This window comes from Kitasatospora sp. NPDC018058 (assembly GCF_044327205.1).
Lineage (GTDB): Bacteria > Actinomycetota > Actinomycetes > Streptomycetales > Streptomycetaceae > Kitasatospora.
Genome location: NZ_JBIRFA010000019.1, coordinates 1 through 56,967 on the forward strand (window position 1 = coordinate 1; position 56,967 = coordinate 56,967).

Consider the following 56,967-nt stretch of genomic DNA (forward strand, 5'->3'; position numbering starts at 1 on the left):
GTCCATCAGCTGGTCAAGGCGCCGATCGTGCTGGTGTGGGACCGGCTGAACACCCACGTCTCCCATGCCATGCGCGACCTGATCGATGCGCGGGACTGGCTGACGGTGTTCATCCTGCCCGCATACGCACCCGAGCTGAACGCGGTCGAGTACCTGTGGGCCCACGTCAAACGCAGTCTGGCGAACCTCGCCAATGTCGCCCTTGACCAGCTGGAGGCTGTTGTCCGTAACCGCCTCAAGCGATTGCAGTACCGCTCCGACATCCTCGACGGCTTCCTCACCGGGGCCGGACTCTCCCTCGACCTCCCACCGCCATCACCTTGAAGCGCCGAGGTCAGTAGGCACCGGTCCGCACGGTGCGTTCGTTGAGACGGCGGATCTCTTCGGCGGCAGCCACCGCGATCTCACGCGGCATTCGCTCCGTCAGCATTCGCGACCTCCTTGGCCTGTGCCCCATGCGGCGCAGGCCGGTGTCTCAGGCGTGGGCCGGAACGCCCGTCCATCGGCCACCGGGCCTGGCCAGCGGCTTCTCGGGCTCCGGCATCGCCTCGGGGACATCCTCATCCCGCCCGTCCGCCGCGACAGCGGCCCGGCTCACCGCCATGCGCAGGTCGGCCGCCGTTCGCGGCGCCTCGGTCGAGTGGACCGCGATGCGCGCGTACACACAAGGCCGGCGCAGGTCGATGCTCACCACGACGTCCGTGAACGGGCGCAGGGCTACGAAGTCCCGGCCGCCAGGATGGCGCCACACCCCCAGGCACAGCCGGCCGGGGACCAGCACGCCGCGTTCGCGGGCACCACGCAGAACCCGCCACGGTTCCCTGGTGATCGTGACCTTCTCCACCGCTGTCAGCGACACCCGGACCGGTCCCGACCGTGCCGCGAGCCGCTCCCACCAGCGCAGCCGCACCACCAGATCCGCGCCTTCGATCGTCAACCTGGCCATCGCCTCACACCCCCTCACCCGCGACAGCCTGCTGCTCCCCTTTCCGTACGGACGAGGCCGTCTCCATCGCCCTGGGCTCACCGGCACCGGAAGCGGGCGGGCCGATCTGCTCCGGCTGAAGGTGGGCCCGCGCTGCGAGCAGCGGCGCGCCGTGCCGCTCCGGCCGGTGACCCGCCGCATCCATGATCGGCTGGCGGGGCGTGTCGAGCGCGCCCGGCGGCGTGGGGATCAGACGGCGGGCCGCACAGCGCCCCACCCAGCGGCGCCCGCACTCGGGACACGGCGGCGCACCCGCGGGAGTGTAGGGCGAGTCCACGGCGATACCGTCCCGGGAGAAGTACTCCCAGTCGCGTCCCTCACTGTCACGGTAGTGCTGGACGTCGTAGTCGATGCTCCACTGGTGCCAGCAGTGGCCGCAGGTGAACTCCGCACGTTCCAGAGCCAGTTCTATGATCAATGTCGACACCTCCTCGGCCGACACACTTCACCCGCTTCAGCTCCCAGACCCGACGTACGGCCTCCGCCTGTCGGCATCCGGAAACACTCCCACCAGTCCGTATACATCTGAATAGCCCATCAAGCAACCCGAGCTTCAGGTTCTCTCAGAACCGATCTGGAGGTTTTCGTCTGGACCGGGGCAGGGCGTGGCCGTCAGTACAGGTGACGGGGCCGGAAGACGTACGGCGTCCAGCGGCTCACATGTGGCAATAGGGACTTCGGTCATGGCCGCAGACTACGACTCGGCCTTGTTGGTCCGCGCGGGCACCCCTTCCCCGCCGCGCCCGGCGGCTGCGCCCGCCATGGCCCCGGTGAACGCACCGAGCAGGCCACAGTCACGTCCGTCCCAGCCGTCTCCCGGCCGCTCAGCGGTCGGGACCCGGGCGTTTCACCGCTCGCAGGCGCCTGGTGATCGCCTCGGCGCGGCGAATCGAGCTCGTCCATGAGCTCACGGCCGGCCGCCCGGGCTTCGGCGAAGTCGTCGGCCTGGCCCCGAAGCCTGGGCTCCGGTTCGAACAGAGCAGCTTCGTCCTGGGCCGCTGCCCGGGGCAGCAGGGGCGCCGCCGCCCGCGCGAGATCGGCGCAGGACGGTAGGCGCCCGGCCCGGCTCGTCGTGTTCAGCTGGCCGTGGCCCACCGGGTGGCCCGCGCGCGCAGAGGGGAGACGACGGCGGCGTAGCAGTGTCCGGGTAGGTCGGCGACCCAGTCGAAGGTGTCAAGGGTGATGCCGTGCTGGGCCGCGGCGTGGAGCATGTCGGCCAGCAGTGCGGTCGCGGTGACCTTGTCCTGCTCGGTGCCGTGGTCCGGACGGCGCTCGGCGGCGGCGTTGACGCGGTCGGCCGGGGTGCGGTTCTTGCGGTCGGTGTACTCGTACACGCGCGGATGTCCTTGGTCGGTCGGGTAGCTGTCGGCGGTGGCCGGCTTCCGTTTCCGGCTGCCGAAACGGGTGAGGGAAGCGGTGCTGCGGGCCGCACTCCTGCCAAGGTGATGCAGCCCGGCCCCGGGCCGGTGCGCGCCCGCCCGCTGGCGGGCGGTCCTGGCCAAGCGGCGCGGGAGTGCGGCCGGCCGGGCACTGTTAGCCGCGGCCAGCCGCACCCGCAGGGGGTTACAGGGTGTGGGTGAGGCGGTCGGTCAGGAGACGGGTGAAGCGGGCCGGGTCGGGCAGGTCGCCGCCTTCGGCGAGCAGGGCGCTGCCGTGGACGAGTTCGGCGATGTCGGCGAGCGTCGGGTCGTCGGCTCCTGCCTGGTGGGCCTGGTGCAGGGCGGTGATGAGGGGGTGGGTGGGGTTGAGTTCGAGGATCCGCTTCACGGTGGGGAGGTCTTGGCCCATGGCCCGGTACATCTTCTCCAGGGTGGGGGTCACGTCGTGGGCGTCGCCGACCAGGCAGGCGGCGGAGGTGGTGAGCCGGGTGGAGAGGCGGACCTGCTTGACGTGCTCGGCCAGGGCGGTCTGCAGCCACGCGAGGAGGGCGGCGAAGTCCTGTTCGCGCCGGGCCTTGTCCGCCTTCGCCTCGTCACTGCCGTCGCCGTCGGCGTCGTTGTCGAGGTCGACCTGGCCCTTGGCGATGGACTGGAAGCGGTGGCCGTCGAAGGCGGGGATCTGGTCGGTCCAGACCTCGTCGACGGGGTCGGTGAGGATCAGGACCTCGTATCCCTTGGCGGTGAAGGCCTCCATGTGCGGGGAGTTCTCCACCATCTGGCGACTCTCGCCGGTCAGGTAGTAGATGGTGTCCTGGCCGTCCTTCATCCGCGCGACGTACTCGCGCAGCGTGGTCGCCTTCTCCGGGGCATTGGTGGACTGGGCGGAGACCAGCTCCAGCAGGGTGTCGGTGCTGTCGCGGTCCTCGATCAGGCCTTCCTTGATCACCCGGCCGAACTGCTCCCACAGCTTGGTGTAGGCGTCGGTGTTCGCGGCCTGCATGTCCTTGAGGGCGCTGAGGACCTTCTTGACGAGGCGTCGGCGAACCGCGGTGATCTGGCGGTCGTGCTGCAGGATCTCACGGGAGACGTTCAGCGAGAGGTCGTGGGCGTCGACGACGCCCTTGACGAAACGCAGGTAGTTCGGCATCAGCGCGTCGCAGTCGTCCATGATGAACACGCGCTTGACGTACAGCTGCACGCCCCGCTTGGTGTCGCGGGAGAACAGGTCGAACGGGGCGTGGGCGGGGATGAACAGCAGCGCCTCGTACTCGAAGGTGCCCTCGGCGCGCATGTGGATGGTCTCGGCCGGGGCCTGCCAGTCGTGGCTGATCTGCTGGTAGAACTCGTGGTACTCGGCCTCGGTCACCTCACTGCGGGGACGGGCCCACAGCGCCTTCATCGAGTTCAGCGTCTCCGGCACGACGGCGGCCTTCTCGTCCGTGGCGGATTCGGCGCCCGCCTCGACGGGCTCGGCGGCCATGCGGATGGGCCAGCGGATGAAGTCCGAGTACCGCTTGACGATCTGGCGGATCTTCCACGCCGCGAGGTAGTCGCCGAGCCCGTCCTCGCCGTCCGCCGGCTTGAGGTGCAGCGTGACCGAGGTGCCCACCGGCAGGTCGTCGGCCTCCGCGATCGTGTAGGTTCCCTCACCGTCGGACGCCCACACGGTGCCCTGCTCGGTGCCGGCGCGGCGGGTGTGCAGGGTGACCTTGTCGGCGACCATGAACGCGGAGTAGAAGCCGACGCCGAACTGGCCGATCAGGCTCTGCGCCGCGTCCGCGTCCTTGGCCTCCTTGATCTTGGCCAGCAGGCTGGCGGTGCCGGACTTGGCGATGGTGCCGATCAGGTCGACGACGTCCTCGCGGGTCATGCCGATGCCGTTGTCCCGCACCGTCAGGGTGCGGGCGTCGCGGTCGATGTCCAGCGTGATGTGCAGGTCGGAGGTGTCGACTGCGAGGCCGGTGTCGGTGAGGGATTCCAGGCGGAGCTTGTCGAGGGCGTCGGAGGCGTTGGAGATCAGCTCTCGCAGGAAGATGTCCTTGTTCGAGTAGATCGAGTGGATCACCAGCTGCAGCAGCTGGCGGGTCTCCGCCTGGAACTCCAGTGTCTCGGTCGGGCTGGCCACGGGAGGCGTCTCCTTCATGTGCGCGTAGTGGAAAGGGTTCGGGTCGGGTCGACTTGCCGAGGCCGGCCGGGTGTGCCGCGTGGCCGGCCCCGGGGGTGTTCAGGTGTGGCTGAGGGGCTGGTAGGGCTGCTCAGGGCGGGCGTGGCCGGGGCGGGCGGTGCCGTAGCAGGACAGGAAGAGCTTCCAGCCGTCGCGGCACTCCAGCGTGGCGCCGTAGCGGACCAGGGGCGGGTGCTGTACCGGTCGACGCGAAAGAGATCACTGGACGCCTCGCCGGCCGTGGCGGCGGCGACCAGGGCCTGCTCGACGAGGGCCACCGTAACCGGCCCGCCCGTCAGGTCCGGCACCTCCACAGCCTCGGCGCCGCCGTCGTCGGTGGTGGGGGCGGGGCCGTCGGCACCGGTGATGGACCACCACACCTGCCGACCGCCTTCGAGGGTCACGGTCAGTCCGCAGTGGCTGTCGTCGTTACGTCTGTCGGCGGCAGCGATGCCCGGTATGCCGGGGGCGCGTGTGATCAGCGGCTGCTGCAGGTCGGCTGGAGTCATGGGCGACGACTGGGGTCAGGGACGACGCGGCGCCCTCACGGGGGGTGGTCTTCACGTCGAGGGCCTCAGGGCCTCTCAACTCGCGCTTTGCGGGCCGGGCAGGCTTTGCGACGGTGAACAGGGCCGCTGACGTGCGGGCCACAGCCCGGCAGGGTCGCGGCCGGGGTGCTCACGGGCCGGCCGGGGGTGTGCGGCGCTGCCGGTCGCTGTCGACACGAAGCTGTTCGGTTCGGGCGGTGAGCTCATCGAGGCGGTCGGCGATCGTCGGGTGGTCCGCCTCCAGGAGGGGCCGGGTCTCGGCGAGCGGGGCGAGCAGGCGGGCGGGGTCGTTGTGCCCGAGCGCGTCCAGCAGGCGTTCTATGGCAGGGGCCGCCGAGGTGGTGAGGTCGTCCAGGGCGCCGATCTGTCCGGCGAGGCGGCGTAGGTCCGCGGCGTTGTCGCGGGCCCAGGTCGTCACCGCGCGGTCGGCGGCGCGCTGGTCGCGGGTGGCCTGGACACGCTGCTCGCCGGTGCTGCCCGCCTCGGTGCCAGCATCGGCGTTCGGGCGCATGCGCAGGTAGCGGCGCTCGGCGGCCTGGCGGCTCTGGACGCCCATCGGTTCGGCGAGGTCGGCCCAGGTGGCGCCGGCGCCGCGGGCCGTCTCGATCAGACCGGTCTCCCAGCCGGCGAGTTCCTCGCGAAGGTGGCGCAGCATCAAGAGCGCGGACAGGGCATGGTGCGGGTCGCTCTGGCCCGCGTCGTCCGGGGGTGCGTGGCGGGCGGTGCGGGCGGCGGCGTCCATCATGCCCAGCGCGGCGGCGGCGGCCAGGAACGAGGCTGGCCCTACCCCGGCCGCGCCGGTGTCCTGCGTATCCATGTCGTCACTCTTTCGCTGACTGGGTGTTTGTCATCGCCTGGACGACATGCTACAACGGTTCGTGTCGCGCCGCACCGGTGCGAACAAGACCTTCTGGACCGGAGGTGTCCGACGATGTCCATGCCCACTGCGGTGACCCACCAGGCGCCCCTCGGGTCCTGGTCGCGGCCGGCCCCGATTCCGATGGACGCCTGGCGCGAGGACGAGCGTTTCGTGATCGCACTCGACCTGCCCGGCGTTGCGCTGGAGGCGATCGACGTCGACGTGCTGGGCCGGATGGTGACCGTGAAGGCCGAACGCCGTCCCGCCCCGCGCGGCGAGGGCGCGCGCACCCAGCTCGCCGAGCGGACCCACGGGGTGTTCGAGCGCCGGATCCAGCTGGCCGGCAGCCTCGACCCGGGCCGTATCGCGGCCCACCTGCAGGACGGCGTCCTGACCCTCACCGCCCCCGTCGCCTCGGCCTCCCGGCCCCGCAAGATCACCGTCCAGGCCAGTGAGGCCGGCCAGTCACCCGAGGAGAGCGGCCAGGCCGTTGTCGCGGCGGCGTGAACCCGCGCGAGGCCGACGCCCCGCCGGTCAGGGCTACGGATACGGCGCGGCGCGTGGCGCTGGCGGGCTCGACCTGGACGCCGCCCCGCAGTTGCGGGCAGGCCGGGGTGGTGCCGGACCTGCCGCAGGTGACGTTCGCCGGCTGCCGGGCTCTCGGTGCGCCGATCGCCGCCCGCACCCGCGCCGCGGGACCGGCCGCCCGTCCGCGCTGCGCGGCACCCCGACGCCGGCGGCCCGGCCACTGAAGGCCACTGACACCGGGGCCCTGTCCCCAGGACGCCTGACCATCCGCTCTGTCATCCATCCGGCGACATGTGCGACTTGTCGCTGGGAAGGTGACATGCTATGAGGGATGTGTGAGCGCGTCGAAGTCGCCCGTTGATTCGACGAGGAGGTACTCGACGATGTTGATGCGCACTGACCCGTTCCGCGAGCTGGACCGACTCACCCAGCAGTTGTTCGGCACGACCGGCACCTGGTCGCGCCCGTCCGCGATGCCGATGGACGCCTGGCGCGACGGCGACACGTTCTACGTCCAGTTCGACCTTCCCGGCGTCAGCCCGGACGCGATCGACCTGGACGTCGAGAAGAACGTGCTCACCGTCAAGGCCGAGCGCCGTCCCACGCAGCGCGGCGACAACGCCGAGGTCCAGCTCTCCGAACGCCCACTCGGGGTCTTCTCCCGGCAACTGTTCCTCGGCGACGCCCTCGACGCCGAGCACATCACCGCCGCCTACGAGGCAGGCGTACTCACCCTCACCATCCCGGTCGCCGAGACCGCCAAGCCCCGCAAGATCCAGATCAGCGGGGGCAGCGACCGCAAGGAACTCCAGGCCTAACCACCCGTCGGGCCTGGTGCCCCAAAGGAAACGGTGCCGCGCGGACGGAACGGTCCACCCTTCGGCCGCCCGCGCGGCACCCCGACCCGAGACCCTGCGCCGAACGGCGCAGGCCACGAATCTCCAGGCCCGACCTTGGCCCTCGGGCCTGGAACCCAAGGAAAACGAAAGGGTCGGGTGCCGCGCGGAACCACGGGCTTCTTCCCGGGGCCCCGCGCGGCACCCCCAGTCAGCCGCGAGGTGCGCGCCATGACCGCGCAGACCACCGAAGCCGTGGACAAGGCGTTCTGGGACCTGATCTGTAACGACCCGGACCTCCTGGACGCCGCCTTCCACTCTCTCACCGACCTGCCGGCCGAGCCGACCGGCCCCGGCGACCGGCCGCCCACCGGCGGACCGGGCGACGCGAACCACCACCCCCGGCCTCGAACGTCGGACGCACAGGCCCCGCCCGCATCCCTTGACCACAGTCCGCGAAAGGTCACGGGGCGGGTCCGCTCCCCGCCGCGCCTCGGGCACCGGCGGCAGGGGATCCCACGGGTTGGAGGTGGACCGGAGTGAGCATCCCCCGAGATGACCCCTACCGGGTGCTCGGGCTTCCCCACGGCGCGACCCGGGACCGGATCGCAAGCGCCTACCGCGCCCTGGCCCGGGCGCTGTACCCGGACACCAACCCCGACCAGCCGCCGCCGAGCAACTCGCCCGCGTCATCGACGCCCACCCCCGCCTGACCGGCGCCCCGGACCGCCATGGCCGACCGGTCCGCACGCCGGCCCCGCAGACACCAGCCGTTCGGCCGCCGGTCACCTATCCGGAGCAGCCGCACGGGGCGACGGTTGTCGCGGGCCCTGTCCGCATCAGCCCCCCGCCCCGATGCCGGGCAGGCCCGGCCATCCGCCCGGCTCCCGGCCGCTTGACAGCTGGGAGCCGGGCTGGCTTCGTTTCAGCCGGTCGCGGTCCGGGGCGACGTCACCGCTCGGACGCGCCGGATGATCGGTCAGCGTGCCGGTTGAGCTGACCCATGAGCCCGCGGTTGGCCGCCCTGGCGGCGTCGAGGTCGTCAGCTGGTCCTGGAACTTGAGCTCCAAGACGACGACTTGCTGTTCCAGGGCGGCGATCCGGGCCTTGAGCTATTCGGTGTCGTCCGCCCCGTCGATGCCCACCTCGCGCCAGACCTGCTCGCCAAGCGCTTCGCTGAGCCGCTGCTCGAGGCGACGGACCCGGGCGGCGGGGCACGCCGCGCGGGCGTCGCCGGTCGCGAGGTCGGCCTTGAGGAAGGCGCGGCTGACGGCCGGACCGTGGCCGCCGGGGGTGGTGGCCAGCTCAGCGCCTTGTGGATCTGGGTGAGGAGGTCGCGGTAGCGGCAGAGGCAGGCGCGGTCGCCGCCCGCGCGGCGGGCGATGGCGGTGACGCCGATCTCGGTGCCGTTCTTCGCGGCGTCGGCGAGGGCGGCCAGAACGCGCCAGCGGCGTCGGCCGGTGCGGTCACGGGCGTTGCGGGCGGCCAGGAACAGCTTCACGAACTCGCTGTCGGTGGCCCGCTCGCCCACCTTGCGCGGAACCTGCACCGGTGCCGGGGCCGCATCCGGTAGCCGGTCAGCTCCTCGCCACGGGCCCGCTGCGGCAGGTCCCCGTCGTCCGCCACCTCGTACATCTGGGCCATCACCTGCGAGGGCACCGCCTTCGCGGTGATGCCGTGGAGCAGGAACTGGCGCACCCCGGTCAGGACGTTCTGAATCCGGGCCGGCCCGCGCACGGCCTGAGCGCCCGGCCCTGGGTACACCAGTCCGTTCCCCGCCGGGCGGTCGATGCCCGTGATCGCCCCTGGTCCGGACTTCAGCCAGACGATGAACAGCCCGAGGCCAACGCCGGGGAGCAGGTGCCGATGGTCGACGGCTCTCCGATCCCCGGCCCTTCTCGCCGGGGATGACCCGTAGCCATGCGAAGGTCCGGTCCCTCCCCCACTCTGGAACGGAGAGGGGGAGGCGACGGAGGGAGTAATGGGATGCAGATCGTCGTGGACCTCACACGCTGCCAGGGCTATGCGCAGTGCGTGTTCCTCGCGCCGGAGGTGTTCCAGCTGCACGGGGAGGAGGGGCTGCTGTACGCCCCGGCCGTTCCCGACGACCAACTGGAGCGCGTGCGCCAGGCTGCGGCGGCGTGCCCGGTCCAGGCCATCGTTCTCGGCAAGGAGGTGAGCCCCGATGGCCGCTGACCTTCGAGAAGGCCGGATCGTCATCGTCGGCGCGTCGCTGGCCGGGTTGCGGGCCGCCGAGGCGCTGCGCGAGGAGGGCTTCACCGGCTCCCTGACCGTGGTCGGGGACGAGCCCCATCCGCCCTACGACCGGCCACCGCTGTCCAAGCAGGTCCTGCTCGGCCAGGTCGCGGCGGAGTCCACCGCTCTGCCGATGCGCCGGGACCCGGACGCCGACTGGCGGCTCGGGGTCCGTGCCACCGGCGTGGACCCTCTCGGGAAACGGGTGGTGCTGGCCGACGGCGAATCGCTGCCGTTCGACCGGCTGCTGATCGCCACCGGCACCCGGGCCAGGCCCTGGCCCAAGGCGGAGGAGGCCGCCCTGGACGGAGTGTTCACCCTGCGCACCCGCGAGGACGCCGCCGGGCTGGCCGAGCGGCTGGCCGCGGGGCCGCGGCGGGTGCTGGTGATCGGCGGGGGCTTCACCGGCTCGGAGATCGCCTCCGCCTGCCGGGAACGCGGTCTCGACGTCACGGTCACCGAACGCGGCCCCGCCCCCCTGGTGGGCGCGCTCGGCGGCACCCTGTCGAAGCTCGCGGCCGCCATGCAGCGCAACCACGGGGTGGACCTGCGCTGCGGGGTGACCGTCACCGCCCTGCGCGGCGACGGGAACGGCCGGTTCACCGGTGCGGACCTGTCCGACGGCAGCCGCGTGGACGCGGACGTGTGCGTCGCGGCCCTGGGGGCGGTCCGCAACGTCGAATGGCTGGCGGACTCCGGACTGGCGGCAGGCCCGCGCGGGATCGCCTGCGACGCCGGGTGCCGGGCCTTCGACATGTACGGCATCGTCACCGACGACGTCTTCGTGGCCGGTGACGTCTCCCGTTTCCCCCACCCGCTGTTCGGCTACCAGATGCTCTCCCTGGAGCACTGGGGCAACGCGGTCGCGCAGGCCGAAATCGCCGCCCACAACATGGTCAATCCCGGACCCCTGCGCCGCCCGCACCTTGCCCTCCCGACGTTCTGGTCGACCCAGTTCGGGCTCAACATCAAGTCCGTGGGCGTGCCCACCTTCTCCGACCACGTGGTCATCGCCCAAGGCACGCTGGAGGAGCGTCGCCTGGCGATGGTCTACGGCTACCAGGGCCGGGTCACGGCCGCGGTCACCGTCGACATGGCCAAGTCACTCGACTACTACACCCGTCTGATCGAGACCGCCGCCCCCTTCCCGCCCGCGCCCGGCGCGTCCGACCGCCCGCTCGCGGCCGAGATCCCGCTCCCCTCGGACGTGCCGGATCCGAAGGGGCTCTCCCACGGCCCCACCGTCGCGCTCACCGGCCACCTGCCCGACCGCCGACTGACCGTGGTACAGCCCACCTGACCCACACCCCGCCCAACCACGAGGAGCCCCACCCCATGGCCGCCGCCGACACCCTCCTGGAACGGATCACCGACTACGCCAACCGCCCCGACCCCTACCCGCTCTACACGGAACTGCGCGAAGCCGGTCCCGTCGTGCGGCAGGCCGACGGCAGCTACCTGATCGGCACCTACCACGAGATCACCGCGCTCCTCCACGACCCACGCATCAGCGCCGATCCCCGCAACCTCGCCACCCCGCCCGAGGGGGCGCCGAAGCCGCCGTTCCTACGACTCGACGACCCCGAGCACCACAGACTGCGCAGCCTGGCCATGCGGCCGTTCGGCCCGCCGCACAGCCCCGGCCGCATCGACGCCATGCGCGGCCAGATCACCGAAGTCACCGAGGAACTGCTCCAGAACCTCCAGGACCGCACCCCGATCGACATCGTCGACGACTTCGCCTACCCGCTGCCCGTCACCGTCATCTGCCGACTGCTCGGCGTCCCCCAGGAAGACGAACCACGGTTCCGGCAATGGTCCGACGCGATCGTCGCCTCCGCCGACGTCAGACCCGACGAGGAGTCCTCCGCCGAGCGGGACCGGGCCGGCGAGCAGGCACGGATCGAGATGGGCCAGTACCTGGTGAATCTCGCCGAACAACGCCGCGACCATCCCACCGGCGACATGCTCTCCGCCTACATCAACGAACCCGACCCGGCCATGCGGCTCACCCACGAGGAACTCGCGGAAACCGCCGTACTGCTCCTCATCGCCGGACACGAGACCACCGTCAACCTCATCACCAACGGAGTCCTCACCCTGCTACGCCACCCCGACCAACTGGACCGGCTGCGCCGCGAACCCGTCCTGCTACCGGCCGCGGTGGAGGAGCTGCTGCGCTACGAGCCCCCGGTCCACATGCGGCAACGCATCCCCCTCGCCGACGTGGACATCGCCGGCACCACCCTCCCCAAGGGCACCTCCGTCGTGCTTGCGCTGGCCTCCGGCAACCGCGACCCCAAGCGTTTCCACGATCCCGACCGGTTCGACCCCACCCGCCCGGACCACCAGCACCTCGGCTTCGGCAGCGGCGTCCACCTGTGCTACGGCGCACCACTCGCCCGCATCGAAGCCCAGGCCGCGCTCGGCGCACTGATCCCCCGCCTCACCAGCGCAACCCTCCTCCAGGACCCACCCCCCTACCGGCACGCCGCCATGCTCCGCGGCCCCCGCCACCTCCCCGTCCGACTCTGACCGCGACGTTGCCTGCGACCTGCTCTGGCGCCTGCGCAAAGTCTCCCCAACACTGCGGGCGCCGGAGAAATTCGGGCAGAATATTTGACCTGCCACCTTTTGGACGCGAACATGCCAGGCGGGAGGCGTCTCGCCCAGGGCGGCGGCCAAGGACCTCAGGCCCAAGCGTGTCGTGGGCACGGTGCCGCACGGCCGCTGTTCGAACCGGGAGTCCACCGGGTCGTAGCTGTTGAACCATGCCCGCAGCTTCCGCCTGGCCTACACCAGCGCGGCCACGGCCTCATGGCTGACCGCGAGGCGGCTGTGTTGGCGTCGTAGCTGGAGGAGATCGAGCGTCGGCAGCAACCCGGCAGCTTCAGCGCCGATCACATCCGGTAACCGGCAAGCAGGCCGCCTCAACCGGCCGCGATCACCCGTCGGGTGATGTTGCGGGCCATCGCGCCGAAGACGATCGCGTGGAACGGAGCCACGGCCCACCAGTAGGCGTGCCCGGCCAGCCCGCGGGGGTGGAACACGGCGCGCTGGCGGTAGAGCGTTCCGCCGGCGCCGTCGGGGGCCACGGAGAGCTCCAGCCAGGCCAGTCCGGGCAGCCGCATCTCCGCGCGCAGCCGCAGCAGCCGTGGGCGGTCGATGGCCTCCACCCGCCAGAAGTCCAGCGAGTCGCCCACCCGCAGGCGAGCCGGATCGCGCCGCCCGCGCCGCAGGCCGACTCCCCCGGCCAGCCGGTCCAGCAGGCCGCGCAGCGCCCACGCGAGCGGGAAGGAGTACCAGCCGTTGTCCCCGCCGATGCCCTCCACCACTCGCCAGACGGTCTGCGGGTCCGCGGCCACGCGGTGCTCCCGCACGTCCTGGTAGAGGCTGCCGCCGGCCCACTGCGGGTCGGTGGGCAGCGGGTCGCTGGGCGCGCCGGGCAGGCTCGCGCAGGACCAGCGGGTGGCGACCTCGGCGTCCCGGATCCGCCGCTGCTGTTCGCGTCGGGCCTTGTCCCTTTCGGCCTCGGCGGGGTTGTGGCAGATGATCCAGCGTCTGCCGGGGTCGGAGTCCAGGCGGACCTCCTTGACCCGCAGGTTGTCCCGAACGTGCTGGTAGCGGCCCTGCCTGGCGAGGGCCTCGGCGGCTTTCGCGGAGCCCTCGCGCATCTTGACGCCGCGGATCCCGACGTGGCGTCAGACGCGTGCGGTGAGGCCTTGCAGCAGGTAGTGCAGTCCCGCGTCGATGGCCGCCTCCCGCTCCGCGGGCGAACGGCCGGGCTGGAGGTTGAGCAGGATCGTGGCCAGGCCGTGGACGGTGGCCCAGCTGGCCATGACCGCGGCGTCGGTCTGCTCGGCCGGCAGCTCGCCGGTCCGGGTCAGTCGCTGCAGTGCGGCAATGAGCAGCGCGTCCGGCTTCGGGCGCTCGTCGGCGTCCAGCTTGTCCTTGCCGTGGCCGGGGGTGCCGACTCCGGCGGGGTTGTCGTCCATGGCCGTCCGGAACAGGCCGGGTTGGGCGAGTGCGAAGTGCACGTAGGCGCGGCCGACTTCGCGCAGGTGGGCCTTGGCCGCCTCGCGTGGGTCGGCGGGTTCGTCGACCTGGGCGAGGTGGACCAGCATGGCGGCCGCCATCTCGCGCAGGGCGTGCTGCGCGACGGCGGCCTTCAACTCGGCCAGCGTCTTGAAGTGCGCGTACACGGCGTTGGGCGCCACGCCGACGGTGCGCGTGACCTCCCGCAGCACGATCGCGTCGGGCCCGTCTTTGCGGGCTAGCTCCGCCCCGGCCTCGACCAGCGCAACGCGCAGGTCACCGTGGTGGTAGCTGGAGCGGGTGGGCGTCGAGCGAGTGGCCATGTCGTCGATCCTGGCATGAACGATCTCCTCCAGCCAGCGTGTCATCGCGCAACGTGTGGTCCGTCAAGCAGGGTTCGCTCCAGCCTGGTCGAGGGGGGAAAGGCGCAGGCCGGGGAGGTTGCGGCGGCGGATCATGAGTTCCGCGACGACGATGTTGGGCAGCCAGCACAGGAACGGGACGGCGGCGTAGGCGTTGTCGAACATCTGCTGACCTGTGGCGTGGCTTCCGGCCACGGCCTGGACCCCGATGAGCAGGCCAAGCCAGAGACGCAGCGTAGGAGCAGCGAAGGTCAGCGCGAAGCTGCGGATCATCCATGCCCGGTGACTGGCAAGGTCGCGCTGCCGGATCGCGCGGTAGCCGCGGTAGGAGGTCCAGGCCCACAACACCGCCAAGCTGCCGAAGCCGAAGAGGCCGACCAGTCCGGCCTCGCTGACGAACGACATCACGAACGCGGCGACCGAGCCGAAGGCGATGGACACCAGGTAGGTACGTCCGATCCAGCGGTGCAGGCCGGGCCGTCGCCGCCGGATCGCCCGGACGAACTGGAACGGCCCGACGGACAGCGCCAGACCCGCGAAGACGATGTGGGTGTAGAAGGCGATCTGGACCGGCAACGCGCGGTTGGCGTAGTTGTTCGCCAGCCCGACGTGCCGGGCGCCGAGGGACTGCAGGCTGCCGGTCGCGTACTGGCCGACGAAGTAGCCCGTGATCGCGAGTGAGAGCACGGTCATGAAAGTCCAGTTGACCCGGCGGGTGCCTCGGCGCCCGCCCTTGGTCACGGGTGGTGTTGCTGTCGGTGCGGTGGTCACGGCGGTGCCTTTCCGTGTGAAGGCGTGGTGCGAAACCATCCATCTGGACAGTGTCCAGATGGACACTGTCCAGATTAGGGAGCGGGCTCTCGGCACGTCAATGCACGGAGATGAGCGACAGTCAGGCTCTGGGCGGCGCGGTCCATCCGGACAACCCCCGCCGGACCCGTCTGGTCGAGGAACAGTCGCGGACGGCGAGGAGGCCGGCAGGCGCCCGACAGATGGTCAGTTGACAGGCCGCTCGTAGCCGATGGCCGCCAGGGCCTCCTCGGCGGCCTGCTGGTCCTGCTCGTAGCTGCCGCCGGAGATTCCGAGGCCGCCGACGCACCGGCCGTTGTCGATGATCGGGTAGCCGCCGCCGACCGCCATCAGGCGCGGGTGGCTGGCCAGCGGCGCGATCTTCGGGTTGGCCAGGTAGTCGTTCCACGCGTGGGTGGGGGTCTGGAAGGAGGCCGCGGTCCATGCCTTGTCGAGCGCGACCTCGGCGGTGAGGAAAGGTGTGTCGTCGGCGCGGTCGAACGCCTTCAGGTGTCCGCCCGGGTCGGTGACGGCGACGGCGGCCGTGAAGCCGATCCGGGCGGCGGCCGTGTGCACCGCCGCGATGAGTGCGCCGGCGGCGGCCTGGGTGATCGTGGAGGCGGGAGCTGACTTCTGGAGAGTGTCAGTGCTCATGAAGGGTTTCCTCCTGGGCTGGGCGGTGCTGGTGGCGCTGCAGCGATCCGGGCCGGGTCACCGCAGCGGTGAGGCCGGGGTGGGGATGACGCGGGTGACGACGGACTTCTCGGGGATCAGCAGGCCGTGGACGACCGGGCCGATCTCGTTCTTCCAGCGGTCGTGCTGGTAGACCGCCGCATCCAGGGCCTCGCTCTGGGCCTCGTCCTCGAAGCGGCGGATCCACACGTAGCCGTCCTCGTCCTCGGCGTCGACGAAGGAGGCGGTCACGTCCATGCCCAGCGAGGCCTGGAACGGGATGACCACGTCCTCCATGTAGCGCACCCACTCCTCGCGGCGCCCGGGCTGGGCGTGGTAGCGGCGGATCTCGTAGTACACGGCCTACTCCAAACTGCTTGTGGTGATGGTCAGTTGGTGACAGTCAGGACGAGCTTGCCGCGCGTGCGACCGGCCTCGCCGCGGGCGTGGGCCTCGCCGGCCTGCTCCAGCGGGAAGGTCTCCTCCACCTCGACAGCGACCTCACCGGCGTCGATCAGGCCGGCGATCGTCGTCAGCGCGGCGCCGTCCGGCTCGACCAGGAACGGAGTGACCCGCACACCGGCCGCCTCGGCGGCCTCGGCCAGCTCCGGGGAGACGCCGGCCGGGATCGCGACCAGCAGGCCGCCGGGGCGCAGCACCTTCAGCGAGCGGGTACTGGTCTGGTCGTGCGCGTCGCCCACCAGGTCGATGACGACGTCGACGTCCCTGGTGGCATCCTCGAAGCGGGTGGTGGTGTAGTCGATGGTCTCGTCGGCGCCGAGCTCCTTGAGCCAGGGGTGGCGGGCGGCGCTGGCAGTGGCGATCACGTGGGCGCCCAGGTGGCGGGCGAACTGGACCGCGAAGTGGCCCACCCCGCCGGCGGCGGCCGTGATCAGAACGCGCTGGCCGGCCTGCACGTGGGCGGTGTCGACCACGGCCTGCCAGGCGGTCAGCGCCGCCAGCGGCACGGCGGCCGCGTGCACGTGGCCAATGGTGGCCGGCTTGCGTGCCCACTGCCGGGCCGGGGCGGTCACGTACTCGGCGTAGGCGTTCGCGACGCGGGGGAACCAGGGCATGCCGTAGACCTCGTCGCCGACCTTCAGCGTGGTCACACCGAAGCCGACCTCCTCCACCACACCGGACACGTCCCAGCCGAGAGTGAACGGCGGCTCACCCAGCAGGCCCGCCATACCGGTGCCACCGCGGGTCTTCCAGTCCACCGGGTTGATCCCCGCCGCGTGCACGCGGACCAGCACTTCGGTCGGCAGCGGCACCGGGCGCGGCACCCGCTCGACCCGCAGCACCTCCGGGCCGCCGAAACCGTCCTGGACCACCGCGCGCATCATGTCTGCGGACATGCGTCATCTCCTGAAAGAGCACTCTGTGGAAGGCCGTTGGCAGCCTTCCCTCGACGTCGACGACGCTATCCCCGTGGGTATAGTTACCTTCAAGGTCCAGTACTTCCCATCGGGAAGTGACCTGGCGAGGAGAGTGAGCATGACGACCACCTGCCCCAGCGGCCAGCACTCGCACCACGACGTCTACGCCGCCCAGTGCCCTTGTCGCACCCTGTTGGACCTGCTCGCCAACAAATGGTCCGCGCTGGCCATCGGCGCCCTCGAAGCCGGCCCCCAGCGCTTCGGCGAACTCCAGCGCAAGCTTCAAGGCGTCAGCCCCAAGGTGCTGACCCAGACCCTGCGTCGCCTGGAGGACTTCGGCATCCTCGACCGCACCGTCTACCCCGCCGTCCCCCTGCACGTCGAATACTCCCTCACCCCGCTCGGCCAGAGCGCCGCGATCCCGCTCAACGCACTCCGCTCGTGGGTCGAGGACAACATCGACCACGCCTACCGGCCGGAGCCGGTCGCATCCTGAGGCCGTCACCTCCGCGTGGCAGAGCAGCGCCTCTCGTGCGGACCTTGCCCCGAGGACCTGCGGGACACCAGCATCGTCCTCGGCGCTTTGGTGCCGACTCGGGAGAACAACGGACCAGGTCCCACGCAAGTGAGTACACGGGTGTCGTCTCCCTGGCTGTCGGAGCGGGCAGTCCATCAACGGATGGCCCGGCCCTCCGGCCGAGGACCGCAAGAGACGGCTCGCACCGCGATGCCGTGAATGATCTTCGGCTCGTCGTTGCAACAGCGGCTACACCTATCGTTGGTCGAAAGGCAGCCGAGGCGGAACGTGGAGGCAGCGATGCGGGTCGTGTTCGTGCATGGGGCGTGTGTGCGGGACGGGTCGTGGTGGTGGCACCGCATGGCTGAGTTGCTGCGGGAGCGACGGGTGCTGAGCGTGTCGCCGGCGCTGCCGAGCTGCGGCGAGGCGGGCCTTCCCGGGGGCCGCGGCGGTCCAGGGCTGTCCGAGGACGTCGCGGCGGTGCGGCAGGTGCTGCTGGACAGCGATGAACCCACTGTTGTGGTCGCCCACAGCTATGGCGGCATCATCACCGCGGAAGCCGCCGCGGGTGCCGGGTCGGTCCGCCACCTGGTGTTGATCTCCAGCTACCTGCCCGAGGTCGGGCAGAGCCTGTCGGACTTCGGGGACGGCAGCCCCGCCTCGTTCCTCGACATCGACTCCGCCACCGGCACCTTCGGGGTTCGCCCCGAGCGACTCGTGGACACTTTCCTGCAGGACTGCGATCCCGAGATCCAGGCACACGCGGCGGACCACCTTGCCCGGCAGAGCGTGCAGGTGACCAGGCAGCCGGTCGGGGCGGCCGCATGGCAGCAGGTGCCCTCGACCTACCTCGTCTGTGCCCAGGACCGGGGCACCCCGCCACGCCTGCAGCGCGACTTCGCCCGCCGAGCCGGCAGTGTTGTCGAACTCGACGCCGGCCACCACCCGTTCCTGTCCCAGCCCGACACAGTCCGGGACCTGCTGCTGAGCCTGTGACGGCAGCGGAAAGATCATTCACGGAATCGCGACCAGAACCCAAGAAATCCCGGCCGACGGACCAGTTGACGCCCAGCTGTCCGACCTCAGCCGGTCGAGCCACTCGCCCAAAAGGTGCGGTTCCGCGCTGCTCAACGTCGTCTGCTCGGGCAGCAGAGCGCGCAGGGTCCGGGCGGCGCCGGCAGGGGCCCGTGCCTGCACGGCAGGCTGCGGGTGGATAACGGCGGTGTCGGCGACCGGTCACTCGATCACCACCCTCCAGCTCAAGCCGGCCTCGACCGCCGGCCCGGCCGCCAGCCCCTCGCCCGCCGCTCCGACGACCGCGCCCGCCGCCCCGGCGAGCGCGCCCACCGGCGCGCCGAGCAGCGCCGCACCGGTCGTCCGGGCCTCCAGCACCGTCAACAGCCGGGCGCAGGCGGCGGCCGCCGCCTCCTCCGGCCCGCCGGCCCCCAGCGGCGGGCAGGCCGGCCAGAACCTGGCCTCCACGGGGCGAGCGATAGCGTCGTCTACGGAGCCGTCGGCGGCCTGGCGGCCATCGCCACCGGCTCCGTGCTGGTGCTGCGGGGACGCCGCCGCAGGGGCGCCCACGGCAAGTGACGGCCGCGCGGAGGCCGTCGGTCTCCGCGCCGACCGGGGCCACGCCCACCTCGAACCCGTCGCCGAGCTATCGCCGAACCCACCTTCCCTCCTGCCGGTCGGCGCCTGACCGGAGCGGGCCCGGCAGCCCCGGCCGCGAGGAGCCCCGCCGACCCGATCGGGGCTTGCTCCACCGGGCGCGGCGACGGCCCCGGCGCTCGGCCCCGTTCGAGGCGCCGCGGCCCGCCCTGGTCGGCCGTCAGCTCGGAGCGCCTTGCGTCCACCGCGTGAGCACCGCGTACCGTTGGCCCGCACCGACCGGCCGTGACCTGGCGTTTCCGGTTGGGTTGCCTGTGTTGTCACCGTTGCCTGCAAGGAGCAGTCCCCTGAGTACGTCGTTCGCGGAAGCGCTCTCCATCGGGTTGCTGGCGCTGGTGCTGATCTGTGCGGTGGTGCGGCCGTGGGGGTGGCCGGAGGCGGTGGTCGCGGTGCCGGCCGCCGGGCTGGTGATCGCCACCGGCGCGATCTCGCCGGCCCACGCGGCGGCCGAGGCCGAGCGCCTTGGGCCGGTGATCGGCTTCCTCGCCGCGGTCCTGGTGCTGGCGCAGCTGTGTGACGACGAGGGCCTGTTCCGGGCCTGCGGGGCGTGGATGGCCCGGACGTCCGCCGGGAGCCCGCGGCGGCTGCTGGCGCAGGTGTTCGTGGTGGCTTCGGTGGTCACGGCGGTGCTCAGCCTGGATGCGACCGTGGTGCTGCTGACTCCGGTGGTGTTCGTGACCGCGGCCCGGCTGGGTGCGCGGCCCAAGCCGCACGTCTACGCCTGCACGCACCTGTCGAACACGGCTTCGTTGCTGTTGCCGGTCTCCAACCTCACCAACCTCCTGGCCTTCGCCGCCAGCGGGCTGAGCTTCACCCGGTTCGCCGCGCTGATGGCGCTGCCGTGGCTGGCGGCCATCGCCGTGGAGTACGTGGTGCTGCGCCGGTTCTTCGCAGCCGACCTGGACGCGGGCGCCCCGGCCTCGGACGAGGTGACGGCACCGGAGATGCCGCTGTTCGCCCTCGTCACCGTCGCCTGCACGCTCGCGGGGTTCGTCCTCACCTCGATCATCGGGGTCGATCCGGCCTGGGCGGCCCTTGCCGGAGCCCTGGTGCTCGCCGGCCGAACGCTGGTGCGGCGACGCACCACCCCGGTGGCGATCGTGCGCTCGGCGGCGGTGCCTTTCCTGGCCTTCGTGCTGGCGCTCGGCATCGTGGTGCGGGCCGTCGTGGACAACGGGCTGGCTTCCGCGCTCGGGCACCTCGTCCCCCACGGCTCCTCGTTGCCCGCGCTGCTCGGTACGGCGGCGCTGGCGGCGGTGCTGGCGAACGTCATCAACAACCTGCCGGCCACCCTGGTGCTGCTGCCGTTGGCCGTCCCGTCCGGTGCCGGGGCGGTGCTGGCGGTGCTGCTCGGAGTGAACATCGGCCCCAACCTCACCTACGCCGGCTCGCTGGCCACCCTGCTGTGGCGGCGCATCGTCCGCGAGCACGACACCGACATCGGCCTGGGCGAGTTCACCCGGCTCGGGCTGCTCGTCGTGCCCGCCGCCCTGGTCGCGGCCGTGGTGGCACTGTGGGGGTCGCTGCAGGTCTTCTGAGCACGAGGAGCACCCGGACCATGAGGAGGATGAGCCCGTGACCGTCGTCGTCTGGATCACCGAGGGCACCTGGCCCGCCTGTGTGGACGCCGCCCGCGCGCACGCGCCGCAGGGCGCGCAGATCGTCCTGCTCCACGTCAGCGGCCAGGAGGTGCCGGGTGTCGCGCACGGCGCGTTCGCCGGGCTGCTCGGCCGCGGCCACCGCGAGCGGGACCCGGGCACCCGGGTGGAGACCCTGGCGGCGGCCTCCGCCCGGCACCTCCTGGACGCCGCGACCGAGCGCCTCGGGCGGCCGTGCGCCCGCACGGAGCGCACCGGACGCGTCGAGCGCGAGGTCGTCGCGGCCGTCGAGGGCGCCGAGTTGCTCGTCCTCGCCCGCGACGGCGACCGCACCCGCCTCGGGCCGCACAGCCTCGGCCCTGCGACCCGTTTCGTCGTCGACCACGCGCCCTGTCCCGTGTTGCTGGTCTGGCCGGAACCGGCACCGGACACCGCGACCATCCCTCCCCCGCCCGACCGGCCCTAGGGTCGTGCGGGACCGGCCGGACCGGATCCCCCGGCCCGGCGGGCGGTGGCGGTACTCCCGTTCAGTGCCCGACGTCCGGGTCCGGGTAGGAGAGCCGGTACCGGCCGCCCGCCGCCAGGCGGACTCGCACGCGCCGCGGGTCACCGGTGACCGCGGCGGCCAGCCGGCCCTCGTGGTCGGTGAGGACGGCCAGGCCCTCGCGCGCGGGCAGGTGCAGGTCGACTGTCGTGTCCCGGGCCGCCCGCAGTTCGGCTCCGGTCAGCAGGGCCCGGCGCCAACTCAGGCCGGCTTCTCCCACCCCGCGTTCCGCCACCACGCCGAACGCGTCAGCCGCGCGATCCTCGACCGGTACGCCCCGCACCCGGCCGTCATCGGCTTCCAGGTCGACAACGAGCCCGGTCTGCGCCTGCCGCACAACCACGGCGTCTTCCAGCGCTTCGTCGACCACCTGCGGCACACCTACGGCGACGTGGAGACCCTCAACCGGGAGTGGGGCCTGGTCTACTGGTCGCACCGGCTCTCCACCTGGGCCGACCTGTGGCGGCCGGACGGCAACCAGCAGCCGCAGTACGACGTCGTCTGGCGGGCGTTCCAGGCGCGCCAGACCACCGAGTTCGTCGCCTGGCAGGCCGGCATCGCCCGCGAGTACGCCCGGCCCGACCAGTTCGTCACCACCTGCCTCGCCTACCAGCACCCCGCGATGGAGGACGACGAGATCACCGACGCCCTGGACGTCACCGCGGGAAACCCCTACTACGACATGCAGGACGACCTCGCGCTGCCCGACCCCACGCCCGAGGAACACGAGCAGCAGTGGAAGACCAGCGGCGTCTGGGCCCTGTACCAGAGCGCCGACCGGATCTTCTCCTCCCGTCAGGAGCCCTTCCTGGTCACCGAGACCAACGCCCAGGCCATCAGCGGCACCTCGGACAACCGGCCCGCCTTCGACGGCCAGTGGCGGCAGGCCGCCTGGGCCCTGGTCGCGCGCGGTGCGCGGATGACCTCCCGCTGCGCACCGTCCCGGGCAGTCCGCTGGAGCTCCCGGCGGGCTCCATCGCGACCCGCTGGGGCGAGGGCCTGACGGCCACCGACGTGACGGTGCTGGCGGGTACGACCACCCGCACTTCGGCCGCTGGTCCGCCGTCACCACCCGCGCCCACGGGGCGGGCCGGGTGACCTGCGTCGGCACCGTGCCCGGGCGTGACCTGGCCCGGGCGCTGGCCGGCTGGCTGGCGCCCGCCCCCGCGAGCGGCTGGCGCGATCTGCCCGTGTCCGTCACCGCGACCACCGGTACGGCCCCCGACGGGCGACGCGTCCACGTGGTGCACAACTGGAGCTGGCAGCCCGCCAGAGCCCAGGCTCCGGTGGACCTGACCGACGTACTGGGCGGCGCCTCGGTGCCCGCCGGCGGGTCGGTCTCCCTCGGCGCCTGGGACGTCCGGGTCTTCGTCGCGGGCTGAGGTACGACGCGAAAGGGGGCGGCGGGACCCGTCCGGCCCACCGCCCCCGCTCTCTCCTCGGCGGAGCGTCCGCTACGCCGCCGAGAAGCAGTAGACCGTCGTCGAGCGGTACTGCTCGCCCGGGCGCAGGACGGTGGAGGGGTACTCGGGACGGTTCGGCGAGTCCGGGAAGTGCTGCGTCTCCAGCGCGACGCCCGCGTACGCGCGGTAGGGGCGGCCGGAGCGGCCGGTCAGCGAGCCGTCGAAGTGGTTGCCGGTGTAGACCTGGAGCCCCGGCTCCGTCGTCAGGCACTCGACGCGCCGGCCGCTCGCCGGGTGGCTCAGCACGGCTGCCCTCCTGAACCCGTTCCCGGCGAGCACCCAGTTGTGGTCGAAGCCCGCGCCCGCCCGGCGGATCTGCGGGTCCGCGTCGGCGACGCGCTCGCCGATCACCGTCGCCTCGCGCAGGTCGAACGGCGTGCCCGCGACCCGGGCGACCGGGCCGATCGGGATCAGCTCCGCGTCGACCGGCAGGTATCCCGGGGCGTCCACCCGCAGCAGGTGGTCGAGCACCGTTCCGCCGCCCTCGCCGACCAGGTTGAAGTACGCGTGGTTGGTGAGGTTGACGACCGTCGGGGCGTCGGTGGTCGCCCGGTAGCCGATCCACAGCGCACCGGCCGGGTCGAGCAGGTACGTCACCTCGACGGTGAGCGCTCCCGGGAACCCCTGGTCGCCGTCGGGGCTGTGCAGCCGCAGGCGCACTCCGGCCCGCCTTCCCTCCCTGACCGGCACGCCGTCCCAGACCCGGGTGGCGAAGCCGTCCGGGCCGCCGTGCAGGGTGTGGCCGGCCGCCTGGGTCGGCAGCCGGTGCGTCGTGCCGGCCACCGGCAGGACGCCGCCGGCGATCCGGTTGGCGTAGCGGCCGACCGTCGCACCGAAGTAGGCGGCTCCGCCGAGCAGGTCGTCGACGTCGTCGCAGCCCAGGACGACGTTGGCGAGCCGCCCGTGCCGGTCCGGCGCGTGGAGGGCCTGGAGACGGGCGCCCAGACTGAGCACCTCCGCGGTGACGCCCTCCGGGGAGCCGACCGTCCAGCGGGTGATCTCCCGGCCGTCCGGCAGTGTTCCGGCGATGTCCTGGAAGACCGTCAATTCGCCCTCCGACACGAGTGCTTCTCTCGGCACGGGCTTCTCCGTTCCATGCGGGACTCGGATGGGAAACAGCGACGCCCGCCCGGGCGGGCGGGCGTCGCCGGTACGACGGGCGCCGGGTCAGAGCCCCTGGGCCAGGCGGTGGTAGGCCTGGTTCCATCGGAGTTCCTTGGTGAACCGGCGGATGTTGGTGTCGTCGTCGATCACCAGCAGTTCGACGCCGAGCATCTCCGCGAGGTCCTCCAGCTCCTCGGTGCCGAGCGCGCCGGAGAGCACGGTGTGGTGTGGTGCGCCGGCCGTCAGCCAGGCCTCGGTGGAGGTGTGCAGGTCCGGACGCGGCTTCCAGACGGCGCGGGCGACGGGCAGGTTGGGCAGCGGCGCCGGCGGCTCGACCACGTCGACCTCGTTGGCGACCAGCCGGAAGCGGTCGCCGAGGTCGGCGAGTCCGACCACCACCGCGGGGCCTGGTTCGGCGTCGAAGACCAGGCGGACCGGGTCCTCGCGCCCGCCGATGGCGAGCGGGTGGATCTCGCAGGAGGGGGTGCCGGCCGCGATGCTCGGGCAGACCTCCAGCATGTGGGCGCCGAGGATAAGCTCGCGGCCGAACTCCAGGTGGTAGGTGTAGTCCTCCATGAAGGAGGTGCCGCCGGGCAGTCCGGTGGCGGCCGCCTTGAGGGTGCGCAGCAGGGTGGCGGTCTTCCAGTCGCCCTCGCCGCCGAAGCCGTAGCCGTCGGCCATCAGCCGCTGTACGGCGAGGCCGGGCAGTTGGCGCAGTCCGCCGAGGTCCTCGAAGTTGGTGGTGAAGGCCCGGAAGCCGCCCTGGTCGAGGAAGCCGCGCAGGCCGAGTTCGATCCGTGCCGCGTAGCGCAGTGACTCGTGGCGTTGTCCGCCGGCCCGCAGTTCGGGTGCGAGGCGGTAGACGTCCTCGTACTCCTTGACCAGCGCGGTGACATCGCCGTCGTCCGCCGCGTCGACGGCGGCGACGAGGTCGTTGACGCTGTAGGTATTGACGGAGACGCCGAAGCGCAGCTGGGCCTCGACCTTGTCGCCCTCGGTGACGGCGACGTCGCGCATGTTGTCGCCGAAGCGGGCGAGCTTGAGGCCGCGCAGTTCGGCGCGGCCGGCGGCGGCGCGGGCCCAGGTGGCGATCCTGGCGGACACGGCGGGGTCGGTGACGTGTCCGGCGACGGTCTTGCGCGGGACGCCGAGGCGGGACTGGATGTAGCCGAACTCGCGGTCGCCGTGGGCGGCCTGGTTCAGGTTCATGAAGTCCATGTCGATGGTCTGCCAGGGCAGTTCGACGTCGGCCTGGGTGTGCAGGTGGAGCAGCGGCTTCTGCAGGGCGTCGAGGCCGGCGATCCACATCTTCGCCGGGGAGAAGGTGTGCATCCAGGCGATCAGGCCGATGCAGTCGTCGGCGGAGTTGGCTTCGAGGCAGACCCGGCGGATCGCGGCGGCGTCGGTGAGGACGGGCTTCCAGACGATCTCGACCGGTACCGCGGCGTCGCCGTCCAGGGCCTCGGCGATCCGCCGGGACTGCTCGGCGACCTGGCGCAGCGTGTCCTCGCCGTAGAGTCCCTGGCTGCCGGTCAGGAACCAGACCTGGCGGCCCTCCAGTGGCTTCTTCATGGGGTGGCTCCTCACCGGGCCTGGGGCTGGCCGTAGACGTTCTGGTAGCGGAAGTTGAGGCTGTCGATGTCCGCCTGGGCGATCGGCAGCGGTTCGCCGAGCTGGCGGGAGAGGTGGACGGTGCGGGCGACGTCCTCACACATCACGGCGGCCTTGACGGCGGCCTTGGCGTCCTTGCCGATGGTGAACACGCCGTGGTTCTGCATCAGGACGGCGGGTGAGCGGTGGCCCTCGAGGGTGTCCACGATGCCCCGACCGATCGAGTCGTCGCCGATCAGCGCGAACGGGCCCACCGGGATCTCGGCGCCGAACTCGTCAGCCATCGCGGTGAGGACGCAGGGGACGGCCTCGCCGCGGGCGGCCCATGCGCAGGCGTAGGCCGAGTGGGTGTGGACCACCCCGCCGACCTCGGGCAGGTGGCGGTAGACGTAGGCGTGCGCGGCGGTGTCCGAGGACGGCGCGTGGGCGCCCTCGACGACCTTGCCGTCCAGGTCGCAGACGATCATGTTCTGCGGCGTGAGCTCCTCGTAGGAGACGCCGCTGGGTTTGATGACCAGCAGGTCCGCGCCGGGAACGCGGGCGGAGACGTTGCCGGCGGTCCAGACCACCAGGTTGTACCGGACCAGCTCCTGGTGCAGGTCGCTGACCTGGCGGCGGACGGCGTCGATGGTCGCGTTCACAAGGCCTCGCTCGGGGTGGTGAGGGCGGCGTTCCGGATGTCGCGCAGGCGGTGCAGGAGCTTGTCGGCCCCGAGACCGAAGTGGTCGTGCAGGGCGCGGTACTCGGCGTAGAGCCGGTCGTAGGCGTCCGCGGCGGGCGGGTCCGGCTGGTAGGCGCCCCGGTGGACCCGGCCCATGGCCTCGGCAGCGGTCCGGACGTCCGGGTACGCGCCGGCGGCGACCGCGGCATGGATCGCCGAACCGAGCGCGGGGCCCTGCTCCGACTCGGCGACCGAGACCGGGCGGCGCAGCACGTCGGTGTAGATCTGCATCAGCAGGGCGTTCTTCTTGAGGCCGCCGGTGACGATGAACTCGGTGACGGGGACTCCGCCCTGCTCCAGCGCCTCGACGATGACACGGGTGCCGAAGGCGGTGGCCTCCAGCAGGGCGCGGTAGATCTCCTCGGGTCGGGTGGCGAGGGTGAGTCCGACGATCACACCGGACAGGTGGTGGTCGACCAGGGTGGAGCGGTTGCCGTTCATCCAGTCGAGCGCCACCAGGCCGTGCGCGCCCACGGGCCCGGCGGCGGCCTTGCGGGTGAGCAGCCGGTGCAGGTCCTCGCCGTTGGCCTCGGCCTCGGCCAGGTAGTCGGCCGGTACGCCCTGGCGCAGCCACCAGGCGAAGATGTCCCCGACGGCGCTCTGGCCGGCCTCGTAGCCGTAGGAGCCGGCGACGATGCCGTCCTCGACCACGCCGCAGACGCCGGGGACGTCGGCGAGCGTCGCACCGTTGACGACGTGACAGGTGGACGTGCCCATGATGGCGAGGAGTTGGCCGTTGTCGACGGCGCGGGCGGCCGGTGCGGCGACGTGGGCATCGACGTTGCCGGCGGCGACCGCGATTCCCTCGGGCAGGCCGGTCCACTCGGCGGCCTGCGCGGTGAGCGGGCCGACCCGGGAGCCGAGCGGGGCGAGCGGGTGCTCCAGGCGGGTGCGGGCGAAGTCGGCGAAGTCGGGGTGGAGCGCGGCGAGGTAGTCCTCGCTGGGGTAGCTCCCGTCCTGGTGGATGCCCTTGTACCCGGCGGTGCAGGTGTTGCGGCTCTCGGCACCGGTGAGCTGCCAGACGATCCAGTCGGCGGCCTCGATCCAGCGCTCGGTCGCGGCGTAGACGGCCGGGTCCTCCTCCAGAACCTGCAACGCCTTGGCGTACTGCCACTCGGCGGAGATCCGCCCGCCGTACCGGGAGATCCACTTCTCCCCCCGGGCGTGGGCCAGGGCGTTGATCCGGTCCGCCTGGCCCTGGGCGGCGTGGTGCTTCCAGAGCTTGGGCCAGGCGTGCGGGCGGGGCGCCCAGGCGGACGTCTCGGCGAGCGGCGTACCGTCGGCGAGCACTGGCAGGACGGTGCAGGCCGTGAAGTCGGTGGCGATCCCGATGACGTGCGCCGGGTCGACGTCGGAGGCGGCGAGCGCGGCCGGGACGGCGGTGCGGAGCACCTCGCGCCAGTCCGCGGGGTGCTGCAGCGCCCAGTCGGGCGGCAGCGGCCGCCCGGTGCCGGGCAGTTCGCGCTCGATGACGGCGTGCGGGTAGTCGTGGACGGCGGTGCCGACCTCCTCGCCGTCCCGTACGCGGACCACCACGGCGCGGCCGGAGAGGGTGCCGAAGTCGATTCCGACCACGTACCTATCCGGATCGGAGACAGCGTCGGGGGCGACGGGATTGACGGTCACGTGCTCATCCTTCGTACGGGGGAACGGCGTTGGAGCCGTGAGCAACTTGGTCGCCTGTCGCCGGCGCGGTCCGTGACCGGGGCAGGGGGGAGCACACCGGCGACAGGCTCCGTTCCGCTACCTCTCCCTCATGAAGGGCGGAACGAGGGGCCACCGGCCGGGCGCCCAGAAGCGGGGATGGCAGCGCCCGGCCGGCGGAGTTCGAAGAAGCGCTTCTTGTGAGCGCTCACACGAATTGTTAGCGCTAACATTCATAGTGTCAAGGGAGGTCACCTGGCAGACCGCTGCGAAAACCGGGCGACTCAGGGCGCCATGAACCGCCGGCGCTTCACCACCGGGCGGCCGGCCCCACGCTTCGGCGCAGCACCAGCTCCGGCGGGATCCGCTCATGGGTCGGGGAGGGCTTGGCGCCGCCCTCCAACTCCCCCACGAGCAGTTCCAGGGCCCGCCTGCCGAGTTCGCCGAAGTCCTGCCGCACGGTGGTCAGCGGCGGGATGAAGTAGGCGGCCTCCGGGATGTCGTCGAACCCGACCACGCTGATCTCCTCCGGCACTGCCCGACCGGCCTCGTGCAGGGCGCGCAGCAGTCCGAGGGCCATGTGGTCGTTGGCGCAGAAGACGGCCGTGACATCGGGGAGTTGTGCGATCCGCAGCCCCGCCTGGTAGCCCGAGCGGGCGCTCCAGTCCCCGCGCTCCACGTCCGGCACGGGAGCCCCCGCCGCCTGCAGCGTGAGGCGCCAGCCCTCCTCGCGGTCCTGGCTCTCCAGCCAGTTGGACGGTCCCGCCAGGTGGTGCACCGTGCGGTGGCCGAGGTCGAGGAGGTGCCCGGTGGCCTCGCCCGCACCCTCGCGGTTGCCCACCGACACCATGGGCACCTGCGTCTGGTTGCCCGATCCGACCGCGACGACCGGCACCGAGCTGGAGAGCCGGGCCACCGCGCTGACGGCGGAGGTCTGCGGCGCGATCACCACGACCCCCTCCACTCCCTGGTCGCGCAGCCGGTCGACGGCTTCCTGGACCGAACGGCCGTCGAGGGAGCGAAGGCTGGTCACGCTCACGAAGTACCCGGCGCTGCGGGCGGCCCGCTCGATGCCCTCCAGCATCGAGGCGGGGCCGTAGAGGGTCGAGTCGAAGCTGACCACGCCGAGCGTCTGCGACCGGCGGGTGACCAGGGCCCGGGCGGCGGAGTTGGGCCGGTAGTCCAGCTCCCGGATGGCGGCCAGCACCCGGTCCCGGGTGTCCGGCCGGACGTGCGGAGCACCGTTGAGCACCCGGGACACCGTCTGGTGGGACACCCCCGCCAGCTTCGCCACGTCAGCCATCACGGGCTGTCGCTGTTCCGTCCCAGCGCTCTCGGTTCCCACGCGTAGTCCCCTCCTCGGCTGCGGACCACAGTACGCGACCGGGTCCGCACCGATCCGTCACCCTCGGTTCAGCAGGCGGCTCTCTTCTTACCAGCCATTCGGGCCGCCCATATGTGGCTGTTGCGGCGGGTGAACGCTCACGGGTTCGCCCCAACCGCCAAAAGGGTCGATCGGGCGCCACGGCGCGTACGTGATCTCGGCGCCGCCGACGCCTTCACGGTTCGCGGTCGCGTCACCCGTCTGGAGCGTGGCGCCGGGGACGTTCACGGTGAGCCGGCCGTCGGCCGTACGGGTCCAGGTCTGTTCGCCCCGCCGGAGCAACTGTAGATCTGCGACTGCGCCCCGGGGGTGGTGGAGGCGTTCGGGACGTCGAGGCACTTGCCCGAGCCGGCACCGCGTAGCGCCCCCGTCGCGGCGGTGGCGGACTCCGCCTATCCGGCGGCCACACCGTGGGCCTGGACGGCGTTCTCGGTGGCGCCCGACGGGTTGTCGCTGGTCATCACGCCTCCGTAGAACGTGCCGCGGGCTCTCTTGCTGTTGTCGCCGCCGATGCCGAGGATGATCGCGCCCTCCGTGTGCATCGGGCTGTAGCCCGACGCGTTCGGGCGCGGTCCGGAGCAGAAGGTCGACAGGCCGCCGGAGCGGGCGAACCGTTTGACCACCGGTGGTTCGCCGAACTCTCACCCGATGAGCCACGACATAACCCCTGCTCCGCCCGCCCCGTCCCGGCCGAACCGACCGGCGGCACACTGCGATCCAACAGTGATCCCAGGGCCCTTGACGTCGCCCTTGTTAGCGTTAACACTCATGTCACGCCAGGCCAGGGTGACCGTAACCCCGATGCCCCACAGCCCGAGGGACCGCTCCCGGCCGGCCCCGCCCGACCGCTCCCAGTCGCCCAGTCAGGGGACGCACTGTGCCGGTCGCGGAACACCACTGGAGGAACTGTGCGGAAGATTTCGGCGGGCCTGGTCGCCGCGGGCCTGGTGCTCTCGCTGGCGGCCTGCGGCCAGAGCGCCAACGGCGGCGGCGACGGTGCGGCCAAGGGGGACGCCAAGGGCGGTCTGGTCGGCATCGCGATGCCGACCAAGTCGTCGGAACGCTGGATCAACGACGGCACCAACATGGTCAAGGAGTTCCAGGCCAAGGGCTACAAGACCGACCTGCAGTACGGCGACAACGTGGTCGAGAACCAGGTCTCCCAGGTGGAGAACATGATCACCAAGGGTGCCAAGCTGCTGGTGATCGCCGCCATCGACGGCTCCTCCCTCACCAACGTGCTGCAGAAGGCCGCCGACGCCCACATCCCGGTGATCTCCTACGACCGGCTCATCCGCGGCACGGCGAACGTCGACTACTACGCGACCTTCGACAACTACAAGGTCGGCGTCCTCCAGGGCGGCTACATCGCCGACAAGCTCGGTCTCAAGGACGGCAAGGGCCCGTTCAACATCGAGCTCTTCGCCGGCTCCCCGGACGACAACAACGCCACCTTCTTCTTCAACGGCGCGATGAGCGTCCTCAAGCCGTACATCGACCAGAAGAAGCTGGTCGTGCAAAGCGGCCAGACCGACTTCAACCAGGTCGCCACGCTGCGCTGGGACGGCGGGCTCGCCCAGTCCCGGATGGACAACCTGCTGAGCAAGTCGTACACCAGCGCCCACGTCGACGCCGTGCTCTCGCCGTACGACGGCATCTCGATCGGCATCCTCTCCTCTCTGAAGGGCGTCGGCTACGGCACCGCGAAGTCCCTGCCCATCGTCACGGGCCAGGACGGCGAGCTGGCCTCGGTGAAGTCGATCATCGCGGGCGAGCAGACCCAGACCGTCTACAAGGACACCCGCCAACTGGCCAAGGTGGCCGTCCAGATGGGCGACGCCCTGCTCACCAGCGGAAAGCCCGAGGTCAACGACACCAGCCAGTACAACAACGGCGTCAAGACCGTCCCGGCGCAGCTGCTGCAGCCGGTCAGCGTCGACAAGGACAACTACCAGAAGGTCCTGGTCGACAGCGGCCAGTACACCGCGGACCAGCTCAAGTAGCCCGCGGGGCCCGGTCCGCCGGGCCCCTGCCGAACCGGCGGTGCGGTGCCCGGGAGACCGGCCCGCACCGCCCCGAACGATACGGACGCACAACCATGGCTGGACCCGTTCTCGAAATGCGGTCGATCAGCAAGTCGTTCCCCGGCGTGAAGGCGCTCTCCGAGGTCAACCTGAGCGTCGCCGCCGGCGAGGTGCACGCCGTCTGCGGCGAGAACGGCGCCGGCAAGTCCACCCTGATGAAGGTGCTCAGCGGCGTCTACCCGCACGGCGGCTACGAGGGCGAGATCCTCTTCGAGGGCGCGCCCTGCCGGTTCAAGGACATCCGGGCCAGCGAGCAGCGCGGCATCGTCATCATCCACCAGGAACTGGCGCTGGTGCCGTACCTGTCCATCGCCGAGAACGTCTTCCTCGGCAACGAGCACGCCTCCCGGGGCATCATCAGCTGGCCGCGCACGCTCACCCACGCCGCCGAACTGCTCCGTCAGGTCGGCCTCGACGAGAGTCCGCACACCCGGATCGCCGACCTCGGTGTGGGCAAGCAGCAGCTGGTCGAGATCGCCAAGGCGCTGGCCAAGAAGGTCAAGCTGCTCATCCTGGACGAGCCGACGGCCGCGCTGAACGACGAGGACAGCCGCAAGCTGCTCGATCTGATCCTGGAACTCACGGCGCAGGGCATCTCCTGCATCATCATCTCGCACAAGCTGAACGAGATCGCCCGGGTCGCGGACTCCGTGACGATCCTGCGCGACGGGCGGACCATCGAGACCATCGCGATCGGCCCCGCGGGCATCTCCGAGGAGCGGATCATCCGCGGCATGGTCGGCCGCGACCTGGAGCACCGCTACCCCGAACGCACCCCCGACATCGGCGAGGTCGCCTTCGAGGTCGAGGACTGGAGCGTGCGCCACCCGCTCGACCAGCAGCGCATGGTGGTGGACGGCGCCTCCCTGAACGTGCGGCGCGGCGAGATCGTCGGCATCGCCGGCCTGATGGGCGCCGGCCGCACCGAACTGGCGATGAGCGTCTTCGGCCGCTCGTACGGGCGGTGGGCTTCCGGCCGGGTGCGGCTGAACGGCCGGGAGATCCGCACCCGGACGGTGCCCGAGGCGATCGGGCACGGCATCGCGTACGTCACCGAGGACCGCAAGCAGCTCGGCCTCAACCTCATCGACGACATCAGCCGGAACATCTCGCTGAGCGCGCTCGGCAAGGTCGCCCGGTACGGCCGCGTCGACCGGCACGAGGAGGCCAAGGTCGCCGAGTCCTTCCGTCGGACCATGAACATCAAGGCCCCGACGGTGTTCACCCGGACCGGCACGCTCAGCGGCGGCAACCAGCAGAAGGTCGTCCTCAGCAAGTGGATCTTCGCCGAGCCGGAGGTGCTGATCCTCGACGAGCCCACCCGCGGCATCGACATCGGCGCGAAGGCGGAGATCTACACCGTCATCGCCGAACTCGCCGCCCAGGGCAAGGCCGTGCTCGTCATCTCGTCCGAACTTCCCGAACTCCTGGGTCTGTGCGACCGGATCTACACCATGGCCGAAGGCCGGATCACCGGCGAGGTCGCCCGCGCCGACGCCACCCAGGAATCCCTCATGCGGCTCATGACCATGAGCGCCGCATCAAGCAACGAGCAGGTGTGAGGCATGGCCCAGACCGAGATCATCCCGGATTCGTCCCCGAAGGCACCACAGGCCGGTCCGAGCCCCTCCATCGGCTCCGTCCTGGCCCGCGCGCTGCAGGGCAACGTGCGCCAGTACGGCATGCTGGTCGCGCTCGCACTGATCGTGCTGCTGTTCCAGATCTGGACGGACGGCATCCTGCTCCAGCCGCTCAACATCACCAACCTGATCCAGCAGAACGGCTACATCCTGATCCTGGCGATCGGGATGATGATCGTCATCATCGCCGGGCACATCGACCTCTCGGTCGGCTCGCTGGCCGCCTTCGTCGGGGCCGCCGCCGCGGTGATGATGGTCAAGCACCACGTGCCGTGGCCCGTGGCGATGCTGGCCGCGCTGGTGATCGGCGCCCTCGCCGGCGCCTGGCAGGGCTTCTGGATCGCCTATCTGGGGATCCCCTCGTTCATCGTCACCCTGGCGGGCATGCTGCTGTTCCGCGGTGGCACCCAGATCCTTTTGCAGGGCCAGTCGGTGGCGCCGTTCCCCAAGGGCTTCCAGAGCATCAGCAGCGGCTTCCTCCCCGAGGTCGGCCCGCACACCAACTACCACAACCTCACCCTGCTGCTGGGCCTCGCCGTGCTGGCCGTCGCGATACTCCAGGAGGTGCGCGGCCGGCGGCAGACCGCCTCATACGGGCTGGAGCTGCTCCCGCTCGGACTGTTCGTCGCCAAGCTCGCCGTGATCACGGCGGCCGTGGCCGTCTTCACCCTGCTGCTGGCCAGCTACCACGGCGTGCCGATCGTCCTGCTGATCCTCGGCGCCCTGCTGGTCGGCTTCGGCTACCTGATGCGCAACTCAATCATCGGCCGGCACACCTACGCCATCGGCGGCAACGAGGCGGCGGCCAAGCTGTCCGGGGTGAAGAGCAAGCGGGTCGTCTTCCTCGCCTTCACCACCATGGGCGTCCTCGCGGCGCTCGCCGGTCTGGTCTTCGCCGCTCGCCTCAACGCCGGCACCCCGCAGGCCGGCATCAACTTCGAACTGGAGGCCATCGCCGCCGCGTTCATCGGCGGCGCCTCCGCCAGCGGTGGCGTGGGAACCGTCCTCGGCGCCATCATCGGCGGCCTGGTGCTCGGCGTACTGAACAACGGCATGTCGCTGGTCGGCGTCGGCACCGACTACCAGCAGGTCATCAAGGGCCTGGTGCTGCTCGCGGCCGTCGGATTCGACGTCTACAACAAGCGCCGGGCCGGCTCCTGACAGACCGCTCGGCGGGACGGGGCCGCGGTGCGTCAGCACCACGGCCCCGTCGCTGCTCCACGAGAGCGGAGCAGCGCGCTCGCGACGGTCAGGACCCGACGGGCCCCGATCCGGAGCTCGGTACGGCGGTTCCGCGCCGGGCCTGTTGGCATCACGGCCGCCCGACGGACGGGAACGACACCCGGCCCGGAGAGCCGGGCAACGGGCACCTCCCGGGCGAGGGGTGCCACTCCTCGAACGAGGTTCAGTGGGCCGACAGCACCAGGGCGAGCACGACCAGTGCCGGCACCGTCTGCACGAAGAGGATCTTGCGGGAGGACGTGGCGGCTCCGAACAGGCCGGCGACGGCGACGCAGGAGGCGAAGAAGACCCGCGCTCGGGCTGAGTCGGCCGGCGGCCGGCCGTGGTGCCCGCCCAGTGACCCTCGGCCGGTCGGGCGGGCCGTCCTTCCGGCTCGCGACCCGGCCGAAATTCCTTCCGGTGGGCGGCAACCCCTGTCGCACCGGCGGCAACTGACAGGTGACACCGAGGGCGGAGAGCCCCTCGGCTCGTCCCCATCACACCGCCGACCACCGCTGTGTCCCCGCCCGAACGGGCCGGTTCACGGCGGCGGGGCCGAAGCAAGGAGTAGCCCGCATGAACGAGACGGACCCCACGACGAACGGTCGTGGCCGACGCCCCCGCGGGCGCCACCGTCGGCGCTGGACCACGCTGGGCCTGGCCCTGGGCGTGCCCGGCGTGCTCGGCCCGTACCTGCTCTTCGTGCAGGCCGACTCCAACGCGGCGTCCGTGGATCCCGACGCGTACTACACCCTGGTGTCCGTCCGCAGTGACAAGGCCTTGGACGTGCCCGGTGCGGACGCGGCAGACGGCGCCTGGGCCCGGCAGATGAACCGCGTCGCCGGGGCCGCGAGCCAGCAGTGGCGGCTGCGACTGGCGGGGGACGGCTACTACGAGCTGGAGAACCGCAGCACCCACAAGGTCCTCGGAGTGCGCGGTGGTTCCTCTCAGCCCGTTGCCGCCGTCGAGCAACAGACCGACCGCGCCGCCGCCACCCAGCAGTGGCGGATGCAGGACGTCGGCGACGGCGCGGTGAAGTTCGTCTCCCGCGGCAGCGGCATGGTGCTGGACGTCTGCGGCGGCGGCAAGGAGGAGGGCGTACCGCTCATCCAGTACGGCGACATCGGCAGCAGCAACCAGCAGTGGAAGCTGGTCAAGGTGTCCAGCGCGGGCGGGTACACCTGGCACAACGCACAGATCGTCGGCGGCGGCTTCGTCACCGGACTGGTCTTCAACCCCGCCCGCAAGGACCTGCTGTACGCCCGGACCGACATCGGCGGCGCGTACCGCTGGGACGCCGCCGCCGGACGGTGGACCTCGCTGACCGACTGGATCGGCGGCACCGACTGGAACCTGCTCGGGATCGAGAGCCTGGCGACCGACCCGGTCGACCCGAACAGGCTGTACCTCGCCAGCGGCACCTACACCAACGACTGGGCAGGCAACGGCGCGATCCTGCGCTCCACCGATCAGGGCCGGACGTTCCAGCGCACCGACCTGCCGTTCAAGCTGGGCGGCAACGAGGACGGCCGGTCCATGGGCGAGCGGCTGGTGGTCGACCCCTCCGACAACCGCACGCTCTACCTGGGCACCCGCAAGAACGGCCTCTGGCGCAGCAACGACTACGGCGCGACCTGGAGCCAGGTCGGCGGCTTCCCCGTCAAGGACGGTGCGAGCAGCGGCGTCGGCCTGTCCTTCGTGACCTTCGGCCCGTCCGGCAGCAGGACGGTCTACGTCGGGGTGGCCGACAAGTCGACCTCTCTGTACCGTTCCACCGACGGCGGCGCCACCTGGCAGGCCGTCCCCGGCCAGCCGACCGGCCAGCTGCCGCAGCACGGCGTGCTGTCCGGCGACGGCTCGTTCTACCTGACGTACACCAACGCGCCCGGCCCGAACGGAGTGACGGCCGGCTCGGTGTGGAAGTACACGCCGTCCACCGGGGCCTGGAAGAACGTCTCGCCGTCCAACGGCAGTTACGGCTTCGCCGGCCTCGCGGTCGACCCGCAGCACCCGGCCACGGTGATGGTCACCACGCTGGACCGCTGGTGGCCCTCCGACGAGCTCTACCGATCGACCGACGGCGGCGCCACCTGGAAGGCGCTCGGCGCGACCTCGGAACGCGACAACTCGGCGGCGCCCTACGTGGGGACCGGCATCGGGCACTGGATGGGCACGCTGGCCATCGACCCCTTCGACTCCGGGCACGTGCTGTACGGCACCGGCTCCGGCATGTGGGGCAGCAGCGACGTGACGGCGGCGGACAACGGGCGCCCGACGCACTGGAGCGTCCCGGCCAGGGGGCTGGAGGAGACCGCGACACTCGGACTGGTCAAGCCGCCCGGCCAGCCGCTGATCAGTGCGCTCGGCGACGTCAGCGGGTTCCGGCACGAGGACCTGACCAAGGTCCCTGTCAAGGCGCTGAGCGGGCCGCTGTTCACCAACACCACCGGCATCGACTTCGCCCAGGGCAAGCCGGAGTTCGTGGTGCGGGTCGGTCTCGGCGGCGCGCAGCACGGTGCCTGGTCGACCGACGGCGGAGCGAACTGGGCGCCGTTCGCGGCGGCGCCGGTGGGCGACGCGGGCGGCGGGTCGGCGGCCGTCTCGGCGGACGGCGGCACCGTGCTGTGGACCCCGGCGGGCCAGGCGCCGTTCCTCTCGACCACCCGGGGCGCGTCCTGGGCGGCGGTCTCCGGTCTGCCCAAGGACGCGGCCGTGGTGGCCGACCGTTCGGCGGCGAACACCTTCTACGCCCTCAGCGGCGGCACCCTGTACGCCTCCACCGACGGCGGGCGGCACTTCACCGCCCGGGCCACCGGGCTGGGCGACGGGCAGCTCAAGGCCGTCCCGGGCGTCGCCGGTGACCTGTGGATCGCCGGCGGGGGCAACGGACTGCGGCACTCCACCGACGGCGGGGCGACCTTCCGCAGGCTCGACGGCGTCGAGCAGGCGGGCGCCGTCGGTTTCGGCAAGGCGGCGCCCGGAGCCGGCTACCAGGCCGTCTACCTGAGCGGGAAGGTCAAGGGCGTCATCGGCCTGTTCCGCTCCACCGACGGCGGCTCGACCTGGGTCCGGATCAACGACGACCAGCACCAGTTCGGCGGGAGCGTCATCAACGTCATCTCCGGCGACCCCGATGTCTACGGCCGGGTGTACCTCGGCGGCTACGGCCGCGGCGTGGTCTACGGCGACCCGTCCTGACCGGCACGGCCCGTGGGCGGGCGGGGATCTGCGCCACCCGCCCGCCCACGGGCCGGCCCCGGGAGAACGCCGGGGAGAAACCTGCGTCGGCGCGGCAACCTTTCCGTTCCCGGCGCCCACTGGGCAGTGCAACGCGTCGAGTCGATCTACCGAATGGACGGGAATGAGGGCAACGAAGCACGCCGCCCCGCAGTCGAAGCGCAGGCGTGGGCTGGTCATGGGCATTCCGTTGGCGCTGGTGGCGGTCGGTGTACTGGTGTGCCTGGCCTTCGCGCCCCTGCCGGGCGGCGGAGGCGGCACCGGTGCCGCGGAGCCGACTGCCGCTGCCTCCGTCGCGGCCACCGAGCCGAGCGCGCCTCCCGGCACCGGCGTCGCGGCCGATCCCACGCCCTCGGCGGCACCGCCATCGGTCACCAGCCCCGCGCCCGCCGCCACCGGCACCCCGTCGCCGTCGGCCAGTCCCACGCCGCAGCCGTCGACCCCCATCGCCACCTCCACCAGGGCCACCCCGTCACCGTCGGCCGCCACCGGCGGTGCCGGCACCGCGCCCGCCACGGCGTTCCTGGCCGGGCGGATCAAGCCCGGGACGAACTACCAGGGCGTCGCGACCTCCTACGACGCCGCCGACGGCAACGGCGCCTGCTCGTTCGGCCCGTCCGGTGACCTCATGATCGCGGCGATGAACCACACCGACTACGAGTCGTCCAGGGCGTGCGGGGCCGCCGTACTCGTCCGCGCCGCCAGCGGGGCGAGCATCACGGTGCGGATCGTCAACGAGTGCCCCTTGCCCTGCGCGCCCGGGCAGCTCGACCTCAGCCACGAGGCCTTCGCCAAACTGGCCGACCTCTCGGTGGGCCGCCTCCCGGTCACCTGGACGGTGCTGAGCCCCGGCGCGGCGCCGGACACGATGTCGATCCGCTACAAGACCGGTTCCAGCCAGTGGTGGTGCGGGATCCAGGTGATCGGCCACCGGAACCCGGTGGCGACACTGGAGGTCCGGACCGCCGGCGGCTGGCGGCAGCTGTCCCGCACCGACTACAACTACTTCCTCTCCCCCGACGGCGGCGGATGCGGTGGATCGATCAGGGTCACCGACGTCTACGGGGAGCAATTGGCCGTCGACGGGATCGCGGTGACGCCGGACGTCGTCCAGCCGACCCGAGTCCAGTTCGCCCGGCATTGAACGCGCCGCTCGCCCGCCGGCCGTCGGTGGTCCCCCTCCGGGGCGACCACCGCCCCGCCCCGGAGACGGGCACTGCTACGCTCATGCCGTTTGTTAACGTTCACATTGCAGGGAGAGGGCGACCGGGGGAAATGCTCCTCGATGACGCGTCCGCGGAGTTCCACGACTTCTTCGAACGCCACTACTCCGAACTCGCCCGTCTCGCCCACCTCCTGACCGGCGAGACGGACGCGGCCGACGACCTCGCCGCGGACGCCCTGATCGCCCTGTGGCAACGCTGGGACCGGCTCCGCGCGGCCGACCACCCCCTCGCCTACGCGCGCGGGGTGGTCGCCAACATGGCCCGGGCCCGGATCCGCAGCGCGGTCCGCGAGCGGCGCCGGGTGCTGCTGTTCTGGTCCCGTGCCCCCGAGAGAACGGACGGCCCGGACGTGGCTGCCGTGCTGGACGTCCGTACGGCACTCGCCCGGTTGCCGTTCCGCAAGCGGGCGTGCGTGGTGCTGCGACACGCCTTCGACGTGTCGGAGAAGGACACCGCTGCGGCGCTGGGAATCTCGGTCGGTACGGTGAAGAGCCAGACCTCGAAGGGGATGGCCGAGCTGGAACACGCACTCGGCGCACGAGCGGTCGGCGAACTGGCGACAGGAAGGAGGAACGTACGGTGAACGAGCACATCACCCGGCAGCTGCGCGAGGCTGCCGAAGCCCACCGGCCCGACCGCGCACGGATCCTGGCCCGCGTCGAACGCGGTGCGGCCGGTCCTCCCGTCCGCCACCGCGCGCCGTCGTTCGTGAGGTCGTGGCCCAGGGCCGCCCTCGCCGGCCTCGCCACCGCCGGCGTCCTGGCGACCGGCGGCCTGGCCGTCGCCGGCATCGTCCGGACACCGCCGCCGTCGGACACCGTCACCACCGCTCCGGCCAGCCCGCTCCCGACGAAGAACCCGTCCCCGACGGTCACCCCTTCGCCGACGCCATCGGCCGCCCCGGGCACCGTCGCCCCGCTCCCCGTACCCGCCCCGGCCACCACCACCCCGGGCAGTCCGCGCCCGACCCCCTCGGCGAGCAGTCGCCCCGTGAACGGATCGCTGTGGTCGGAGGGATCGATCGACTCGCACAGCACGGTCTACTGGGCCCAGCACAACCTCGTCCTCAAGACCACCCAGCCGCTCACCTCACTCACCGTCGAGCTGCGGATCGCCCAAACCGGCGAGGTCCGGGACACCGGGAACTGGCGGACCCTGCCGAGCGAGGACTTCACGGTCACCGTCCAGGAGTCCGGCGGCGTGCTGGTCTACCGCTGGGTCCTCAAGCCGGGCCGCACGGTTCCGGTCGGACAGCACGAATTCGCCGGCCAGTTCAACCACGCCACCGGCGTGCGCAGCGCCGCGAACGACAGCTACCGGGTCGATGCCCAGTCGGTCGGCGGCCCCGCCTCGGTCTGGGGAGGGTTCGGCCCGGCAGGCTGAGACCGGCACGGTGGGGTCGGCGGGGCAGGGTTGGCACGGTGGGGTCGGCGGGGCAGGGTTGGCACGGTGGGGTCGGCGGGGCGTCGTTCAGTGATCCGTCCGGTTTGGTTTGATCACGTGATGCCCGGTGTGGCGAGTGGGCGGTTCGGGTTCCGGTTGCCGGTGCGCAGCCAGACGACACCGGGACCGCCACCGGCGTCCTCACGGTCCGCACAACCTCGCCCCGACGGGACGAGGGCTGCGCCACTCTCCGGCTCGACGAAATATTCCTCCCCGATCACGGCAACCTTTCTGTGCTTAGCGGCAACTGACGGATAACCAGGGCCGAGACCAACGCCCACCGCGCCAGAAGGACAAGCCTTTGCCAGATCAGAAACGTTCTCATCGCCGCCGTCCGGCAACCCGCCGCCTGATCGCCACCGCCGTGGTGCTCGCCGCCGTGGGTGCCGCCGTACCGCTGGTCGCCCAAGCCGCATTCACGCCGAATGCCCCCACGCCGACCTCGGTCGGCGACGCAGCGGCAGGCAGCGGCCGCTACTTCGGCACGGCAGTGTCCTCGGGCAGGCTCGGCGACTCCACGTACTCCACCATTCTCGACCGGGAATTCACCATGATCACCCCGGAGAACGAGATGAAGTGGGACACCACCGAACCCTCCCGCGGGTCGTTCAACTTCGCCCCCGCCGACTCGATCGTCAACCACGCCTCCGCACACGGCCAGCGCATGCGCGGCCACACCCTGGTCTGGCACTCCCAACTGCCCGACTGGGTCAAGTCCACCACCGACGCCAACACCCTGCGCAGCGTGATGGACAACCACATCACCCAGGAGATGACCCACTACAAAGGCAAGATCTACGCCTGGGACGTGGTCAACGAGGCCTTCGCCGACGGCGGCAGCGGCCAGCACCGCGACTCCGTGTTCCAGAACGTGCTGGGCAACGACTTCATCGAAGAGGCCTTCCGCACCGCCCGCACCGCCGACCCCTCGGCCAAGCTCTGCTACAACGACTACAACATCGAGAACTGGTCCGACGCCAAGACCCAGGGCGTCTACAGCATGGTCAAGGACTTCAAGTCCCGCGGCGTACCCATCGACTGCGTCGGCTTCCAGAGCCACTTCGGCAACGGCGGCCCGCCGGCGAGCTTCCGGACGACCCTGGCCAACTTCGCCGCGCTCGGCGTGGACGTCCAGATCACCGAACTCGACATCGCCCAGGCCTCCCCCACCGCGTACACCAACGCCGTCCAGGACTGCCTCAACGTCGCCCGCTGCACCGGCATGACCGTGTGGGGCATCCGCGACAGGGACTCCTGGCGCACCGGGGACAACCCGCTGCTCTTCGACGGCAACGGCAACAAGAAGCCTGCCTACAACGCGGTGCTCACCGCCCTGAGCAGCGCCGGCGGCGCACCGGGCGGCGGCATCACCCCCGGCAGCGTCTACACGCTCTCCAACGCGGCCGCCGGACGCGTCCTCGACGAGTACGCGGGACAGAACGGCAACGGCACCCCGCTCCAGGTGTGGGATGCCAGCGGTGCCACCAACCAGCAATGGCGGGCAGCCAAGAACAACGACGGCTCCTACACCTTCACTAACATCGCCAGCGGCCGGGTCCTGGACGAGCCGGGCGGCCAGACGGCCAACGGCACGAAACCGCTGGTCTGGGACTCCTGGGGCGGCGCCAACCAGCACTGGAAGGCCACCCGGAACAGCGACGGCTCCTACACCCTCATCAACGTCGCCAGCGGCCGGGCCCTGGAGACCCCGGGCAACCAGACCGACAACGGCACCGTCGTCCAGATCTGGGACTCCTGGGGCGCCGCCAACCAGCACTGGAACCTCAGGCCGTCCGGGTCGTCCACCCCGGCGCCGACCCCGACAGCGCCTGCCCCGAGCGGCACGTGCGCCCTTCCGTCGACCTACCGGTGGTCCTCCACGGGTGCGCTGGCCCAGCCGGCGAACGGTTGGGGCGCGCTGAAGGACTTCACGAACGTGGTCTACAACGGCAAGCACCTGGTCTACGCGTCGAACGTGTCGGGATCGTCGTACGGCTCGATGGCGTTCGCTCCCTTCACGAACTGGTCGGACATGGCGTCGGCCGGGCAGACCGGGATGAACGAGAACGCGGTGGCGCCCACGCTGTTCTACTTCGCGCCCAAGAACATCTGGGTGCTGGCGTACCAGTGGGGTGCGTGGCCCTTCATCTACCGCACGTCGAACGACCCCACCAACCCCAACGGATGGTCCGCACCGCAGCCGCTGTTCACCGGCGGCATCCCGGGCGCCGCCCCGATCGACCAGACCCTGATCGCCGACGACCAGAACATCTACCTGTTCTTCGCCGGCGACAACGGCAGCATCTACCGGGCGAGCATGCCGATCGGGAACTTCCCGGGCAACTTCGGCTCCTCGTACACCACCGTCATGACCGACACGGTGAAGAACCTCTTCGAAGCGCCGCAGGTCTACAAGGTCAAGGGCCAGAACCAGTACCTCATGATCGTCGAGGCCCGCGGCGCGAACGAGCAGCGCTACTTCCGCTCCTTCACCGCCACCAGCCTCAACGGTTCCTGGACCCCGCAGGCCGCCACCGAGAGCAACCCCTTCGCCGGCAAGGCCAACAGCGGCGCCACCTGGACCAACGACATCAGCCACGGCGACCTCGTCCGCAACAACCCCGACCAGACCATGACCATCGACCCCTGCAACCTCCAGCTCCTCTACCAAGGCAAGTCCCCCAACGCCACCGGCCCCTACGACCAACTCCCCTGGCGCCCCGGACTCCTCACCCTGCAGCGCTAACCCGCCTGATCCGCGGCGATCGCGATCGGGTGCGGCCTGCCGACGACCGGGGGCCGCACCCGATCCTCCCGAGCGGACACAACCTTCGGGGCGCCCGCTCGAACGAGCGGGCGCCCCGAACCGGTTCGGATTCGGCCTGCCGGACCACCCCGGACGCATGTCTCCTCGACGCGCCTCATGGGCCGACAGGTCAGGCGGCGACCGCTTCCTTCCCGGCGACCGGGAAGCCCGCCGCCGCGGCGGCGGGCTTCCGCATCCCCTTGAGCAGCACCACCACCGTCGCGGTGACCGCCGTGCCCGCCGCGACCGCGACCAGGTACAGGAACGGGCTGCCGATCAGCGGGAGCACCCAGATTCCGCCGTGCGGGGCACGCAGGGTGGAGCCGAAGGCCATCGACAAGCCACCGGCGGTCATGCTGCCGGCGATGCCCGCCGGGATGACCCGCAGCGGGTCGGCCGCCGCGAACGGGATCGCGCCCTCAGTGATGAACGAGGCGCCGAGCACCCAGGCCGCCTTGCCGTTCTCCCGCTCCTCGGGGCTGAAGAGCCTGCTCCGGACGACGGTCGCCAGGGCCAGGCCGAGCGGCGGGGTCATGCCGGCAGCCATCACGGCAGCCATCACCTTGAGGCTGCCGGCATCCGGGGTGGTCCCCGCAGTGGTGAGCGCACCGGCCGCGAAGGTGTAGGCGACCTTGTTGAGCGGACCTCCCATGTCGAAGGCCATCATCGCGCCGAGCAGCGCGCCGAGCATGATCGCGTTGGAGCCGGAGAGGCCGTTCAGCCAGTCGGTCAGGCCGGTCATCGCCGAGGCGATCGGCGAGCCGACCACCACGAACATCAGGAAGCCGACCACGGCCACCGACAGCAGCGGGATCACCACGACCGGCATGATGCCCCTGATCGCCCGGGGCACGTTCCAGCGGATCATCCACAGCACAAGGAAGCCCGCGACCAGGCCCGACACGATGCCGCCGAGGAAGCCCGCGCCGACCGCCACCGACACGGCACCCCCGGCGATGCCGGCGGCCAGTGCCGCCCGGTCCGCGATCGCCCAGGCGATGTACCCGGAGAGAACCGGGACCAGGAAGCCGAACGAGGTCTTGCCGGTCTGGAACAGCATCGCCGCCCAGCTGTGCGAGGAGGTCCAGTCGAAGTGGCCCAGCACGGATGGCGCGGAGGCGATCTGGTAGCCGCCGATCGCGAAGGCGAGGGCGATCAGCAGACCGCCGGCCGCGACGAACGGAATCATGTAGCTGACGCCCGTCATCAGGTACGTGCGCAGCCGCTGGGCCCAGTGCTCACCCGGCGCGCTCGCTGTGACAACCGTGGCGGGAGCGGTGACCGCGGCAGTGGTGGGACGGGTGCCGGCGCCGGTGACCAGCCCGGCGGCCTGCGCGATCAGGTCGTCGGCGCGGTTGACGCCGGCCTTGACGCCCACGTCCACGGTCGGCTTGCCGGCGAAGCGGGCCCGGTCCCGGATCTCGACGTCATGGGCGAAGATCACCGCATCGGCTGCCGCGATCACCTCGGGGTCGAGCGGCGTCGTCCCGGCCGAGCCCTGGGTCTCGACCTGGATCCGCGCGCCCGCCCGGGTGGCGGCGAGCTCCAGTGCCTTGGCGGCCATGTAGGTGTGGGCGATGCCGGTCGGGCAGGAGGTGACCGCGACCAGCCGCAGCCCGCCGTCGGCAGCGGTCGGCTGGAGAGTAGCAGGCGTCTCCGGAGCAGGGACCGCCTCCGTTGCAGCGACCGGCGCCTCCTCACCGTTGATCCGCGCCGCGACCGCGCTCGGGCTCTCGGCCTCGCGCAGGGCGCCGGTGAAGGCGGGGTCCATGAGCCGGCGGGCCAGCGCGGCGAGGATCTGCAGGTGGGTGTCGTCCGCACCCGCCGGTGCCGCGATCATGAAGATCAGGTCGGCGGGCCGTCCGTCCGGGGCGTCGAAGTCGACACCCCTGGCGCTGCGACCGAAGGCCAGGCTCGGCTGCGTGACGTGGGGCGATCTGCAGTGCGGGATGCCGATCCCGTCGCCCATCCCGGTCGGGGCCTGGGCCTCGCGGGCGGCGATGTCGGCGAGGAAGCCCTCGAGGTCGGTGACCCGGCCCTCGGCGACCAGCCGCTGCGCGAGGACGCGCAGGGCTTCGCTCTTGTCCTCGGGGGCGAGGTAGAGGTCAACGAGTGCGGGTGTGATCAGTCCGCTGGTGTCGCTCATCGTGTCGGTCCTTCGACTGGTGCCTGACGGTGTCCCTTGCCCCCGGGAAATTGCCGCCCTTCCCGTCCCACACGGTCGGGCGTGCTGCCTCCGGCGGTGGACGCCGGAGGACGTTCTCAACCGCTGAGCGGTCGGCCGAGCGGGAGGTCCGCCGTCACGACCACCGCGGCCGGGTCCAGATCGGCCGGGGTCGGCATGACGCTCCCCGGCAGTTGTACGGCGGCGGCGCCGTGCGCCAGTGCCGCCGCGAGCGCCTCGGGGCCGGTACCGCCCGCGCCGAGGAAGCCCGCGAGTGAGGCGTCGCCCGCGCCCACGTCGCTGCGGACGGCGGCGACCGGCGCTCTGCCGTACCAGCGGCCCTCCCCGGCGATCAGCAGCATCCCGTCCGCACCGATGCTGGCGAGGACCTGCTGGGCGCCGCGCTCGCGCAGCTCCTCGGCCGCGTCCACGGCGTCAGCGATGGTGAGGACCGGGCGGCCCACGGCCTCTGCGAGTTCCTCCCGGTTGGGCTTGACCACGTCGGGACGGGCCGAGAGCGCGGCCAGCAGCGCGGGGCCGGAGGTGTCCAGGGCGATCCGGGCACCGCCCGAGTGCACCTGGGCAACCACCTCGGCGTACCACTCGGGTGCCAGTCCGCGCGGCAGGCTGCCGCAGCAGGCGAGCCAGTCCACGTCGTTCCCGGTGCCCTGTCCGACGTCCTGTCCGGTCTTCTGGACGTCGCGGACGAGCGCCAGCAGTGCGGCGGACTCGGCGGCGCTGAGCTCGGGGCCCACCGCGTTGATCTTCGTGAGGCTGCCGCCGTCCTCGGCGATCGAGACGTTGATCCGGGTGTCGCCCGCGATCGCGACCGCCGCGACATCGATGCCCTGGCGGCGCAGCAGGTCGGCGAGCAGTTGCCCGGAGAGGCCGCCCAGGGGGAGGACGGCGCTGGTGCGGTGGCCGGCGGCCGTGAGCGCGCGGGAGACGTTGACGCCCTTGCCGCCGGGGTCGAGTCGGTCATGCGTGGCCCGGTTGACCTCGCCCGGGACGAGGGTTCCCAGTTCGTAGGTGCGGTCGAGGCTGGGGTTGGGGGTGATGGTGACGATCATGCGCGGATGACTTCCGGTCCGTGGTTCTCGATCTCGGCGGTCTGCTCGTCGGTCAGCCCGCTGTCCGTGACCAGCACGTCCACCTGGTCCAGCGAGCCGAAGCGGGCGAAGTGGCGGGCGCCGTACTTGGAGGAGTCGGCCACCAGGACCACCCGCCGGGCAGCGGCGAGCATGGCCCGCTTGACGGCCGCCTCGGCGAGGTCCGGCGTCGAGAGGCCGCCCTCCGGTGAGAAGCCGTTGGTGGCGACGACCGCGACGTCCGCGTGGATGTCCGCCAGGTCGCGCAGCGCCCACGCGTCGACGGCGGCCTGGGTGCTGTGGCGCAGCCGACCTCCGACCAGGTGGAGGGCGAGCCCGCGGTGGTCGGCCAGCCGGGCGGCGACCGGGAGGGCGTTGGTGACGACGGTGAGCGTGCAGTCGGCGGGCAGCAGGCCGGCCAGCCGCGAGACGGTCGTGCCGGCGTCGAGGATGACGCTGCCCTCGCTGGGCAGCAGGGCCAGGGCTGCCCTGGCGATGCGTTCCTTCTCGGCCGCGGCCGTGGAGTCGCGCTCGGCGAGGCCGGGCTCCAGGTGCAGCGCGCCGGCGGGCAGCGCGCCGCCGTGCACCCGGTGCAGCAGACCGGCCCGGTCGAGGGCGCTCAGGTCACGCCGGATGGTCTCCTGCGTCACGCCGAAGTCCTCGGCCAGCGTCGGCACGTCCACCCGGCCCTGCTCCTGGGCGAGGCGGAGGATCTCTTGCTGCCGCTCGGGTGCATACATGTGGGATTGGGTCCGTTTCATGTCTGTTCGCGCTTGGTTCAGGCCGACCATACGCGCTCGGAGCGGAAAAGCAAGAGGTCGTACCGGCTTTTACCGTCATCTTTGAGTTTGCCCGAACGTGTTGACACCGCTTACGGGTCGGGCATAGAACCAATCAAAACAACACGCTAACGGGCGTGAAACCACAGAATGCCTGGTCTTTCCGCTACCGCCCCCGTACCGCGGAGACCGGCTCCCCTCGGCTCACCCCCACTCACCCTCCGCGCGGGGCCACTGTGCCCCTCGTCCGCCGACCCGGCTCCCACCCGGGTCGGCGCTTCCCTCTCCTCCAAGGACTCCCATGCACTCGATCCAGGTCACCGTCGGATCCCGGAGCGGCCTGCACGCCCGCCCGGCCTCGCTGTTCGTCCAGGCCGCCGCCCGCCAGCCGGTCAAGGTCACCGTCGGCCGCCCGGGCCAGGCCCCGGTCGACGCCCGCAGCCTGCTCTCCGTCCTCGCCCTCGCTGCCGGTCGCGGCGAGACCCTGGAGCTCACCGCCGCCGGCGACCAGGCCCAGGACTCACTGAAGGCGCTCGCCGACCTGCTCGCCTCCGACCTCGACGCAGCGGCATGAGCGCTCCGATCCGCGGGATCGGCGTCGGTACGGGCAGCGCGGCAGGCCCGGTCGCCCGGATGGCGCCCGCGCCCGCGCTGCCCGCCCCGAGGCCCGTCCCCGACCCGACGGCCGAAGCGGCCGCGGTCCGCGCCGCCCTCACCGCGGTCGTCACCGACCTGGACGAGCGTGCCGCCCGCGTGAGCGGCCCCGCCTCCGAGGTGCTCGCCGCGCAAGCCATGATGGCCGCCGACCCCGTCCTCGCCGACGAGGCGGCCGCGCTGGTCCAGCGGGGCACCGACGGCGCCCACGCACTCGCCACCGCCTTCGACGGCTTCCGCGCCGCACTGCTCGCCGCCGGCGGTCACTTCGCGGAACGCACCGCCGACCTGGACGACCTCCGCGACCGCGCAGTGGCGCACCTGCTCGGCCTGCCCGTACCCGGCCTGCCGGACCCCGGGCACCCGTACGTCCTGGTCGCCGACGACCTGGCACCCGCCGACACGGCGCTGCTCGACCCTGCCCGGGTGCTGGCCCTCGTCACTGTCCGCGGCGGACCGACCAGCCACACAGCCATCCTCGCCAAAGCCCTCGGCGTGCCCGCCGTGGTCGGCTGCGCCGACGCCATTGAGCTGGAGGACGGCCTGCACGTCCTGGTGCACGGCGCGGACGGCGTGGTCGAACCCGACCCGAGCCCGGAGGCGCTCCGGCTGGCCACCGAGCGTGACCGCCGCCGCCGCGAGCTGTCTGCCGGGGTCCGGGGGCCGGGCCGCACGACGGACGGCCACCCGGTCGCGCTGCTGGTCAACCTCGGTGCGCCGCACGAACTGACCGGCGCTGCTGCCGCCGACTCGGAGGGCGTGGGCCTGTTCCGCACCGAGTTCCTCTTCCTGGACCGTACCGAGGCACCCGGCCGCGCCGAACAAGCCGCCGCCTACCGGAAGGTCTTCGCGGCCTTCGCCGGCCGCCGGGTGGTCGTCCGCACACTCGACGCGGGCGCGGACAAACCGCTGCCCTTCGTCACGGCCGCCGACGAGGAGAACCCGGCGCTGGGCGTCCGCGGACTACGGACGGCCGCCCGCGACCTCCAGCTGCTGGAGACCCAGCTCGCCGCGATCGCCGAGGCCGCCGCGGACGGCACCGCGCAGGTCTGGGTGATGGCCCCGATGGTGTCGGTCCCGCGGGAGGCCGCCGAGTTCGCCGCCCGGGTCCGCGCGCACGGCCTGCCGCTGGCCGGAGCGATGATCGAGGTCCCGGCAGCTGCCCTGCGGACCGACCGGCTGGCCGAGGTCTGTGACTTCTTCAGCATCGGCACCAATGACCTGGCCCAGTACACCTTCGCGGCCGACCGCACGCTCGGCTCCCTCGCCGAGCTGCTCGACCCGTGGCAGCCGGCCCTGCTGACGCTGGTCGCGACCGCCGCCCGGTCTGCCGCCGAACACGGCCGTCCGCTCGGGGTGTGCGGCGAAGCCGCTGCCGACCCGGCCCTCGCCATGGTCCTGGTCGGCCTCGGCATCACCAGCCTGTCGGCCGCCCCCGCCTCGCTCCCCGAGGTGCGGGCCGCACTGGCTGCCCACACCCTCGCGGAGTGCCGCGAGCTCGCCGACCTGGCCCTGCACGCCGACGACGCCGACGATGCCCGCAGCAAGGTCCGGTCAAGGATCGCCGGCGGCGGCTGATCCACTCCTTCGGGGCGCGGTCGGTCAGCCCGGTGAGACCGGTGAGAGTCTCACACGACCGGCGACCGGCGCGGGCCGGCACGGTCCGAGGGAGCCGGCGGTCACGGGTCAGCCCCCGTGCGCGGTGAGGGTGTAACCCTCGGGGCCTTCGAAAGGAGAAGGTCGGCCCGAACGGGCTGTCCACCGTGGGGGTCAGGATCCTGACGCCCGCGGCGGCGGGCGCGCCCGGCCCGCCTCACCGAGGAGGGCCGCGCGCGCCTGGCCGCCGTCCAGGACGCCGTCTACGCCATCGAGCGACACATGACGGCAGCGATCCCGCCCGAGCACGTGGCGGCACTGCTCGCCGACCTCGACCCCATGGCGGCGGCTCTGGAACAGTGACCGGCCGTCAGGATCATCACCGACCGGGAAGCCGACCCAGAAGCGGCACTGTTCTCAGGCCACGGCCGCGCCGCTGCCGGCGATGACCTCGGGCCGCAGCAGGGCCGCGAGCCGCTCCGCCGGGAGCAGGCGCTTGAGCACTCCGGACATCTGGACGAACGCGCCGCAGTCCTGGGTGGCTTCGATCAGGTTGGCCGCGGTGACCAGGGACAGCCCGGTGATGTCGGTGAGGTGGCGCCGGGCGGATTCGGCGTACCCGGCGGGGGCGTTGAGGCCGGTGCCGATCGCGGTCGCGCCGAGGTTGAGTCTCGTGGATCAACTCGACGGCCTCCGCCGGTCGGCCGCGGTCCTTTGCGGGTTCCAGCAGGCCGAGTTCCTCGTTGGCGAGGGCAGCGGCCTCCTTCCGGCGGCCAGCGCGTCGATCAGGTACGGGTAAGCGGAGATGTGCCCGTCATGGGGAAGTTCTCGGTGGCGCGCAGGGTATGGAAGCCCCAGTAGGCGTCGGCGGGGACGTCGCGGTCCCCGAGCAGGTCGTGTTCGCTGCGGGTGGCGGCGGTCATGGGTGTGCGGGTCCTCTTCTCGGAGTGGTGGGTCGGGTCACGCGGGGGCGAGCAGGGCCGACGGGTCCAGCGCCGCCACCGGCCGCACGCCGCCGACGGGCCGGCCGCCGCCGGTCGCCGGCTCCCCCGCGAACCCGGCCAGCAGCCGGGGGTCGACTCCCGCCAGCGCCAGGGCGGCCGCCGCCACCGGGATGCGTGCCCGGTTCGCCCCGTCGGCGATCTTCAGGGCGACGGCGCGGCCGTCTGGCAGCGCTGCGATCTGGACGCCCTCGAAGCCGTCCTTGGCGAGCAGCCCGGGTACCGCGCGCATCAGCTCGGCCACGTCCCGCCCCGCACCGGAGGCCATCTCCGGGTGCGTGCGCAGCGCGTCCGCCACCCGGAATTCAGGGGTCCCGGGCGCGCCGGTGGCGATGCGCGCGGCTGCGCGGGCCAGGCCGTGCAGGGAGACGGCGAACAGGGGGGTGCCGCAGCCGTCCACGGTGGCGCGCGCGATGCGCTGGCCGGTGAGGTCCTCCACGACTTCCGCGATCATCCGCTGGAGCGGGTGCTCAGGGGCGTCGTAGTCCTGCAGCGGCCATCCGTTGAGCTTGCAGAGGTGGAGCATCGCGGCGTGCTTGCCGGAGCAGTTCTGGGCGAGCCGGGAGGGCGGGCGGTCCTCCCGGATCCAGGTGTCGCGGATGGCCGGGTCGTACGGCAGGTCAGGGACGTTGCGCAGGTCGTCCTCGGTGAGGCCGGCAAGCGCCAGGATCCGCCGGGCACCGGCGAGGTGGCGTTCCTCGCCGGAATGGCTGCCCATAGCGAGGGCGAGTAGTTCGCCGTCGAGCGGCAGTCCCGCCCGGACCATGGCGACGGCCTGGACGGGCTTGAGGGCCGATCGCGGGTAGCACGCGGCCTCCGCGTCGCCGAGGTGGAGCCGGAGCTTGCCGTCGCCACCGAGGACGACGACGGAACCGTAGTGGGTGCTCTCGACCACGCCGCCCCGGGTGACGTGGGCGACGGGCGCGTGGCGGGGCTCGCGGATCGCGGGCGCGTCCGCGAGGGGGCTGGTGAGCATGACTGCCTCGATCGGTGATGGCTTGGGGCTGCTGACCTGTGTGTCTGGGGGCGGCTGGCCCGGGCGGACGCGCGGTGGGTCCGCGGGGTCCCCCGGGCCGCCCGGGTTCAGTCGTCGGCTCCGGCGGCGGTGCGCGCGATGCGCCCGCGGATCGCGTACCAGCCGGCGACGAGTGCCGCAGCGATGAGCGGTACGCACAGCACGGTGGTGCGTCCGGCGCCGCCGTCGGCGTACATGAGGACCAGGACGGCAGCGAGGAAGGCCAGCGTCACGAGTTCGGTCCAGGGCGAGCCGGGCAGGCGGTAGCCGGGGCGGGTCAGTTCGCCGGCCGTGGTCTTCCGCCAGAACAGGAGGTGGCAGACCATGATCATGCCCCAGGTGGCGATGATGCCGAGGGCCGCGAGGTTGAGCACGATCTCGAACGCGTCGGCGGGGACCACGAAGTTGAGGCCGACACCGAGGACGCACATGCCGCTGGTGAGCAGGATGCCGCCGTAGGGCACCTGGGTGCGGCTCATCCGTGCGGTGAAACGCGGGGCCGATCCGTTGACGGCCATGGAGCGCAGGATGCGGCCGGTGGAGTAGAGGCCGGAGTTGAGCGAGGACATCGCCGCGGTGAGGACGACCAGGTTCATCACACTGCCCGCCGCCGGGACACCGATGTGGGAGAGCACCGTCACGAAGGGACTCTGACCGGAGGTGTACTTGTTCCACGGCATCAGCATCGACAGCAGCACGACCGAGCCGATGTAGAACAGGCCCACGCGCCACATGATCGAGTTGATCGCCTTCGGCATGATCTTCTCGGGGTTCTCGGTCTCCCCGGCCGTCACGCCGACCAGTTCGACGGAGGCGTAGGCGAAGACGACGCCCTGGATGATCAGCAGCATCGGCAGCAGGCCGTTGGGAAAGATCCCACCGTTGTCGGTGATCAGGGACGGACCGGGTACGACGCCGTCGACCGGGTGCTGGGTGACGAGCAGGAAGATCCCGATTCCCATGAAGACGACCAGGGCGCTGACCTTGACGATGGCGAACCAGAACTCCAGTTCGCCGAAGATCCGCACCGAGATGAGGTTCACGGTGAGGACCACGGCCAGGGCTATGAGCGCGATCACCCATTGCGGGACGCCGGAGAACAGGTGCCAGTAGTGGGTGTACGTGGCGACGGCGGTGATGTCGGCGATGCCGGTGGTCGCCCAGTTGAGGAAGTACATCCAGCCGGCGGTGTACGCGCCCTTCTCCCCCAGGAACTCCCGGGCGTACGACACGAAGGCGCCGGAGGACGGGCGGTACAGGACCAGCTCGCCGAGCGCTCGCACGACGAGGAACGCGAAGACGCCGCAGATGGCGTACGCGACGAACAGGGAGGGCCCGGCGTCGGCGAGCCGTCCGCCCGCGCCGAGGAACAGCCCGGTGCCGATGGCACCGCCGATGGCGATCATGTTGACGTGCCGGGCTTTCAGGGACTTGCTGTAGCCGGTGTCGCCGGCGTCGACGTGACGGGTCGTGGGGCGCTTCTCGTCTTTGAGGAACTGCTCGCTCACGCCTCGGCTCTGCCTTCTCTTGAGGTGTCCGCGCGCTGGGGGCGCACGATGTCGGTGAGGGTGGCCTCCACGCGGTGGAGGTGGTGGGACATCGCCTCGACGGCGTCGGGCTCGGAGCCGTCGATCAGGGCCTCGACGATCGCTCGGTGCTCGCAGTTGGACTGCTCGCGCCGACCGCCGAGTTCGTTGAGGAGGGTCGACTGACGCGCCAGTGCGTCACGGATCTCCTCGATCACCCGGCGGAACACCGGGTTGCCGGAGGCCTCGGCCACCGCCAGGTGGAACACGGTGTCCAGGGCGACCCACGCGGTGGTGTCGGTCTCCCGCTCCATCCGGTCGAGCAGGTGGGCCAGGTGGTCCAGGTCCTCCGGGGTCCGGCGCAGCGCCGCGTAGCCGGCGACCGGGATCTCGACGTGCCGGCGCACCTCCAGGAGGTCGCTGGCCGCGTAGTCGCCGAAGGTGGGGTCTTCGACCGTGTTCGCCACGACGAAGGTGCCCTTGCCGGTCTTCGAGACCGTCAGGCCCATGGCCTGCAGGGCACGGAGTGCCTCCCGCAGCACGGGCCGGCTGACCTCCAGGGTCCGGCACAGCTCTGCTTCCGAGGGGAGCTTGTCCCCCACGGCGTACTGACCGCGCTCGATGGCGCTGCGCAGGTGGCCGAACACCGCTTCCATCGCGCTGACGCGCCGCGGAATCGGACCACCTGTCTGGCTGTCTGACAGGTTCACGGGGTGATCCTCCGGGTCGGAGCGCAGTGGTGTCAAGACACCGGGCTCGACGGAACGACGTCCGGTGCACTCCGCCGAGCGCGCACCTTGCTCTCGGCGGTGCGATCAGGAGCCACGTTCGACGTGGCCCTGGCAGCAGCCACCAGGGCGTGCACCACCGCCGAATCGAAAGCCATTTCGGGGTGCCACTGCACGCCGACCACGAAGCGGTGCCGGGTGCTCTCGATCGCCTCGACGGTGCCGTCCGCCGTGCGGGCGCCCACGATCAAGCCGGCCCCGAGGGACTCCACCGCCTGATGATGGTGCGTGGCGACCTGGCGGGTCCCCGGAAGGAGCGCGCCGATCCGCGTCCCCGGCACCGTGGTGACGGCATGGGGGGAGAAGTGGCCGCCGTGCAGGTTGTGCCCGTGGTGACCCACGGTTTCGGGGAGGTGCTGGATCAGGGTTCCGCCTGCGTGCACGTTCATCAACTGCATTCCGCGACATACTCCCAGTACCGGCATGTCACGCGTGAGAGCCTCGGCCAGCACGGCCCACTCCCACCGGTCGCGCTCGTGCACCGGCGGTCCCGTGCACGGATGCGGCCGCGCCCCGTACAGCGCGGGATCCACGTCCTCGCCGCTGGTCAGGACGATCGCGTCCAGCCGCGCGACGACATCGGCCGCGGCTTCCGGCGCGTCCGGCGGCAGCAGGACCACGCGGCCGCCCGCCGCCTGGAGACAGCTGATGTACGCCGCGGGCAGCAGCGCGGCGGGCAGCTCCCACTCCCCCCACTGAGCGTCGGCGAGGTAGGTGGTCAGTCCGATGAGTGGCTTGGGCATACCACTTCCTTTCAGGGGCGGGAGTCGATCGTCGACGGCCGTCTCCTCCGCGGCCCACCCGCCCGACGGACGCGGGGTCAGGAGGGCTGCGGAAGAGGGGGTGCACGGCCCCCCGGGCGCACGAACGCGTCCGACGAGGGAGATGGTGTGGCACGGACCCGGGGGCGGAGGCTTGCGCATTCGGGCCGCGAGCAAGAATCCTGCTGCCGTTCATGCTTAAGCACAAGAAAAGACATCTTCGCGACAGATAAGTGAGCCTTAACTCCGTGCAGAGACTCGACCCCCGGTTGCTCGCCACCCTCGAAGCAGTGGTCCGCCACCGCTCCTTCAACGCCGCCGCACGCGAGCTGGGCTACAGCGCGCCCGCCGTCTCGCAACAGATCGCCGAACTCGAACGCCGCGCCGGCCTCATCCTGATCGAGCGCCGCCCGGTGCGCGCCACCCCGGGCGGCATGGTCCTCCTCGACGCCGAACAGCGCGTCCGAAGCGCACTGGCGGCGGCGTCCGTGGAACTCGACGCCATGCGTGCGGGTACGGCCGGACGGATCAGGCTCGGCGCCTTCGCCTCCGCCGCCGCCGGCATCGTCCCGCAGGCGCTGGCAGAGCTTCACGCGACCTATCCCGATGTGCAGGTCAGCCTCTCCCAAGTGGAGCCCGAGGCCGGCTACAGCCGGCTCAAACGGGGAGACATGGACCTGGCCCTCAGTTACGACTACGACTTCATCCCGATGCCACCGCCCCGGACGCTGCGCCGAACGCTGGTCGCACGGGACCCGGTCGTAGCGGTCGTCCCGGCCGACCACCACCTCGCCCACCGGGACGTCATCGACCTGGCCGGCCTCGCGTCCGAGACGTGGATCGCAGCTCCGGAGGCCGCGTTGCGCCTGGAACTGCTCGCTCAGATGGCCAAGACCCCGGGCTTCCAGGCCCGCCTGGAATACGACGGCGACGACTTCAACACCGTGCTCGGCTTCGTGGCCGCCGGCCTGTGCGTCGCCGTCATGCCGCGGCTGGCCCTCCCCCCGGGTAGTACCCAGGTCGTGGCGCGCCCCCTCGCCGAACCGGAGCTGACGCGCTTCATCTACACGGTCCGCATCGACACCCGGCACGCCCCGCGCGCCCTCCTGGCCCTGGAACGGATGCTCGCCGCGCAGGCACTGGCCGCCCTCTCATGAGGCGGGGGCAACGCCTCGACGACTTCGGACCCGAACGTCGCCGGCCCGCCTGCGGGCCGGCTCTCCGGGCAACCTCTCACGCCTCCGCTTTCTCCGGGCAACCTCTCACGCCTCCGCTCGGACACTCCGGTCGGCGGTGAGCCGCTCCCGCCACTCGGCCACGGCAACGGGGGACATCGCCGCGAGACGGGCGATCATCTCGTCGTCCCGCCCGTCGGTCCAGCTGAGGACCCGGGTCAGGACGGTGTTCCGGACCAGGCGGACCTCCTTGAGCAACTCCTCCAAGCGCTTCAGCTCCTCCCCGGTGGCGGCAAGCGTGTCGTCGACCGCCGCCCTTTCCTCGGCCCGCTGTTGCCGTAGGTAGGCCGTCAGGCCGGTGAGGACCGCGCCGTCGTCGGCCGCAGCGCTGCGGAACGTCTCGGCGAGGTGGTCCAACACGCAGTCAGGGGCGTCGGCGAGACTCGCTCCCACGACCTTCGCGCCCTCCCAGCTGCTCCGTCCGGCATCGCTGGTCCGCAACCAGAGCCCGGCTTCGACCGGGGTGCGGTCGCCGCAGGCGGCCGCACGATAGGCGTACAGAGCCGCCCGGTGACCGTAGAAGGTGTAACCCTCCTCGATCCGGACGCCCGCCGGAGCGCACATCCGTCCCGGAACGCCGCCGTAACCGGAATCGGGTTCGTAAGCGGCGTAGCCGTCCAGCTCGGCGTCGGTGGCTGTCGCCCAGGCCGTGTCGCACAGCTCCGGATTCCGGGCTAGGAAGTCCGCCACTTCGACCCGCCATGCGGGAACCGGGCTCATGCGCGGTTCGGCCCAGGCCACCGTTCCCGTCGCGTCGAGCGTGTATCGGCAAGCCTGTTCGAGATCGGTCCAGGCCGTAGCGGCTTCGGCGGACCATTCCAGATCCCCGTCCGGGCCCACACGGTGCAGCGAGCCGATCACCCGCTGGACCAGGGGCAGTACCCGTCGGACCAGTGCGTAGAGCTCCTCGGCGCTGAAGAAGCGCCAGGTGTCGGTGCCCTGGTCGTCGACAGCGCGATGGGTGAACGGGAGTGCGAACACGGCCGGGGAAGGCAGAGCGCCATCGCCGGCCGTGGTCCGGCGGTGACCCGGGAGCCAGGGGGCGGCATCCTCATCCTGTGTTCGCCAGTCGGTGTCCCCGAACCAAACGGCACCGGTGGCGGCGTCGACAGCGAGCCACTGTTGGTAGCCATTACCCGGCCCGAACCGTTCCTGGTGGTGCTCGGCCTGCCGGTCGTGCCACACGTATTCCGCTGGGGGCGGATTGAGTTGGACGGCGACGAAACCGTCCGGCGGGGTGTACCCGACGACGACGTGTGCTGTTGGCTTGCTGTGCTCGGTCCCGGACATGCGGCTCCCTCCGTGCCGGACCGTGGCGGTTCCGCCACTGTGCGGCACCGAGCCTGCCCTGCGAGAGCCGTACGATCAAATCCGATCACTTGTGGACTTGTCACCCCATGGGGTCCGTGCACGAGCGAACGTGACGGAGCCGACGGCACGCGATCGCAGAGCACTGATGCTCCTCGCCGGCGGAACAGGACGTGAATCGCACCTTGACGCCGCACCATCGGGCGTCGCATGATCGACCCGCGAACCTGTCAGACAGCAAGACAGGCAGCTCGATTCCACGGTGCGCCAGAACCTCGGAATCGGCGTTCGGGTCCTGCGCAATCCCATCGAACGCGACGGGTACACCGGGGGCGACAGGCCACCG

50 protein-coding genes and 4 pseudogenes are annotated in these 56,967 nt (G+C 71.7%); 25 read left to right on the forward strand and 29 right to left on the reverse strand.

The features are described 5' to 3' along the window. On the forward strand, positions 1 to 324 hold a 324-nt coding region (locus ACH4E7_RS25870; protein ID WP_396251429.1), incomplete at its 5' end, for a transposase. A gap of 151 nt (positions 325 to 475) precedes the next feature. Here the strand turns inward: ACH4E7_RS25870 and ACH4E7_RS25875 are convergent. From ACH4E7_RS25875 to ACH4E7_RS25895, 5 genes are all read right to left on the reverse strand, one after another. After that, on the reverse strand, positions 476 to 946 hold the full coding sequence (locus ACH4E7_RS25875; protein ID WP_396251430.1) for a hypothetical protein: 471 nt from the start codon (positions 944 to 946) through the stop codon (positions 476 to 478). A 4-nt stretch (positions 947 to 950) separates the two neighbouring features. Beyond that, positions 951 to 1,412: a hypothetical protein gene (locus ACH4E7_RS25880; protein ID WP_396251431.1), complete on the reverse strand. Its 462-nt coding sequence runs from the start codon at positions 1,410 to 1,412 to the stop codon at positions 951 to 953. Between the two features lie 649 nt (positions 1,413 to 2,061). Then, complete coding sequence (locus ACH4E7_RS25885) at positions 2,062 to 2,319, reverse strand: hypothetical protein (protein ID WP_396251432.1); 258 nt, start codon at positions 2,317 to 2,319, stop codon at positions 2,062 to 2,064. Positions 2,320 to 2,548: 229 nt separating this feature from the next. Next, positions 2,549 to 4,489 carry a molecular chaperone HtpG gene (htpG, locus tag ACH4E7_RS25890; protein ID WP_396251433.1) on the reverse strand — a complete coding sequence of 647 codons (1,941 nt, stop codon included), beginning with the start codon at positions 4,487 to 4,489 and terminating at the stop codon, positions 2,549 to 2,551. Between the two features lie 717 nt (positions 4,490 to 5,206). Beyond that, on the reverse strand, positions 5,207 to 5,893 hold the full coding sequence (locus ACH4E7_RS25895) for a type III effector protein (protein WP_396251434.1): 687 nt from the start codon (positions 5,891 to 5,893) through the stop codon (positions 5,207 to 5,209). A 114-nt stretch (positions 5,894 to 6,007) separates the two neighbouring features. Between ACH4E7_RS25895 and ACH4E7_RS25900 the strand changes: the two genes are divergently transcribed. From ACH4E7_RS25900 to ACH4E7_RS25920, 5 genes are all read left to right on the forward strand, one after another. Then, positions 6,008 to 6,442: an Hsp20/alpha crystallin family protein gene (locus tag ACH4E7_RS25900; protein ID WP_396251435.1), complete on the forward strand. Its 435-nt coding sequence runs from the start codon at positions 6,008 to 6,010 to the stop codon at positions 6,440 to 6,442. Between the two features lie 404 nt (positions 6,443 to 6,846). After that, positions 6,847 to 7,281 (forward strand): Hsp20/alpha crystallin family protein, encoded by a 435-nt coding sequence (locus tag ACH4E7_RS25905; RefSeq protein ID WP_396251436.1) that lies wholly within the window; start codon positions 6,847 to 6,849, stop codon positions 7,279 to 7,281. Positions 7,282 to 7,530: 249 nt separating this feature from the next. Continuing rightward, positions 7,531 to 7,842, forward strand: coding sequence for a hypothetical protein (locus ACH4E7_RS25910; protein ID WP_396251437.1), 312 nt, complete (start codon positions 7,531 to 7,533; stop codon positions 7,840 to 7,842). After that, positions 7,839 to 8,012 (forward strand): DnaJ domain-containing protein, encoded by a 174-nt coding sequence (locus ACH4E7_RS25915; protein WP_396251438.1) that lies wholly within the window; start codon positions 7,839 to 7,841, stop codon positions 8,010 to 8,012. Before ACH4E7_RS25910 ends, ACH4E7_RS25915 begins: the two co-directional genes overlap by 4 nt. 366 nt (positions 8,013 to 8,378) lie before the next feature. Beyond that, entirely contained in the window at positions 8,379 to 8,642 is a 264-nt protein-coding gene (locus ACH4E7_RS25920) for a hypothetical protein (RefSeq protein WP_396251440.1), read from the forward strand. 154 nt (positions 8,643 to 8,796) lie between these two features. Here ACH4E7_RS25920 and ACH4E7_RS25925 read toward each other — a convergent pair whose 3' ends face one another. Continuing rightward, a complete protein-coding gene (locus ACH4E7_RS25925; RefSeq protein WP_396251441.1) occupies positions 8,797 to 9,063 on the reverse strand; it encodes a hypothetical protein in 267 nt (88 codons plus the stop codon). 222 nt (positions 9,064 to 9,285) lie between these two features. Here ACH4E7_RS25925 and ACH4E7_RS25930 point away from each other — a divergent pair, with 222 nt between their 5' ends. From ACH4E7_RS25930 to ACH4E7_RS25940, 3 genes are read left to right on the forward strand one after another with little or no spacing between them, the layout of a single operon-like run. Beyond that, positions 9,286 to 9,495, forward strand: a complete 210-nt coding sequence (locus tag ACH4E7_RS25930) for a ferredoxin (protein ID WP_396251442.1) — start codon at positions 9,286 to 9,288, stop codon at positions 9,493 to 9,495. Beyond that, entirely contained in the window at positions 9,485 to 10,855 is a 1,371-nt protein-coding gene (locus ACH4E7_RS25935) for an NAD(P)/FAD-dependent oxidoreductase (protein ID WP_396251443.1), read from the forward strand. Before ACH4E7_RS25930 ends, ACH4E7_RS25935 begins: the two co-directional genes overlap by 11 nt. 35 nt (positions 10,856 to 10,890) lie before the next feature. After that, positions 10,891 to 12,090 carry a cytochrome P450 gene (locus tag ACH4E7_RS25940; protein ID WP_396251444.1) on the forward strand — a complete coding sequence of 400 codons (1,200 nt, stop codon included), beginning with the start codon at positions 10,891 to 10,893 and terminating at the stop codon, positions 12,088 to 12,090. Between the two features lie 395 nt (positions 12,091 to 12,485). Here the strand turns inward: ACH4E7_RS25940 and ACH4E7_RS25945 are convergent. The 6 genes and pseudogenes from ACH4E7_RS25945 to ACH4E7_RS25970 form a co-directional block, all read right to left on the reverse strand. Continuing rightward, a pseudogene (locus ACH4E7_RS25945) lies at positions 12,486 to 13,052 on the reverse strand (DUF2867 domain-containing protein); the annotation flags it as partial. A 204-nt stretch (positions 13,053 to 13,256) separates the two neighbouring features. Continuing rightward, positions 13,257 to 13,913: a TetR/AcrR family transcriptional regulator gene (locus tag ACH4E7_RS25950; RefSeq protein ID WP_396251445.1), complete on the reverse strand. Its 657-nt coding sequence runs from the start codon at positions 13,911 to 13,913 to the stop codon at positions 13,257 to 13,259. 63 nt (positions 13,914 to 13,976) lie between these two features. Further along, positions 13,977 to 14,645, reverse strand: coding sequence for a DUF2306 domain-containing protein (locus ACH4E7_RS25955; RefSeq protein ID WP_396251446.1), 669 nt, complete (start codon positions 14,643 to 14,645; stop codon positions 13,977 to 13,979). Between the two features lie 303 nt (positions 14,646 to 14,948). Further along, on the reverse strand, positions 14,949 to 15,395 hold the full coding sequence (locus tag ACH4E7_RS25960; RefSeq protein ID WP_396251447.1) for a heme-binding protein: 447 nt from the start codon (positions 15,393 to 15,395) through the stop codon (positions 14,949 to 14,951). 57 nt (positions 15,396 to 15,452) lie between these two features. Continuing rightward, a complete protein-coding gene (locus tag ACH4E7_RS25965; protein ID WP_396251448.1) occupies positions 15,453 to 15,773 on the reverse strand; it encodes an NIPSNAP family protein in 321 nt (106 codons plus the stop codon). A 29-nt stretch (positions 15,774 to 15,802) separates the two neighbouring features. Continuing rightward, positions 15,803 to 16,771, reverse strand: a complete 969-nt coding sequence (locus ACH4E7_RS25970; protein ID WP_396251449.1) for an NADP-dependent oxidoreductase — start codon at positions 16,769 to 16,771, stop codon at positions 15,803 to 15,805. A 139-nt stretch (positions 16,772 to 16,910) separates the two neighbouring features. Between ACH4E7_RS25970 and ACH4E7_RS25975 the strand changes: the two genes are divergently transcribed. Further along, entirely contained in the window at positions 16,911 to 17,288 is a 378-nt protein-coding gene (locus ACH4E7_RS25975) for a winged helix-turn-helix transcriptional regulator (RefSeq protein ID WP_396251450.1), read from the forward strand. Positions 17,289 to 17,609: 321 nt separating this feature from the next. Next, positions 17,610 to 18,305 (forward strand): alpha/beta fold hydrolase, encoded by a 696-nt coding sequence (locus tag ACH4E7_RS25980; protein WP_396251556.1) that lies wholly within the window; start codon positions 17,610 to 17,612, stop codon positions 18,303 to 18,305. A 240-nt stretch (positions 18,306 to 18,545) separates the two neighbouring features. Here ACH4E7_RS25980 and ACH4E7_RS25985 read toward each other — a convergent pair whose 3' ends face one another. Continuing rightward, on the reverse strand, positions 18,546 to 18,791 hold the full coding sequence (locus ACH4E7_RS25985; RefSeq protein WP_396251451.1) for a hypothetical protein: 246 nt from the start codon (positions 18,789 to 18,791) through the stop codon (positions 18,546 to 18,548). 476 nt (positions 18,792 to 19,267) lie between these two features. Here ACH4E7_RS25985 and ACH4E7_RS25990 point away from each other — a divergent pair, with 476 nt between their 5' ends. The 3 genes and pseudogenes from ACH4E7_RS25990 to ACH4E7_RS26000 form a co-directional block, all read left to right on the forward strand. After that, positions 19,268 to 20,518 (forward strand): arsenic transporter, encoded by a 1,251-nt coding sequence (locus tag ACH4E7_RS25990; protein WP_396251557.1) that lies wholly within the window; start codon positions 19,268 to 19,270, stop codon positions 20,516 to 20,518. Between the two features lie 37 nt (positions 20,519 to 20,555). After that, complete coding sequence (locus ACH4E7_RS25995) at positions 20,556 to 21,044, forward strand: universal stress protein (protein WP_396251452.1); 489 nt, start codon at positions 20,556 to 20,558, stop codon at positions 21,042 to 21,044. A gap of 271 nt (positions 21,045 to 21,315) precedes the next feature. Continuing rightward, positions 21,316 to 22,504: pseudogene (locus ACH4E7_RS26000) on the forward strand (beta-galactosidase); the annotation flags it as partial. Positions 22,505 to 22,576: 72 nt separating this feature from the next. Here ACH4E7_RS26000 and ACH4E7_RS26005 read toward each other — a convergent pair. From ACH4E7_RS26005 to ACH4E7_RS26030, 6 genes and pseudogenes are all read right to left on the reverse strand, one after another. Beyond that, a complete protein-coding gene (locus ACH4E7_RS26005; RefSeq protein WP_396251453.1) occupies positions 22,577 to 23,665 on the reverse strand; it encodes an aldose epimerase family protein in 1,089 nt (362 codons plus the stop codon). An 87-nt stretch (positions 23,666 to 23,752) separates the two neighbouring features. Then, the gene (araA, locus tag ACH4E7_RS26010) at positions 23,753 to 25,261 is read right to left on the reverse strand and encodes an L-arabinose isomerase (protein ID WP_396251454.1); all 1,509 of its coding nucleotides are present in this window, start codon (positions 25,259 to 25,261) and stop codon (positions 23,753 to 23,755) included. Between the two features lie 11 nt (positions 25,262 to 25,272). Then, positions 25,273 to 25,941 carry an L-ribulose-5-phosphate 4-epimerase gene (locus ACH4E7_RS26015; protein ID WP_396251456.1) on the reverse strand — a complete coding sequence of 223 codons (669 nt, stop codon included), beginning with the start codon at positions 25,939 to 25,941 and terminating at the stop codon, positions 25,273 to 25,275. Further along, complete coding sequence (locus ACH4E7_RS26020; RefSeq protein ID WP_396251457.1) at positions 25,938 to 27,647, reverse strand: ribulokinase; 1,710 nt, start codon at positions 27,645 to 27,647, stop codon at positions 25,938 to 25,940. The genes ACH4E7_RS26015 and ACH4E7_RS26020 overlap by 4 nt, the downstream gene beginning before the upstream one ends. A 328-nt stretch (positions 27,648 to 27,975) precedes the next feature. Next, positions 27,976 to 29,010, reverse strand: a complete 1,035-nt coding sequence (locus ACH4E7_RS26025) for a LacI family DNA-binding transcriptional regulator (RefSeq protein ID WP_396251458.1) — start codon at positions 29,008 to 29,010, stop codon at positions 27,976 to 27,978. Between the two features lie 299 nt (positions 29,011 to 29,309). After that, positions 29,310 to 29,657, reverse strand: a pseudogene (locus ACH4E7_RS26030) (arabinofuranosidase catalytic domain-containing protein); the annotation flags it as partial. A 300-nt stretch (positions 29,658 to 29,957) separates the two neighbouring features. On the opposite strand from ACH4E7_RS26030, the gene chvE reads away from it, so the two are divergent. The 3 genes from chvE (at position 29,958) to mmsB (ending at position 33,934) form a co-directional block, all read left to right on the forward strand. Continuing rightward, positions 29,958 to 31,052: a multiple monosaccharide ABC transporter substrate-binding protein gene (chvE, locus tag ACH4E7_RS26035; RefSeq protein WP_396251459.1), complete on the forward strand. Its 1,095-nt coding sequence runs from the start codon at positions 29,958 to 29,960 to the stop codon at positions 31,050 to 31,052. Positions 31,053 to 31,147: 95 nt separating this feature from the next. Then, positions 31,148 to 32,695: a multiple monosaccharide ABC transporter ATP-binding protein gene (gene mmsA, locus ACH4E7_RS26040; protein WP_396251460.1), complete on the forward strand. Its 1,548-nt coding sequence runs from the start codon at positions 31,148 to 31,150 to the stop codon at positions 32,693 to 32,695. A gap of 3 nt (positions 32,696 to 32,698) precedes the next feature. Further along, positions 32,699 to 33,934, forward strand: a complete 1,236-nt coding sequence (gene mmsB, locus ACH4E7_RS26045; protein ID WP_396251461.1) for a multiple monosaccharide ABC transporter permease — start codon at positions 32,699 to 32,701, stop codon at positions 33,932 to 33,934. Between the two features lie 244 nt (positions 33,935 to 34,178). On the opposite strand, the gene ACH4E7_RS26050 is transcribed toward mmsB, so the two are convergent. Then, complete coding sequence (locus ACH4E7_RS26050; protein ID WP_396251462.1) at positions 34,179 to 34,460, reverse strand: DUF1304 domain-containing protein; 282 nt, start codon at positions 34,458 to 34,460, stop codon at positions 34,179 to 34,181. 110 nt (positions 34,461 to 34,570) lie between these two features. On the opposite strand from ACH4E7_RS26050, the gene ACH4E7_RS26055 reads away from it, so the two are divergent. From ACH4E7_RS26055 to ACH4E7_RS26075, 5 genes are all read left to right on the forward strand, one after another. Further along, positions 34,571 to 37,192 carry an RICIN domain-containing protein gene (locus tag ACH4E7_RS26055; RefSeq protein WP_396251463.1) on the forward strand — a complete coding sequence of 874 codons (2,622 nt, stop codon included), beginning with the start codon at positions 34,571 to 34,573 and terminating at the stop codon, positions 37,190 to 37,192. A 163-nt stretch (positions 37,193 to 37,355) separates the two neighbouring features. Then, a complete protein-coding gene (locus ACH4E7_RS26060) occupies positions 37,356 to 38,375 on the forward strand; it encodes an expansin EXLX1 family cellulose-binding protein (protein ID WP_396251464.1) in 1,020 nt (339 codons plus the stop codon). Positions 38,376 to 38,506: 131 nt separating this feature from the next. Further along, complete coding sequence (locus ACH4E7_RS26065) at positions 38,507 to 39,040, forward strand: SigE family RNA polymerase sigma factor (protein ID WP_396251465.1); 534 nt, start codon at positions 38,507 to 38,509, stop codon at positions 39,038 to 39,040. Continuing rightward, positions 39,037 to 39,840, forward strand: coding sequence for a hypothetical protein (locus ACH4E7_RS26070; protein WP_396251466.1), 804 nt, complete (start codon positions 39,037 to 39,039; stop codon positions 39,838 to 39,840). Before ACH4E7_RS26065 ends, ACH4E7_RS26070 begins: the two co-directional genes overlap by 4 nt. A gap of 409 nt (positions 39,841 to 40,249) precedes the next feature. Next, entirely contained in the window at positions 40,250 to 42,646 is a 2,397-nt protein-coding gene (locus ACH4E7_RS26075) for a non-reducing end alpha-L-arabinofuranosidase family hydrolase (protein ID WP_396251558.1), read from the forward strand. Between the two features lie 190 nt (positions 42,647 to 42,836). Here ACH4E7_RS26075 and ACH4E7_RS26080 read toward each other — a convergent pair whose 3' ends face one another. The 3 genes from ACH4E7_RS26080 to ACH4E7_RS26090 all read right to left on the reverse strand — a co-directional run bounded on the left by ACH4E7_RS26080 (position 42,837) and on the right by ACH4E7_RS26090 (position 46,698). Beyond that, positions 42,837 to 44,852, reverse strand: coding sequence for a fructose-specific PTS transporter subunit EIIC (locus ACH4E7_RS26080; protein ID WP_396251467.1), 2,016 nt, complete (start codon positions 44,850 to 44,852; stop codon positions 42,837 to 42,839). Between the two features lie 116 nt (positions 44,853 to 44,968). Continuing rightward, a complete protein-coding gene (gene pfkB, locus ACH4E7_RS26085) occupies positions 44,969 to 45,940 on the reverse strand; it encodes a 1-phosphofructokinase (protein ID WP_396251468.1) in 972 nt (323 codons plus the stop codon). Next, the gene (locus tag ACH4E7_RS26090) at positions 45,937 to 46,698 is read right to left on the reverse strand and encodes a DeoR/GlpR family DNA-binding transcription regulator (RefSeq protein ID WP_396251469.1); all 762 of its coding nucleotides are present in this window, start codon (positions 46,696 to 46,698) and stop codon (positions 45,937 to 45,939) included. The genes pfkB and ACH4E7_RS26090 overlap by 4 nt, the downstream gene beginning before the upstream one ends. 340 nt (positions 46,699 to 47,038) lie before the next feature. Between ACH4E7_RS26090 and ACH4E7_RS26095 the strand changes: the two genes are divergently transcribed. Together ACH4E7_RS26095 and ptsP are read left to right on the forward strand one after the other, a co-directional pair. After that, positions 47,039 to 47,311, forward strand: a complete 273-nt coding sequence (locus ACH4E7_RS26095; protein ID WP_396251470.1) for an HPr family phosphocarrier protein — start codon at positions 47,039 to 47,041, stop codon at positions 47,309 to 47,311. After that, entirely contained in the window at positions 47,308 to 48,969 is a 1,662-nt protein-coding gene (gene ptsP / locus ACH4E7_RS26100) for a phosphoenolpyruvate--protein phosphotransferase (RefSeq protein ID WP_396251471.1), read from the forward strand. Before ACH4E7_RS26095 ends, ptsP begins: the two co-directional genes overlap by 4 nt. A 507-nt stretch (positions 48,970 to 49,476) precedes the next feature. On the opposite strand, the pseudogene ACH4E7_RS26105 reads toward ptsP, so the two are convergent. The 5 genes and pseudogenes from ACH4E7_RS26105 to ACH4E7_RS26125 form a co-directional block, all read right to left on the reverse strand. Then, a pseudogene (locus ACH4E7_RS26105) lies at positions 49,477 to 49,910 on the reverse strand (lyase family protein); the annotation flags it as partial. Between the two features lie 37 nt (positions 49,911 to 49,947). Beyond that, complete coding sequence (locus tag ACH4E7_RS26110; RefSeq protein ID WP_396251472.1) at positions 49,948 to 50,964, reverse strand: asparaginase; 1,017 nt, start codon at positions 50,962 to 50,964, stop codon at positions 49,948 to 49,950. A gap of 107 nt (positions 50,965 to 51,071) precedes the next feature. After that, positions 51,072 to 52,511, reverse strand: a complete 1,440-nt coding sequence (locus tag ACH4E7_RS26115) for an amino acid permease (RefSeq protein WP_396251473.1) — start codon at positions 52,509 to 52,511, stop codon at positions 51,072 to 51,074. Further along, positions 52,508 to 53,185, reverse strand: a complete 678-nt coding sequence (locus ACH4E7_RS26120; protein WP_153467634.1) for a FadR/GntR family transcriptional regulator — start codon at positions 53,183 to 53,185, stop codon at positions 52,508 to 52,510. The genes ACH4E7_RS26115 and ACH4E7_RS26120 overlap by 4 nt, the downstream gene beginning before the upstream one ends. Positions 53,186 to 53,271: 86 nt before the next feature. Further along, entirely contained in the window at positions 53,272 to 54,060 is a 789-nt protein-coding gene (locus ACH4E7_RS26125; protein WP_396251474.1) for a gamma-glutamyl-gamma-aminobutyrate hydrolase family protein, read from the reverse strand. A 266-nt stretch (positions 54,061 to 54,326) separates the two neighbouring features. Between ACH4E7_RS26125 and ACH4E7_RS26130 the strand changes: the two genes are divergently transcribed. Beyond that, positions 54,327 to 55,235, forward strand: a complete 909-nt coding sequence (locus ACH4E7_RS26130; RefSeq protein ID WP_396251475.1) for a LysR substrate-binding domain-containing protein — start codon at positions 54,327 to 54,329, stop codon at positions 55,233 to 55,235. A gap of 105 nt (positions 55,236 to 55,340) precedes the next feature. On the opposite strand, the gene ACH4E7_RS26135 is transcribed toward ACH4E7_RS26130, so the two are convergent. Beyond that, the gene (locus ACH4E7_RS26135) at positions 55,341 to 56,603 is read right to left on the reverse strand and encodes a hypothetical protein (protein ID WP_396251476.1); all 1,263 of its coding nucleotides are present in this window, start codon (positions 56,601 to 56,603) and stop codon (positions 55,341 to 55,343) included. Between the last annotated feature and the right edge of the window lie 364 nt (positions 56,604 to 56,967).

Coding starts and splice junctions, on each gene's coding strand:
- pfkB (WP_396251468.1), bottom strand. CDS start 45,940: ATGATCGTCACCATCACCCCCAACCCCAGCCTCGACCGCACCTACGAA.
- ACH4E7_RS25950 (WP_396251445.1), bottom strand. CDS start 13,913: ATGGCCACTCGCTCGACGCCCACCCGCTCCAGCTACCACCACGGTGAC.
- ACH4E7_RS26110 (WP_396251472.1), bottom strand. CDS start 50,964: ATGCTCACCAGCCCCCTCGCGGACGCGCCCGCGATCCGCGAGCCCCGC.
- ACH4E7_RS25930 (WP_396251442.1), top strand. CDS start 9,286: ATGCAGATCGTCGTGGACCTCACACGCTGCCAGGGCTATGCGCAGTGC.
- ACH4E7_RS25935 (WP_396251443.1), top strand. CDS start 9,485: ATGGCCGCTGACCTTCGAGAAGGCCGGATCGTCATCGTCGGCGCGTCG.
- ACH4E7_RS25895 (WP_396251434.1), bottom strand. CDS start 5,893: ATGGATACGCAGGACACCGGCGCGGCCGGGGTAGGGCCAGCCTCGTTC.
- ACH4E7_RS25875 (WP_396251430.1), bottom strand. CDS start 946: ATGGCCAGGTTGACGATCGAAGGCGCGGATCTGGTGGTGCGGCTGCGC.
- ACH4E7_RS25970 (WP_396251449.1), bottom strand. CDS start 16,771: ATGTCCGCAGACATGATGCGCGCGGTGGTCCAGGACGGTTTCGGCGGC.
- ACH4E7_RS26120 (WP_153467634.1), bottom strand. CDS start 53,185: ATGGAAGCGGTGTTCGGCCACCTGCGCAGCGCCATCGAGCGCGGTCAG.
- ACH4E7_RS26055 (WP_396251463.1), top strand. CDS start 34,571: ATGAACGAGACGGACCCCACGACGAACGGTCGTGGCCGACGCCCCCGC.
- ACH4E7_RS25905 (WP_396251436.1), top strand. CDS start 6,847: ATGTTGATGCGCACTGACCCGTTCCGCGAGCTGGACCGACTCACCCAG.
- ACH4E7_RS25980 (WP_396251556.1), top strand. CDS start 17,610: ATGCGGGTCGTGTTCGTGCATGGGGCGTGTGTGCGGGACGGGTCGTGG.
- ACH4E7_RS26060 (WP_396251464.1), top strand. CDS start 37,356: ATGAGGGCAACGAAGCACGCCGCCCCGCAGTCGAAGCGCAGGCGTGGG.
- ACH4E7_RS26065 (WP_396251465.1), top strand. CDS start 38,507: ATGCTCCTCGATGACGCGTCCGCGGAGTTCCACGACTTCTTCGAACGC.
- araA (WP_396251454.1), bottom strand. CDS start 25,261: ATGAAGAAGCCACTGGAGGGCCGCCAGGTCTGGTTCCTGACCGGCAGC.
- mmsB (WP_396251461.1), top strand. CDS start 32,699: ATGGCCCAGACCGAGATCATCCCGGATTCGTCCCCGAAGGCACCACAG.
- mmsA (WP_396251460.1), top strand. CDS start 31,148: ATGGCTGGACCCGTTCTCGAAATGCGGTCGATCAGCAAGTCGTTCCCC.
- ACH4E7_RS25910 (WP_396251437.1), top strand. CDS start 7,531: ATGACCGCGCAGACCACCGAAGCCGTGGACAAGGCGTTCTGGGACCTG.
- ACH4E7_RS26080 (WP_396251467.1), bottom strand. CDS start 44,852: ATGAGCGACACCAGCGGACTGATCACACCCGCACTCGTTGACCTCTAC.
- ACH4E7_RS26095 (WP_396251470.1), top strand. CDS start 47,039: ATGCACTCGATCCAGGTCACCGTCGGATCCCGGAGCGGCCTGCACGCC.
- ACH4E7_RS25960 (WP_396251447.1), bottom strand. CDS start 15,395: ATGAGCACTGACACTCTCCAGAAGTCAGCTCCCGCCTCCACGATCACC.
- ACH4E7_RS25900 (WP_396251435.1), top strand. CDS start 6,008: ATGTCCATGCCCACTGCGGTGACCCACCAGGCGCCCCTCGGGTCCTGG.
- ACH4E7_RS26125 (WP_396251474.1), bottom strand. CDS start 54,060: ATGCCCAAGCCACTCATCGGACTGACCACCTACCTCGCCGACGCTCAG.
- ACH4E7_RS26090 (WP_396251469.1), bottom strand. CDS start 46,698: ATGTATGCACCCGAGCGGCAGCAAGAGATCCTCCGCCTCGCCCAGGAG.
- ptsP (WP_396251471.1), top strand. CDS start 47,308: ATGAGCGCTCCGATCCGCGGGATCGGCGTCGGTACGGGCAGCGCGGCA.
- ACH4E7_RS25975 (WP_396251450.1), top strand. CDS start 16,911: ATGACGACCACCTGCCCCAGCGGCCAGCACTCGCACCACGACGTCTAC.
- ACH4E7_RS25955 (WP_396251446.1), bottom strand. CDS start 14,645: ATGACCGTGCTCTCACTCGCGATCACGGGCTACTTCGTCGGCCAGTAC.
- ACH4E7_RS25940 (WP_396251444.1), top strand. CDS start 10,891: ATGGCCGCCGCCGACACCCTCCTGGAACGGATCACCGACTACGCCAAC.
- ACH4E7_RS26135 (WP_396251476.1), bottom strand. CDS start 56,603: ATGTCCGGGACCGAGCACAGCAAGCCAACAGCACACGTCGTCGTCGGG.